Origin of the sequence: Bacteroides reticulotermitis JCM 10512, from assembly GCF_000517545.1 — a bacterium.
GTDB lineage: Bacteria > Bacteroidota > Bacteroidia > Bacteroidales > Bacteroidaceae > Bacteroides > Bacteroides reticulotermitis.
The window spans coordinates 57,672-115,342 of the sequence record NZ_BAIV01000013.1; the positions used below are offsets into that span (position 1 = coordinate 57,672).

General features: G+C 44.4%; 27 protein-coding genes, 1 tRNA gene and 9 pseudogenes (2 of these 37 cut by a window edge). 30 read left to right on the forward strand and 7 right to left on the reverse strand.

Annotated features, from left to right (window positions below):
* Positions 1-2,557, reverse strand: partial view of a DUF5689 domain-containing protein gene (locus tag JCM10512_RS09315; RefSeq protein WP_052517158.1) — the 5' portion only. The gene continues 89 nt to the left of window position 1, outside the view; 2,557 of the gene's 2,646 nt are visible here — the first part of the coding sequence; its start codon is at positions 2,555-2,557; its stop codon lies beyond the left edge, outside the window.
* Positions 2,558-3,258: 701 nt separating this feature from the next.
* Here JCM10512_RS09315 and JCM10512_RS09320 point away from each other — a divergent pair.
* The 7 genes and pseudogenes from JCM10512_RS09320 (at position 3,259) to JCM10512_RS09350 (ending at position 14,777) form a co-directional block, all read left to right on the forward strand.
* The gene (locus JCM10512_RS09320; protein ID WP_044162465.1) at positions 3,259-3,843 is read left to right on the forward strand and encodes an RNA polymerase sigma factor; all 585 of its coding nucleotides are present in this window, start codon (positions 3,259-3,261) and stop codon (positions 3,841-3,843) included.
* A 1,407-nt stretch (positions 3,844-5,250) separates the two neighbouring features.
* Positions 5,251-6,339, forward strand: a complete 1,089-nt coding sequence (locus tag JCM10512_RS09325) for a FecR family protein (protein ID WP_148298344.1) — start codon at positions 5,251-5,253, stop codon at positions 6,337-6,339.
* A gap of 335 nt (positions 6,340-6,674) precedes the next feature.
* A pseudogene (locus JCM10512_RS23730) lies at positions 6,675-7,615 on the forward strand (DUF3575 domain-containing protein).
* A 15-nt stretch (positions 7,616-7,630) separates the two neighbouring features.
* A complete protein-coding gene (locus tag JCM10512_RS09335) occupies positions 7,631-9,121 on the forward strand; it encodes a DUF3868 domain-containing protein (protein ID WP_044162466.1) in 1,491 nt (496 codons plus the stop codon).
* A gap of 508 nt (positions 9,122-9,629) precedes the next feature.
* Positions 9,630-11,048 carry an Mfa1 family fimbria major subunit gene (locus JCM10512_RS09340; protein ID WP_044162468.1) on the forward strand — a complete coding sequence of 473 codons (1,419 nt, stop codon included), beginning with the start codon at positions 9,630-9,632 and terminating at the stop codon, positions 11,046-11,048.
* Between the two features lie 96 nt (positions 11,049-11,144).
* The gene (locus JCM10512_RS09345) at positions 11,145-12,080 is read left to right on the forward strand and encodes a FimB/Mfa2 family fimbrial subunit (protein ID WP_044162470.1); all 936 of its coding nucleotides are present in this window, start codon (positions 11,145-11,147) and stop codon (positions 12,078-12,080) included.
* A gap of 54 nt (positions 12,081-12,134) precedes the next feature.
* On the forward strand, positions 12,135-14,777 hold the full coding sequence (locus tag JCM10512_RS09350; RefSeq protein WP_044162472.1) for a fimbrial protein: 2,643 nt from the start codon (positions 12,135-12,137) through the stop codon (positions 14,775-14,777).
* A 461-nt stretch (positions 14,778-15,238) separates the two neighbouring features.
* Here JCM10512_RS09350 and JCM10512_RS09355 read toward each other — a convergent pair.
* The 5 genes and pseudogenes from JCM10512_RS09355 to JCM10512_RS09375 form a co-directional block, all read right to left on the reverse strand.
* Positions 15,239-16,128: pseudogene (locus JCM10512_RS09355) on the reverse strand (carbohydrate kinase family protein).
* 61 nt (positions 16,129-16,189) lie between these two features.
* A tRNA-Leu gene (locus JCM10512_RS09360) sits at positions 16,190-16,271 on the reverse strand.
* Between the two features lie 73 nt (positions 16,272-16,344).
* Positions 16,345-17,367, reverse strand: coding sequence for a S41 family peptidase (locus JCM10512_RS09365; RefSeq protein WP_044162475.1), 1,023 nt, complete (start codon positions 17,365-17,367; stop codon positions 16,345-16,347).
* Positions 17,368-17,416: 49 nt separating this feature from the next.
* Positions 17,417-18,196: pseudogene (locus JCM10512_RS09370) on the reverse strand (DUF3316 domain-containing protein); the annotation flags it as partial.
* A 147-nt stretch (positions 18,197-18,343) separates the two neighbouring features.
* Positions 18,344-21,006: pseudogene (locus JCM10512_RS09375) on the reverse strand (DNA gyrase/topoisomerase IV subunit A).
* Positions 21,007-21,362: 356 nt separating this feature from the next.
* Here JCM10512_RS09375 and JCM10512_RS09385 point away from each other — a divergent pair.
* From JCM10512_RS09385 to bamJ, 3 genes are all read left to right on the forward strand, one after another.
* Positions 21,363-21,833, forward strand: coding sequence for an HU family DNA-binding protein (locus tag JCM10512_RS09385; RefSeq protein ID WP_044162479.1), 471 nt, complete (start codon positions 21,363-21,365; stop codon positions 21,831-21,833).
* Between the two features lie 102 nt (positions 21,834-21,935).
* Positions 21,936-23,477: a glycine--tRNA ligase gene (locus JCM10512_RS09390; protein WP_044162481.1), complete on the forward strand. Its 1,542-nt coding sequence runs from the start codon at positions 21,936-21,938 to the stop codon at positions 23,475-23,477.
* Between the two features lie 11 nt (positions 23,478-23,488).
* Complete coding sequence (gene bamJ, locus JCM10512_RS09395) at positions 23,489-24,076, forward strand: BamJ family beta-barrel-assembly machinery protein (RefSeq protein ID WP_044162483.1); 588 nt, start codon at positions 23,489-23,491, stop codon at positions 24,074-24,076.
* Between the two features lie 63 nt (positions 24,077-24,139).
* Here the strand turns inward: bamJ and JCM10512_RS09400 are convergent, their stop codons facing one another.
* Positions 24,140-25,168: a LacI family DNA-binding transcriptional regulator gene (locus JCM10512_RS09400; RefSeq protein WP_044162485.1), complete on the reverse strand. Its 1,029-nt coding sequence runs from the start codon at positions 25,166-25,168 to the stop codon at positions 24,140-24,142.
* A 170-nt stretch (positions 25,169-25,338) separates the two neighbouring features.
* On the opposite strand from JCM10512_RS09400, the gene JCM10512_RS09405 reads away from it, so the two are divergent.
* The 20 genes and pseudogenes from JCM10512_RS09405 to JCM10512_RS09490 all read left to right on the forward strand — a co-directional run.
* Positions 25,339-26,271 (forward strand): aldo/keto reductase, encoded by a 933-nt coding sequence (locus JCM10512_RS09405; RefSeq protein ID WP_044162486.1) that lies wholly within the window; start codon positions 25,339-25,341, stop codon positions 26,269-26,271.
* A 10-nt stretch (positions 26,272-26,281) separates the two neighbouring features.
* Positions 26,282-27,205 (forward strand): amidohydrolase family protein, encoded by a 924-nt coding sequence (locus JCM10512_RS09410; RefSeq protein ID WP_044162488.1) that lies wholly within the window; start codon positions 26,282-26,284, stop codon positions 27,203-27,205.
* 11 nt (positions 27,206-27,216) lie between these two features.
* Positions 27,217-28,467, forward strand: coding sequence for an L-fucose:H+ symporter permease (gene fucP, locus JCM10512_RS09415; protein WP_044162489.1), 1,251 nt, complete (start codon positions 27,217-27,219; stop codon positions 28,465-28,467).
* A gap of 19 nt (positions 28,468-28,486) precedes the next feature.
* Entirely contained in the window at positions 28,487-29,503 is a 1,017-nt protein-coding gene (locus JCM10512_RS09420) for a zinc-binding alcohol dehydrogenase family protein (protein WP_044162491.1), read from the forward strand.
* Positions 29,504-29,754: 251 nt separating this feature from the next.
* Positions 29,755-32,339 (forward strand): annotated as a pseudogene (gene xyl3A, locus JCM10512_RS09425) (xylan 1,4-beta-xylosidase).
* A 374-nt stretch (positions 32,340-32,713) separates the two neighbouring features.
* Complete coding sequence (locus tag JCM10512_RS09430) at positions 32,714-34,444, forward strand: glycoside hydrolase family 43 protein (protein WP_044162492.1); 1,731 nt, start codon at positions 32,714-32,716, stop codon at positions 34,442-34,444.
* A 28-nt stretch (positions 34,445-34,472) separates the two neighbouring features.
* A complete protein-coding gene (locus JCM10512_RS09435) occupies positions 34,473-36,413 on the forward strand; it encodes a glycoside hydrolase family 97 protein (protein ID WP_044162546.1) in 1,941 nt (646 codons plus the stop codon).
* A gap of 23 nt (positions 36,414-36,436) precedes the next feature.
* A pseudogene (locus JCM10512_RS09440) lies at positions 36,437-37,764 on the forward strand (glycoside hydrolase family 43 protein).
* A 380-nt stretch (positions 37,765-38,144) separates the two neighbouring features.
* Positions 38,145-41,270, forward strand: a complete 3,126-nt coding sequence (locus JCM10512_RS09445) for a SusC/RagA family TonB-linked outer membrane protein (protein WP_044162494.1) — start codon at positions 38,145-38,147, stop codon at positions 41,268-41,270.
* A gap of 16 nt (positions 41,271-41,286) precedes the next feature.
* Positions 41,287-43,162, forward strand: a pseudogene (locus JCM10512_RS09450) (RagB/SusD family nutrient uptake outer membrane protein).
* A gap of 32 nt (positions 43,163-43,194) precedes the next feature.
* Positions 43,195-46,019: pseudogene (locus JCM10512_RS09455) on the forward strand (SusC/RagA family TonB-linked outer membrane protein).
* Positions 46,020-46,046: 27 nt separating this feature from the next.
* The gene (locus tag JCM10512_RS09460; protein ID WP_044162496.1) at positions 46,047-47,807 is read left to right on the forward strand and encodes a RagB/SusD family nutrient uptake outer membrane protein; all 1,761 of its coding nucleotides are present in this window, start codon (positions 46,047-46,049) and stop codon (positions 47,805-47,807) included.
* A gap of 37 nt (positions 47,808-47,844) precedes the next feature.
* Positions 47,845-48,879 (forward strand): DUF5627 domain-containing protein, encoded by a 1,035-nt coding sequence (locus JCM10512_RS09465; RefSeq protein ID WP_044162498.1) that lies wholly within the window; start codon positions 47,845-47,847, stop codon positions 48,877-48,879.
* 33 nt (positions 48,880-48,912) lie between these two features.
* Complete coding sequence (locus JCM10512_RS23735) at positions 48,913-49,788, forward strand: hypothetical protein (protein WP_244437071.1); 876 nt, start codon at positions 48,913-48,915, stop codon at positions 49,786-49,788.
* A 20-nt stretch (positions 49,789-49,808) separates the two neighbouring features.
* Positions 49,809-50,144, forward strand: a complete 336-nt coding sequence (locus tag JCM10512_RS23740; protein WP_244437073.1) for a hypothetical protein — start codon at positions 49,809-49,811, stop codon at positions 50,142-50,144.
* Positions 50,141-51,124: an endo-1,4-beta-xylanase gene (locus JCM10512_RS23745; RefSeq protein WP_244437074.1), complete on the forward strand. Its 984-nt coding sequence runs from the start codon at positions 50,141-50,143 to the stop codon at positions 51,122-51,124. Before JCM10512_RS23740 ends, JCM10512_RS23745 begins: the two co-directional genes overlap by 4 nt.
* 198 nt (positions 51,125-51,322) lie before the next feature.
* Positions 51,323-52,960, forward strand: a complete 1,638-nt coding sequence (locus JCM10512_RS09475; RefSeq protein ID WP_044162500.1) for a glycoside hydrolase — start codon at positions 51,323-51,325, stop codon at positions 52,958-52,960.
* Positions 52,961-52,982: 22 nt separating this feature from the next.
* The gene (locus tag JCM10512_RS09480; protein ID WP_044162501.1) at positions 52,983-55,790 is read left to right on the forward strand and encodes a glycoside hydrolase family 98 domain-containing protein; all 2,808 of its coding nucleotides are present in this window, start codon (positions 52,983-52,985) and stop codon (positions 55,788-55,790) included.
* Positions 55,791-55,860: 70 nt separating this feature from the next.
* Positions 55,861-56,798, forward strand: a pseudogene (locus tag JCM10512_RS09485) (sialate O-acetylesterase).
* A gap of 12 nt (positions 56,799-56,810) precedes the next feature.
* On the forward strand, positions 56,811-57,671 hold the 5' portion of the coding sequence (locus JCM10512_RS09490; RefSeq protein ID WP_044162503.1) for a glycoside hydrolase family 43 protein. Its footprint extends 513 nt past the window's final position; only the first 861 of its 1,374 coding nucleotides appear in the window; its start codon is at positions 56,811-56,813; its stop codon lies off the right edge, out of view.

A 57,671-nucleotide genomic window follows, 5' to 3' on the forward strand; every position in this document is an offset into this window, starting at 1 on the left:
TTGTTGAAGATTCTGTTAGCCCAGTTAAATTAAATGTGTAGTAGTCAGTGTTGTCAGAGAACACGATTGTATATGGCGCATTTCCCGTAGCTCCATCATTTGCAACAGGTTCAATGCTCGTATTGCCAGATACACTTCCTCCATTATTTACTTTTATAGATACTTTTGATGTCTTTCCTTTCCATGTGGCGGCATAGAAAGATAGCTTTTTACTACCACTAACCTTTAGCGCACCTGTGGTGAATGACCCACTGCTTGCTCCTACTCCTAATTTTAGACAATAGATATCAGTATTTACTAGTTGCCCATATGCACTGTAATTGTTTACCCCTTCACTAAATAGGAACGGAGTCATGGAAGTAAATGTACCTTTTGTATCTCCACCAGTACTTTTTGCAGAAATGGTAAGTTTTACATCTTCGCTATTACCGTTAGTTAAGCTTACTTTCATAGTCTCACTAATAGCGCTAGAACCTGTATTCTCTTTGGCTATAACTGTTATTTTGTTTCCAGAGACGTTAGCCGTAAATGCATTGCTTAATCCGCTAACTGAAAGAGTATTACTTCCTTGATTAGCTACGGTTACGTCAAATTCCTGACTTCCTCCTGCAGCAGGGAAGGTGTGATTTTCAGGGGATATATTAGTAATTGTAGGACTTGTAGAATTGAATGCGCTAACGTCATTCAAATTACGTGGCATCAACTGCCCTGCACCACTAAATATAGAAGCGATACCTGTGATTGAACCTGTACCTGCGGCGAATGGTTTGTTATCAAAGGTTGTAGCCGATTTATTGAAGTTCACAGTAAATGCAGTGCCGCCTGCCGTAAAGCTTTGATTCTTAAGTGCTCCTGGATCTTTCCATACACCTGATTCTGCAATAGTTGCATTGTCGATAGTTACAGGCATACATACAAATGAAGCTAATTGGCTTACAGTTACTTTAATTGGTGTAACTGTATTGCTTTCAGATAGCACCTCAATGTTGGCTGCGCTAAATCCTTCAACTTGTGGTACATCGTAACGCTTGTAAATCTTAACCACGTCTTTCTGAAGAGTTACTTTAATCTCTTGCCCTAATTTGTATTGAGTAACATCTATTTGATTGTTATACAGTGAGAGTGCATTGCCCGCAGTAGTAGCACCTTTGGTCATAACGAATAGCGTGCCATAAGAGTAGTTCAAGCCAGCAGGATCACCACAAATGATACCGCGGATTTCGTAATCTTTATCTACTGCAGTAGACGTAGCTGTCATTTTTTCCACTAAACCAGCAATTGAAATCTGAGTTGCCGTAGATGTCATTGCTACAAAGGTCTTAGGCTCACCATATATAGTGGTTGTTGCCGTTGTCGTATAAGCACGGAATGCATATTGTGCATCTTTAGTCAGGCCACTGACTGCTACAGTCCAAGGGCTTTCTTTAACCGTTGCTGCAGTTTTGGTTGCTTTAGTCCAATCAATGCTTGTAACAGTTCCTGTACTGAATAGAATGTGCTGTATTCCAACCTCAGTAACGTCAGATAATTCGATGTTGGCAACAGATCCACCTAGTGTGGCTGTACTTTCTGTAATAGCAGCAGCATCTGTTGTCGTTACTTTGGGGTCTCCAGCTGCACCTAGATCTATTTCGTCACCACCGTTACCAGTAGATAATGTAATATCATCCACGCGGAATTTAGAAGAATCTAGTGCTCTAAACTTGATATAAAGAGAAGAAACTGGTTGTTTTAATGTGAAGTTAGATGTAGCGAAAATCCAGTTCGGTTTTTCTGCATCTCCATTGTCTTTTGTATAAGTAACAGGTGCCCATGCTGTGCCGTCTGCACTTAAATACACTTCAAATTTACTCATGTCGAAAGTGTAATCTTTGGCATCGTAATCTTTAACGTAGATACTTCCGAATGTAAGTTTGAGGTTTGTATTCTGTTCAGGTATCGCGATCTTGCTGATAACAAATTCAGCAGGTGCGCCTGCAAAGAAGATATTGTTAGGACCTGACGCAGTAGGATATCCACCCGCGTTACTTTGGCTAGCGCGAACGCTTGCGTTTGTACCGGAGTAAGTTACAACTTTATCATCCCAACCAGTATAGTCAGCTACAGCAGGATTGCCAGCTGCTGCTGCTGAGCCTACAGTCTCGCTATAGATAACAGTAGGAGTAACAGTCTCTCCACTTTTAATAGTTACTGTTTTCGACATCAAGACACCTACTTTATTAGACATCTGAATAACAACAGTAGCTACATCATTGATGTTTTCCGGTATACTAACTTGGATGGTTGCAGAACCTTCTCCTTCTGTCTTCGAGAGGGTAACCCATGATTTATCTTCTTCAATAATAGCTTTCCAGCTACGATTTGCTTTAATATCGAAAGAAGCTTGGCTTCCATCAGCTGGTTGGCCGTTTAAGCCAAAAATCAAGGTTGTAGGTGAGACTTCCAAGAATGGAGCCTCTGTGTCATCATTGTCATCAACACAGCTTACAAAAGCTGCGGAGACCATTACAAGCATAAGCCCGTAGAATAGTTTCAGAAATTTTAAATCTCTCATCATTGTTACTTGTTAATTAATTAAGATTTTTCGTGAATTGTTTACCTATTTATCACTTGGTTCTATTAATAATTAAGCAAAGTTATTTTTTAATATGAAACCACCAAAGTTTAGATGATCTTTTTTATGTTTCAAATGTGTTAAAATTTAGTTGGTGCCTTGTCTCGATTATCGTTGTTTTTGTGTACTGTGAATAGTTTGTTTGATTTTGACTTTAATATGTAACATTGTGAAAGCGATTGTCTTGCTTTTGGTGGATTATGAAAGGTGAAGATGATCTCTTTAGGGTGGAAAACTTTCTTATTTCTACAAGAATATTTTAAGGATTCTCTAATATTGTACTACAATCTCGTGCAGTGAAAACTTTTTTTGTATAAGATTGAGATTTTACGCTTAGTTTGAGAATGTAATAATAATAGGGATAGATTTGAGATTCTCTCGTTTGCATATAAATTATCGGTTGTATATGTCTTGTTACATTCGTAGCTAACTCTCGTTTGGAAGCGTATGCGAAAGTCCCCGACTTTTTCAAAAACTGATCAATGCTTTGAAATGGCTATGCGTTATTTGAAGAAACTGAGATTGTATCAATTTATAAAAATACACTAACATTTTAAAATATACTTAGATACATAATGTTTGATAAAATTTAAGATTGTAAATTTGTGTAAGCGACATTACTCTAAAGTAATTTTTTCAAAATTATGGATAACAAGTTTTCTAAAGAAATCATCGGTGCTCTGCAAGAAAGTGACCCTAAAGCATTCGAGACTGTGTTCTCTTCAGAATATCGAAATATTAAAAATTTTATTGCCAGATTGATCAATTCTGACGGTGAAGCCGAAGAACTTGCTCAAGATGTTTTCATGATTTTTTGGGAGAGACGTCAGTATATCAAAGATGACATGAATATTTCCGGTTATTTGCATACCATCTCTCGCAATTTATCGTTTAAATTATTACGAAAACGGCATCGGGAAAACACGTTGATTTCCGATCTCTCTTATCGTTATCTCGATTCTTTAGCACCAAGCAATGAAGATGTCTATTATGAGCGGGAATTGAATATCCTTTTTCTAATGTCCATAGAGGAACTTCCTATCAGGCGCAGGGAGATCTTTCAGAAATCGTTTATGGAAGGATTAAGCGACGAGGAAGTAGCCGCTGCTTTTGGTGTATCCGAAAAGACCGTACAGAATCAAGTCAACCTTGCCTTGAATGAAATAAAACAGAAGATGATTTTCTTTACGATTGTATTGTATTCAGTGTCCGGTTCGTTTACGGTTTAAGCTCTCTTTGAAAACACTGTTTATACGATATAAAGGCGCTTCCAGACAGGAGACTCAATCGTGCATGATCATTATTCTTGTTGCGTAATCTTCGCTTAATTTATTTTATTTACCGGGTGGAGTGCTTTTAAATCGAGTCAGGGTTTTGTGCAGTTAACGCATAAATTACTCCCTTGTGAGTCAGTGATTCTTTGTAATCCAATCTATAGGTGATATCTCTGTTTTCTGTTCTCGTTAGTCCTTTCATCCGATCTGCTATACGTACTTCTCTCTGCAAATTAAAGAGTGCTTGAGGATGCAATGTGTTGGTACCTAGGTTTTTTTTGTTTAAATCTCACACTCTGCTGGCATAGGAGGTCTTGTGTTGGCTGATGGGTCAATGATAAAGTGCATAGGAAGATTCGGTAGCGGTGAGGTTGGAACTCAAAGAACGAATCCGATTGTCATTGCACTTACCTTCCATACTTCATATTAAGTCATGTCCCTTCTCCGATGCCGAATCTATATAGATATGTTCAATGTAGCTTTCTAAATTGTTTCCAAAGATGGTCCCTACGGCATACTACTGATAACTTTGTCAACAGGATATGACGAGTTAGTTGTTTTGTTGTAAATAGTCGTTGACGCATGAAACGGACATTATTTGTAGACTGTGCTATCTGATTATTTGCACTCTCAAAAGCTTGAGATTAAGCTAATCTTTACATTTTGATTCCGCTTTATTATGTTATATGCTTATTAATGTGTATGTTTGTATCAATATCAATCCTTTTTGAACGGACCTACGAACTATTAAAATCTAATTTCATCAATTCATAAACCATTGAATAGTAAGTATCTTTACTCTCTGAATAGCTAGCCTTAACAGCTAGGGTAAAAACGAAATCCGGGAGTGGGATATATAGAACGGCGTATCAGGCGAGGTCGCTCGTGGTTTAAATCTCCGATAGTATGGATTGATCTGTCAGAGTTTACGAGAACGTTACATTTTGTTACCGCTGGAGTTGAATGTAATTCTACCCGATTTTCATGAAAGAATATGCCCGGATAATTTGCTTTAAATAGTCAGTTTTGAGACATTAACAAAGATTAACCACATTAGGTCGGGAGAAAAATGAGTTTTTGGATAGTATATAATAGAGGGGCATGCCAAAACGTTGGTTGTCTTGCACGAAAAAGCTTATCCGAATCCATACATTCCAAGGCTAATTTGCACTAAGATTCTTGTTGAAAAAGACTGTTTGGTAATAATTAAGATCGAACCTGTTAACTAAAAGTTAATACAGAACATTAACTTAGTTTAATGAATTTAGGCCGGGTGAAAAATATTGGTTTTGGATATTATATATAGAGACTTGTTTGTGCTGACTCTACAAAATACAAAAAACTAAATGTAATTTGGTTGAAATGAAGGATAAAAATGAAGAGAAAGATATAAAGAGCACGCCTGTCTGGGAAGTGATCGATAAATATTTTAAAAGGGACGAAAGCTGGACCCCATTGGTTCAGAATGTATTTGAGCGTTGGCTCGTTGATGAGGAAGATCCGAGCAAAGCCTGTGAGATATATCGTGCTTTATTGGAGAAACAAAAAGAATATAGCCTGCCTGCTAATGAAGAAACGGCAAGAGCGTTGAAAATATTTAGAGAGCGAGCAGGTTTTACAGAAGTTGAACTCAGAGTAGGTGACTCAAAAAGATCAGCTACAGCAAGCATGGAAGGTCGTACGACGAAGAGAACTTTGAGAAACTATTTTCTTCGAGTAGCAGCGGTAATTTTGCCGTTGGTTCTTGTAGCGGGAGGATACCTCTATTTGAGCAAGCAGGAGAGTCATATTCCGGTGGTAGTTGCGATGACAGAAGTGACAACCGGTCCGGATGAAACCAAAGAGATCGTTTTGCCCGACGGTTCTACCGTTTGGATGAACGAAACCAGCACAATCCGCTATGCGGTTGATAAAAGCAGTTCCCACAGGAGTGTCGAACTGAGCGGTGAAGCTTTCTTTCAAGTAGTGAAAGACCCGACACGGCCATTTCACGTGAAGACAGCAGATGTCAGCGTCACCGTGCTAGGTACCGAGTTCAATGTAAAGGCATACAACCGTTGCGAAGAAACGATGGTTACCCTGAAGAATGGTAAAGTCACGGTAGAGACAACCGAGCAAGAGCTGTTTACGCTCGATCCCGGTGAAATGCTTGCTTACAACAAAGTGACAAAGAAAACAGAGCAGACCGTAACCGATCCCGATGTGGCGACAGCCTGGAAGCAACGGGAAATATATTTTGATAATGAAACACTCGAAGAGATATTAAACATATTGGAGAAACAGTACCATACCACTTTCGATGTGGACAAAAGGTTGCTTACCACAGAACGGTTCACCTTTGTCTTGAAGAAGGACGATAGCCTCGATCAGTCGATGCAGATTATGGAAAAGATTATCGAAGGATTCAGTTACTCGATAGCGAACGAAAAAGTTACTATTAGAAAGAAATAAAAAACAGATTAACAATGGAATAAAACAGCGTCAATCACTAACAAAATAAACTAAACACCAGAAGAAAAAGCATAAAAAAATCAGAGAGTCCCAGTTTGCAGACCAAACTCTCTGATTTTAGAAACGCAATACCTTCTACTTTAAAAAAATAGAAACAGTATTATTATGCAAATATATAAAAATATATGCCTACACCTGTGCGGCTATGGTAGGTATTTTAAGAAACATTTCGTATTTCTTGCCTATTTGTTGTCAATAACGCTTTCGCCACTGCGCAAACCGAGAAAATCTCTATTGCGGGGAGTAACACCAGCCTCGAAAAGTATTTCAAATCGATCAAAGAGCAGACCGGCTACAGCTTTGCTTTTAGCAGTAGCAAGTTCGACTCTTCGCGGAAGATGACACTCAGTATGCAAAATGCTGAGTTGGGCAATGTGCTTGCTACACTTTTACAAAATACAGGCTATACCTATAGCATTAGCGATGGGCGCATCTTCCTGCTTCCCGCCAAATCACCCGAAACAACTAACATCCGTTGGAAAGAAATTCCACCGAAACCAGGCACTGCTTCCAACCAAGATAGCCTTCTTCACACGCAAGTGGACACTGCCCCTGTCAAAGACATGGGAACCATGACTTATAACATTCTAAAACCCGATACTTCCGTTTCCGGATCAGTAACTGTGAGTCAGTTGGACACAGGAAATATGGTATCGCAGCAAGTAACCGATCTCTCGATCGTTTACAGGAATATGCCTGCGCGTTCGTTTACCCCGCTTCCCCGACTGGCAGTTAAGAGCAACTTATTGCACGACCTGACCGGTAGCCTGAATCTGGGTATGGAAGTGCGTACCGGTAGCAAATATACCCTCGACCTCTCGGTCACCTATAATCCGTGGACGTATAGCGAAATGAAGAAATTCAACCTTCTGGCCGTACAACCCGAATTCAGATACTGGACCTGCGAACCCTTTCACAAACATTTCTTCGGTCTTCACGGTACCTATGCCAACTTCAATGTGGTAGGTATCGGCCCATCCACCTATATGAAAGATCATCTATCAAAGGCAATCTTTACGGAGCTGGCATCAGCTACGGTTACCATTGGTACCTCTCTCCTCGGTGGAGTATGGAGGGAACGCTGGGCGTTGGCTACCTGCATCTGAAATATGATGAGAGCGAGTGCAAAGGTTGTTTGCGGTCTATCGGCAACAGAAATAAAAACTATTTCGGTCCTACCAAAGTGGGTGTATCTCTTATCTATATGTTGAAATAAAAAGAAAACTAAAATATGAAATTGCTATCAATCAAACTGTCGTTTATCTGCCTGATGTTCTCGTGCTGCCTGCATGCACAGGTCGATCGGGGGCATATTAACTTCATCGGCAACGACCTGCTGATGCAAAATGACAGCCTGGCGGTCAGCCTACGTATCCAGATAAAAGCCAATGCCGTGCGCGATTGCCAGACTGTGGTAATCACTCCCGAACTTGTAAGTCAGAGCAGACATATGGCACTCCCGTACATTCGAGTACAGGGAAACGATAAGCGCAAAATGAACGAGCGCGCCCACCGGCTTAACAAAAAACTAAGTTTACGGGAAGCTCCCATACGGACTGTCAATGTGAAAGAAGACACAGACATCACCATCCCTTACCTGATTCATATTCCTTTCGAGATGTGGATGGCGGATGCCCAACTGGTAATTCATCAGGAAGTTAACCAATGCGACAATCAAATTCGGTTGTTCTCCTTCACCATGGACAAACACATCCGGTTGGATATGCCCGAACCCTATCAGGTAAATGCACAGTATGCTTTGACAGAACCTAAAGCAACGCCTAAGAATCGTTCGAAGCAGGAACAAGCGTTTCTCGACTTTAAAGTGGGAAGCTCAATCCTGTTGCCGGACTATCGTCGCAACCCCGAAGAACTTCAAAAGGTACGCGTCAAGGTTTGTGAAATGCAGAACGATCCCGATATCATCATCAACGCCTTGTATATCGAAGGCTACGCTTCGCCGGACGGAAAAACAAGTTCGAACGAATCGTTGGCTAACCTACGCGCCAATGCTTTGCGCGACTATATCTACAACAGCGACTGTTTGCCGCAAGGAAAGGTAACGGTTAAGGGTGGAGGTGAAGACTGGGAAGGATTGAAAGTACAACTCGCCACAAGCGACCTTGGCAATAAAGAAGCTATCATAGAACTAATCGACCAGACGGCCGATGTGGAACAGCGTAAAGTGAAAATGAGAAGGCTGGCCGGCGCACGGACTTACGGCAAGATGCTGACCGATATCTACCCGCAGTTGAGACGCGTGGAATACCAACTCGACTACACAGTCAAAGATTACAACGTAGCCGAAGCTAAAGCCTTGCTCGGTCATAAAGAAGAGATGTTGAGCCAACGCGAGTTCTACCTCGTGGCAACAAGTTACGCCAAGGATAGTAAAGAATATCAGGAAATCATGTCCGAACGTATTCTGAAATATCATGCCGACGATGCGGTTGCACTGTCCAACGCCGGGGCAGTTCTTGCCGAGCGTGCTGAAAGAGGTACAGCCCGTCGGTATCTGGAAAGAGCGGGGGAACTTCCTGCCGCCCTGAATAACCTGGGAGCACTCTTGCTACAGGAAGGAGAATTTGAAAAGGCTAGAGAACTGCTAACTCGTGCCAAAGAAGCGGGTGTGAAGGAGGCGGGAGCCAACCTGAAAGAACTGGAAACAAAGATACAGGACAACCTTAAACTTGAAAGGTTGCAAAGAATAAATAAGCGGTAATAACTGCGTAGCAGGAGGAGTAAAGAAGTGATGCAGAATAATGAATGCAAAGTGAAAAGAAGAAATAATAGATAGAGAATTGCGCATCGTACAACTACCTGCTTCGTGCTTGCTGCAAAATGAAGTCGGTTCAAAATGTGAATGAGGAGTAAGTCCTTGGCATATTAACAGTTTAGCAACCATCGAAAGATGACAAAGAACCGATAACAGATGATGCAGAATAAAGCACAAGTGATGCAGAATGAATAACAGCTAATGATGAAGTAGAAAGGACAAGAGATGAAAAAGAACGAATGTGAATTGGTACAGAATTAACGAAGGTAAAATGGAAAGAAGAAAGAACCTGTCATCGTATGATTAGCTGTATGGCGCTTACGCTACGACAAAGGGTGAATCTGAATCTGGGGTAAGTCCTTGAACGAATAACTATTGGGGAATTATTTGAAAATATGGCAAAACAAAAGAGAATAGATAATCGGATTATTAACCATTTAGCAACCATCGAAAGATGGACAAAAACAAAATGAAAATTGTAAAAACTACAGTTACTAAACAAAATCAATTATTAATCAAAAACAAAATGAAAATGAGAAATTATTTCAAGAGTGCACTTCTTGCATCGGCCTTTATCGTAGGTTTCGCAAGCTGTAGCAATGATGATGAGATCGGTGGAGCCGATTTAGGAGATGCTGTACAGACTATGGTTCAAGTTGCCATTACACAGTCAGGTCCAGCAACGTATGCTGGTAGTGCAACAGCAACAACAGAAGAAAGCGCAGTTAACAAAGTCGAGTTGTACATCTTCAATAAAAGTAAGGTGCTGGAAGCTGTTGAAAAGACAACTTTTGCGACTGGAACAGCAGAAACTATGAAATTCAAATTAACAAAAGGTATACATTACTTCTACGCAGCAATTAACGCTCCTGATAACTTGTTGACATCAGAGCAAAAAGCTATAGGGGTAACATTGGATTCTTTCAAAAAGAATTTAACGAAAGCTTTTGAAGAAGGTGAATTGAATAATCCTGCAAATGGATTCTTCATGACTAATGTAACCAATGAACCTGTATTAGCAGATTTGGTAGAAACTGAAGATCCACAAGACAATGATGTTCAGATTAGCGTTGGACGCGCTATGGCAAAGGTGAATGTAGCTTTTAAACCTGAGTCGCAAGGAGTATTAGGAAAACTTAGTAATGTACAATATAAAGTGCATAATAATCCTATCAAAATGTATTTTATGCCCTTTTACGAATCTGGAGTTTTACAAACACCATTCTTTACTGACGAAGTAGGAGAAGACGGAAGTGGAACTATAACTAGCGCTAACTATTTCCCAAATTTACAATACTCGGGTGAGCAAGAAAACACCGATAAATACTTAAAGGAAGATTTTGAAAAGAGTTTTGTATCTTATGCAATAGAAAACAGCAATGCAGTACCTAGAGAGGGAAACAGCACATTCCTTATGATTAGAGGTACATATACCCCGGCAAAAACATTTGATGGGAATGGAGAAAATGAAATATTAGATGTAAATGGCAATACAACAGGAGATTCTTTCTGGCGCATAAAAGCAACAGATGGAACCTTTACAGACAAATTCTATCGCGATAAGCCGACAACCACTGTCGCTGACGGTGGTTTAGCTTTTAAATATGAAAACGGGCTTTCTTACTACGCTTTATGGGTTGGAGATAATAGCATAGAGAAGAATCCAACAGCTAAGTATACAGTAAAACGCAACAACTTCTACAAAGTGACTATTACTTCGGTAAGTGGTCCGGGCGCAAATACTGAAAATGGCAAAGACGAAGGTGAAGAAGGTGTTACCGATCCAAAAGAAGAACTTGATGCTAAGACACAGATCCAAGCAACAATTACGGTTCTTCCTTGGACAGTAATCGATCAATCAGGAGGAATCTAATTAACCCTGAACAATTATAAAGCATATTACCCGTAATTCATTTTACGGGTAGCCTTTCCTACTTGAAACATACGCAGGAACGATAAGTAAACTACAATGATGAAATACCTATTTAAAAAATATTCGATACAAAGTGCCATTCTATTTATACTCTTTGTATTTACAGGCTGTTTTAGCAATGATATAGCGAACTGCCCAAGTCAGACATACCTGCGCTTTATGTATACGAAGAATGTAGATAATGTCTGTCACTTTCAGGAGCAGGTCGAACACCTTGACCTCTACCTTTATGACGGCAATGATAAATTTATAAAGAAACAATACCTCCCTACAAATGCTTTGTCGGAAGGCAGCCGCCTGTTGCTTGATTTAGCTCCGGGCAACTATACTGCAGTAGTTTGGGCAAACGTAAAAGAAGAACATTTTGCATGCACCCCCGGTGCTACGCTTCAAGACATGAAACTGGACCTGAAATGTCCCGAAGATGGCCATGTAACAACCGATCCCGGCGAAATCTTGCATGGGATAGCCTCTGTAACGATCACTGAGTTCGGAGACCAAGAACATGTAGTATCCATGATTAAGAATACAAATCGTGTACACATTGTACTCGAAGATATAACCCCCATTTCCTCTTATTCCGCTTTCAGCGATAACCCTTATAGCCTGGCTATTACGGGAAGCAACGGAAGCTATAACTATGACAATACGCTGGCCGATGGAGCCGCACTCAATTATATACCCCAATATACGATAGCGGGGAATACCACACAGGCCGACTTTACGATCTTGCGGATACGTGAGAACGACGACCTGCAACTAACTATCCAAGCAAACGGCAAAGAGATTCACACCGAGCGTTTGGCAACCCGACTGATGGAAAATCCACGCATCAACGGTAATGACGACTTTGACCGTATTGACGACTATACCCTGCACTACCACCTGATACAGAAGGAAGACGGTGCGCACGTAGTTACGTTGATAAGCATCAACGACTGGGATGTAACCCATACCGGAGGAGGCATTTGACGCTCCTGAAGAGAGGATAATAATCGCAGTAAAATATAGAAAAAATACAGCTTTATGAAAATAGTTAAACTAAAATGGATACTCTTATCGTTGCTTGTCATCCTCACCGGATGCTCTACCGACGATCTTGTCAACTCTGGCGAAGGGATCGACAGAGGCACGCATATGGAACTGTTGCTCACGCTCAATGTTCCGGGTGTATTTACCTCCCCCTCTTCCTATGCCCTGACTGAGGATATGGAAAGAGAGATCACGAAGATCGATGTCTTGGTATTCAAGGAAGAAAACGAAGTTGACGGAGACGGTGTAAAGAAGGAAACCTTTCTTTATGCCACCACAGGAACAACCGATTTGGATGGTAGTGGTACAGCATCTCAAAAGATCAAGGTGATGCTTCAGAAGAGTACCGGTTCGGAGAAGCACCGGATTGTTGTGCTAGCCAATCAAAGCGGATTAACCGAAGCAGTAAAGGCTGGTTTTACGAAGGGAGATCTGAAAGAAGATGTCCTTAAAAAGATTGTGTTCGACAACAAGGAACCGTGGAGAACTGCAGGAAACGACTATACTCTGCTACCTATGTGGGGAGAAGCCGCACAATGCATAGCCATTACTCCCTCCACAAACTCTACCTCACTGGGTACAATTACCCTATATCGTGCGGTAGCCCGGATAGATGTTGGCTTGCAGATAAGTTCCGGCAGCGATGCGCCCAAATTCGAGATAGATGAAGTGAAGCTATGCGATGCATACAATCAGGGAAGAGGAGCCCCTAACCAAAGTGTTTACAAAGACAGCCTACCCAGTATTCCGACTTCCTTCGAGAAAACGGATATAACTTATAACAACGCCGTAAATAACTATGTTCGTGAAATATATACCACAGAAGCCGAAGCGGGAGAAACCTACCTACTTGTTAAAGGACGCTATAATGAAGGAACTGCAACCTGGTATCGAATCGATTTCTATAAACGTACCAGCGACGAATCTCCGGAACAGGTACAGCTCCCTTTATTGCGCAACTACATCTACCGAATAAATATTACCTCGGTAAGTGGCCCGGGTTATACAGACGAGGAGGATGCAAAGAAATCACGCCCCATGAACATGGAGCATAAAGTACAGTTATGGAATACCGGCGATATAAGCGAAGTTGCATTCGATGGACAATATCTATTGGGTATATCGGATAAAGAATTCAATTTTCCAGCTGCCGAATCCGAAGGAGAGCTTATTATCACAACAGACGCTTTGGACATTTATGACTCGAACCTCGGAAAAGTGGCTATCAAGTTGGATTATCTCTTAGAAGATGGAAAGACTACAAGCAGCTGGCTCTCTCAGACGGGGATAACCTACGAGACAAACAGTGACGGGATGAAAAAATATACGATAAAGTTTAAAGCTATAGAGAACACAGCCGAAGAAGGTCGTATTGGTTATATACGTATTACTGCCAACAACCGCTTGAAGCTAATGATAACAGTTACGCAAAAAGCTAAAATAAAGATCACGATTGCGCAAGACAGCTATTATGCCTTGGATGGTGACCCGCATAGCCTCACTGTAAAAGCAACCGTACCATGGAAAGCTGTGTTGAAAACCAATCCTCAATCGATTATAACAAACTGCAATGTAGATGATGAAATAGCAACCGGAGCAGCAAATGTTACTAAAAAGATAACCTTTACAACCAAAGACGATATTACAGGCGGACCGGTTATTTGGAGAGAAGATGCAGAGGTCGAAATACAAGACGAGCAAGGAGGCTTCCTTGAAACGGTTTTCCTACGTTGTATATCGGGTACTATACTGCAATCATCAAATTCATATTTTGTTGCCCCTCTTGGCAGTGATGGCGTGAGCAATAGTAGAAATGCAGTTGCTATCCCTGTAGAACGTGCCAATATCACTCCTGCAGAGGTACTCGGAACTCAAATAAAAAATACTACTAATTTTACAGCTGAATTGCTTTGGACAGATAATAAAAAGGGCATGGCCGATGATTCAAATATAAAGGCATACACAAAATCTGGGACAGGCCATAAATACATCGTTGTACATGCGGGAAACAGTCCGGGGAATGCTTCTATAGCGGCTAAAATAGGAACAAAGATTGTGTGGAGTTGGCATATCTGGGTGACAGAATACGATCCCGGTGACGGTTCGGAAATAACAACAACAGAAGGTATACATGAACTGGCAAATGGAACCGGAGCGATATACAACTTCGACACCCGAGTTTTTATGGATAGAAATCTTGGTGCTACAACCAGCGAACTCGGAACATTCAGTACTTACGGGTTACACTACCAATGGGGGCGTAAAGATGCACTCATACTTTTTTCTAGCTATAATGAAACAGGAGTAGCAGTAGGAGTAAAAATAAAAAGTAAAACGAAAGCAAGTATTGCCGATGCAATAGCCAATCCATACACTTTTTATTACTATACGATAAAAAACAGCACGGGATCTTGGTATGATTGGTGTGACCCACAGTCTGATGATTTGTGGGGTACAAATGCCGAAAAAACGATTTACGACCCTTGTCCTTCAGGATGGCGTGTACCTACCGATGGTGGAGGAGAAGACACATCTCCTTGGAAGAAAATAAATAAGAAATGGGCTGATGACTTCCCCGAACGTACAGGTCTTAACTATCCAGAGATGGGCCCCTACCGGGAGCAGGGATACGCATAGGTTCTTCTGGAACAACTAGTATGGGTAGGCGCGGTTCTTACTGGTCAGCAGATCCTCACACCAATTCACTAGGAGTAATAAGATCGTTAGGACTGGACTTTAGCTCAAAAAATAGAATAAGTGCTCCAGATTATAATGAACGCTCTAGAGGCTGCTCAGTACGTTGTGTTAAAGAGTAAATAATGAACGAGCAAAATTAAGCTTATAAAACAAAGAAAGAAATGGGAATGGCAACACCTATATATAATGAGAAGCTTACGAGAGGGCAGAACCATCTAATTGTACAGCAGCGTATTCAGGCGCAGGGTGTTGCTTATTCGATAACCAAATAGGCCGCAAGGTCAAAAAGAGACAAACGTAATCCTTGAAATGGCTACGCCTGTAGCCGTTTATTTATGTTAAGTGCTCCTGTTCGCTGTGAAGCGCGCAGGAGCACACTCCTTTTTAGGGAGTAGCTGTTTTTAATACATCTCCTGAGCGGTATGCATGCATTGAATCACCTCTTCTTTGCTGCCGCTAAAGGGACCCGACTTTTCAATCTTCAAGGTAGACATGGCTGCGGCAAAACGCCCGGACGCTTCGATGTCTTTTCCGGATGCCCGCTGATATAAATAGCCGATGGTATAGGTATCTCCGCATCCCGTAGCATCAATTACCTGACGGGGCTTGTAGGCAGGAATGCGGTGGAACGCACTGCCGTCGAAGATTAGTGAGCCCATGCTGCCCAACGTGACAAGTACCTCCTTTACGCCCCATTCATGCAATTTACGGGCAGCATCGTGTGGATCGCTTAGTCCGGTGAGTACCTCCATTTCGTGTTCGTTTACTTTGAGGTAGTGGATGTAGGGGAGGGCTTCCCGCTTGTCTGCCCAGTCGATGGGGTAAACATGCTGTTGGCGTACTTCACGGAGGTAGCCTGCGAATCTACGGCAACACGTCCTTTGCGTGCGAGATCCTTTATAACGTCTATCGAGAAGTCATCGGCCAGAAGCGCGCCTAAATGGTAAACCTGCGCATTGATATCAGGCAGTGAAGAGGGCGTGAACGGATCGGCCTTTGCCAGTACGCGTTGCGTACGTTCGTCGGGGTTGTCACCATAGATGTTTTCAAAATAGACGGAATGGCTGCTTGGCAACGCGGTGACATCGATACCCGTTGCCCGGAGTTGCTCGATTACGCTCATTTCGGTAGCACCTACCGCCGTTACTAACGTGTAACTAACATCGCCGAAGCAACGGATGGCGTGTGAGCAATAAAAGGCAGTTCCACCCGGCATATAGACTGTGGATTGCGGGGTGATGACTTTATCTAAAGTAATGTGTCCGATGCAGCAAAGTTGGAATTTCTTCATGTGATAGATATTAAAAAAAAGCCTCCAAGAACGTGTCTTGAAGGCTTTTCAATTTATTGGGTGCGGATGATAGGACTCGAACCTACACGTCTCTCGACACCAGATCCTAAGTCTGGCGCGGCTACCAATTACGCCACATCCGCCAATGTGCTTTTTTGTTTAGCGGTGCAAAGATAGGAAGAAGTTTTGAACTGCCAAATATTTAGGGAATAAAGTTTATTTATTCAAGATTTCAAATGCTTTTTCAATCAGCGTATCTTTATTCTTTAGTTGATCTTCGTCGCTCATATCGATGGCTACATCCGGTTCGATACCTTGTTCGAGCGGTTGCATGTTTTTGTCGAAGTGCGGGCTGGCTGAGAAGCGGATGGTCCATCCGTTAGGTAGCTCGGAAGTGAAAGGGAGTCCCGAGCCGCCACCCGTCTGATCGCCCACCTGAATGATGTTGCCGCCTTCGATGCTGCGCATCAGGTTCACAAAGTCGTTCGTGGCACTGTAGCAACGGCGATTGGTGAGTATGACTACCTTTTTCTGGTAGCGGATGCTATTGGACGGTTCGAGGTAGATCGCTTCCGGAGCTGAGAAATCATTGTGTCCCTTCCCCGTTTTGTGTTGGATATACCCGGTCAGCACCTTCTCGTTGGTGAAGCGGGCTGCGATGCGCGATGAGTTGGTGAGGTTCCCGCCTCCATTGTCACGCACATCGATGATGAGTCCGTTGCTCACAGCCAGATACGAGAGCATTTCGTCCAGATTGCCATTGCCTACACCGGCGCTGAAACTCTCGTAGCGTACGTAGCCGATGTTGTTATCGAACATTTTATACTTCATGCCGGCGGATGTGCGGTAGTCTGTGCTGGCTCTGCCCAAGTAGTATTGATAGAGAATATCTTCGCGGTAGTTCCAGGGGAAGTCCTGATACCAGTCGTCGTAGAAAGATACGCGGCTCGATGAGGCGAGGTTGACGTGTCCGTCTTTGAGCACATACAGCATGGCGCTGAGCTTGTCGAACAGGTCCTCGTTGGTCATGGTAGCCGTAATCTGAGGCCTGTATTCGTCGTACACCGCATCCCAGTCGATGCCTTTGGCTTCGAGAAAGCAGTAGCGTTCATCGATGGTTTTCCAAAGTTGTTCAAAATTCCCTATCGGGTCGTTGGCATAGTCATCCTCGCCGATGCAAGAGGTGACGAGCGGCAGGCAACAAAGGAATTGGAGAACACGTATAATCTTATTTTTCATTTTTCTCTATTTACTCTTATAACTTCATCTTTCTAAGCTTCACCTCCTCTTAATACGCTCTCACAGAAGCGGGCAGGGGAGTTCCTTTCTTGTTACGGATGCGGTATATGTCTTTTACGAATCCCACCATAAATACATGGGAATACGTATGCGTCTTGATTTGGTTGACATTGGACTGTTGCAAGTCGGCCAGGTAGCTGATTCGCATTTTGGCGTATCGCACGGGAAAGTCGACCGAGAGCATCTGCCGCAAAGAGGCTGATTGTGTAGAGAGGTGAACTGGATTACTCCGCTGGAGTTGCCTAGGGAGAATATTTCATAGTAGGACTGTCCGTAGTGGGGCGAGAACATGGCACCGATCATGGGGACATTGACTTGGTATCGCAGAACGAGCGGATAGCGTTTGATCTTCAGGTGCCAGATGGCCATTCCCGATGCGTCCAGGTTGACGTATGCCCGGGCAGAGGCCGGGTTGTTGGTATTGCGCAGATTGTAGACAAAGCCTCCGTTGACGTCGATCAAGCTCCGGCAAGCAGTTTGAAGTTCTCGGTAAGGCGGAATTGGTAGTGCAGTCCGTAGTTCCAATTCACCAGTCCCGAGAAGGTGTTGTTGTTGTCCACCCGGTTGTGCGTATAGCTACATCGGCCTGAAAGAAGTTCTGGACAGACACGTTGCCGTCGAAAAGCTTCGTCATGCGAATGGTCTCGTGCGAAAAACGGAAGTCGACACCTTTGTATTCCTGAGGTGAAAGATAGGTGTCGAACACATTGGTGAAGCCAATGCCGTACATCGTGGCGCGTGTTACATATCGGTTTGCCTGTAAGGTATCCGGAACGGAACCTTCGCCTCCTTCGCCTCCCAGCATGGGCAGCGTGTTGGCCAGTAGCAGAGCCGATATAATGCAAGTCCTGATTTTTTCATCTTGTTCTATTTATATGTTCTCTTCCGGAGAGAGGGGACAGATGGGAAGCTTTGCTTAGAACAACTTCATCTGTCCGGTGATCTCATCAATTATATCTCCTTCGCTTTTATCTGAATCGGGGTCCAGATTCTCAGGCTCCTCTTCTGCTTCTTCTTGCTCTTCCTTTTGGGGAGCGGGGAAGCGTGTCGGGTCGAGCTCATTGACTGTTTCGATGGTGAAAGTAGTCAACCGCTTGCCTTTGGCTTTAAACCCTTTGACAGCGATAAACTCTTCGGCATCGATCTCCAGCGGCTCGCGGAAATCATCATGTCCGCCGAATACAACCTCAAGTCTGGGGAAATACTCGTCGGAGAGCAAGATAAGCCGGCTATTCTTATTATCCCCCAGGTAGTTCTGTTTCCGGTTTCCGGCTTCAAAACAGAAACGTTTCAGGTAGGGGTAGTTCTGTTGGTCGGCATCGTAGAGGGCGGCGGTCCATATTTTGTTCGGATCGAACTTCTCTACGATACTTACATTGTCTTCGTAATGGTTGCTCAGGTCGAAATTGCTGGTGTAGAAGTCGCCATTGTTCAGTACTACCAAGATGGAGTCGTCACTTTGGAACTCGCCCAGGAACTCGCCCCGTCCGTCGTAATTGAGTCGTAATACGTCGCGGTCGAACCACACCTTGCGTCCTCCCAGCGTGGAACCTCCCTTCTGTTTCAACACGATTTTGTGAACCGGCAGGCGGGTGAGGATCACGCCACGTGCCTGACGTCCCTTGATCGTGACTTCGCTGAAGTCGTGTTCGAAGATGATGCGGCGTACCCGTGGATTGGGTTTGAGCGTTACCTTGATCACTTCGGCTTCACCGTTGGGGTTGGCGCTGAAATAGGTAATGCGCGAATCGGGTGTGCCCAGTGTTACGTCGTACTCGCGATCGCGTACAACGGCCGTCACGGCAAATCGTTTCACGTACGTAGTACCTTCTTTCCCGTCGCGGTAGGCCACGTTGTAAATGGTTCGCTTGTCGTTCTTCTTGAACACATTGGCGTAAAGTACATTCTTGCCGACAAACTTCTTATCGGCCACAGGCGTGACGATGTATTTGCCGTCGCGGAAGAAGATGATAACGTCGTCGATATCCGAGCAGTTGGCCACAAACTCGTCTTTCTTCAACGCTGTGCCGATGAAGCCTTCTTCGCGGTTGATGTATAGTTTCTCGTTCGCTTCTACCACCTTGGCGGCTACGATTGTATCGAAGTTGCGCAGTTCGGTGCGTCGCGGGAAGTTCTTGCCATATTTATTTTGCAGCATCTGATACCAGTTGATGGTATAGTCCACGATGTGCGCCAGGTGATTGTCTATTTCGGCTATGTCTTCCTTCATTTTGGCAATCAGCTCTTCGGCTTTGTCCGCATTGAATTTCAGGATACGTCCCATCTTGATTTCCATCAGTCGGAGAATATCATCCTTGGTCACTTCGCGGATAAACTGCGGATAGTAAGGCGTCAACCGCTTGTCGATGTGTTCGCAGGCAGCGTCGAGGTCTTTGGATTGCTCGAACTCTTTATCCTTATAGATGCGTTCGGCAATGAATATCTTTTCGAGCGAAGCGAAATGCAGGGCTTCGAGTATTTCTCCTTTGCGTATCTCCAGTTCCTGTCGCAAGAGATCGAGCGTGTTTTCGACCGACTTCCGGAGTATCTTGCTCACCGTCAGGAAATGTGGCTTCTGGTCGTCGATCACGCAACAGTTGGGCGAGATGCTTATTTCGCAATCGGTAAAGGCATAGAGTGCGTCGATCGTCTTATCGGACGAGGTTCCCGGCGCGAGGTGAACCTGAATTTCGACGTTGGCGGACGTATTATCGTCTACCTTGCGTATCTTGATCTTCCTTTGTCTACAGCTTTGAGGATGGAGTCGATGACCGACGTGGTGGTTTTGCCATACGGTATTTCGGTAATGGCCAACGTTTTATTGTCGAGTTTATTGATCTTGGCTCGTACTTTGACCGCCCCGCCGCGTTCTCCGTCGTTGTATTTAGACACATCGATGGAACCTCCGGTCTGGAAGTCGGGGTAGAGTTGGAAGGGCTCGCCTTTGAGGAAGCTGATAGACGCCTCGCAAAGCTCGTTGAAGTTGTGAGGCAATATTTTGGACGAAAGGCCTACGGCGATACCCTCAACGCCCTGCGCCAATAGCAACGGATATTTCACCGGCAGGGTGATAGGCTCTTTGTTACGCCCGTCGTACGATTGTTTCCATTCGGTTGTTTTGGGGTTGAAGACGACATCGAGCGCGAATTTGGAGAGACGTGCCTCGATGTAACGCGGAGCAGCCGCACCGTCGCCGGTGAGAATGTTACCCCAGTTACCCTGACAGTCGATCAGCAAATCCTTCTGCCTAGCTGTACCAATGCGTCGCCGATCGAAGCGTCACCGTGTGGGTGGAATTGCATGGTGTGTCCCACAATGTTCGCCACTTTGTTATATCGTCCGTCGTCCAGGCGTTTCATGGAATGCAGAATGCGGCGTTGAACAGGCTTAAAACCGTCATTGAGGTGGGGGACGGCACGTTCCAGTATCACATACGAGGCATAGTCCAGAAACCAGTTCTGGTACATACCTGTTAGTTGATGCTTTACGTTTTCGTCCCGTGCGTCCGCGGGTTTATAGTCTGAATGTCCTTCTGTCAGCTCGTTGATCTCGTCACTCATAATATCGTATATACTGTATTTTTACACATGTGCACGCAAAAATACAAAAATAAACGAGATTATGGCCAAAAACAGCCTACGATTTTGTGATATGGACGCTATCATTTATCCTTTATTTTTTGGTAACGCGCCAAGGACGGAAAGTAGTGTCGTACCAATGGGTGGTAGGGCAGTGTCGAAAAAACAGTATCTTTTGCTTTGTGCTTTTACTATAAAAGATTATTTTTGTAGTATGAAAAGCTTGTCTGACACCCGGGTCTTGAACCGTTCGACACCCGGGTGTCAGGATGCTCGAGATCCGGGTGTCGAACTGCTTGACACCCGGGTGTGAAACATGACCGGATTACGAATGAAAAAAGAAAGGAGTACAAGATTATGGCTGTTCCTTATGTAGTAAGAAAGAAAGCGGATTTAACATCCGGCGAAAGAAAAGAGTTGTGGTACGCCGTACCCAAGAAAGTACAGGAAAGAGGAGGGGTGAAAAGCAAAGACCTGGCGTTGTGGATGGAGAAGACCAGCGGCTTCCATCACGGGCAGATCGAAGGTATGCTGTCGGAGTTGGCGTACAACATTCAGCATTTGCTCTCGCTGGGGAAGTCGGTGACCATTGACGGGCTGGGGACTTTCCAGACGGCGCTGACCAGTCCGGGATTCGAACACCCCGAGCAGGTGACGCCCGGCAAGGTATCTGTTTCGCGCGTCTACTTTGTGGCGCAGCCTGAGTTTAGCCGGGCGGTGAAGAAGATTAAGTGCATGCGCATACCTTTTAAATATTATATGCCCGAAGATCAACTGACCTCAGCGATGAAGAAGGCCGACCGCGAGGAAGAACAAACTCAAGAATAAGATAAATTAATACCCTCGCTGTCTTATTTATGAGATAAATGCCTATCTTTGTGGCACTTTTTTGTAAAAAAGCTAATTCAAATTAATAGATACATATATAAAATGGCACAAGAAGACGTTTTTAAGAAACTGGTATCGCACTGTAAAGAGTATGGTTTCGTATTTCCTTCAAGCGATATCTACGACGGATTGGGCGCTGTGTATGACTACGGTCAGATGGGCGTTGAACTGAAAAACAACATTAAAAAATATTGGTGGGACAGCATGGTGTTGTTGCACGAAAACATTGTCGGGCTCGACTCTGCCATCTTTATGCACCCCACTATCTGGAAAGCTTCCGGACACGTTGACGCATTCAACGACCCTTTGATTGACAACAAAGACTCTAAAAAACGGTATCGTGCCGATGTGCTGATTGAAGACCAATTGGCTAAGTACGATGACAAAATCGATAAAGAAGTAGCGAAGGCTGCCAAACGTTTCGGCGAATCTTTCGACGAAGCTCAGTATCGTTCGACCAACGGACGCGTATTGGACAATCAGGCTAAGCGTGACGCGCTTCATGCTCGTTTTGCCAAGGCTTTGAACGATGGCAACCTGGACGATCTTCGCCAGATCATTGTAGACGAAGAAATCGCTTGCCCCATCTCCGGAACCAAGAACTGGACCGAAGTACGTCAGTTCAACCTGATGTTCTCCACCGAAATGGGTTCTACCTCCGACGGTGCTATGAAGGTTTATCTGCGCCCCGAAACGGCTCAGGGAATCTTTGTAAACTACCTCAACGTGCAGAAAACCGGCCGTATGAAAATACCTTTCGGTATCGCTCAGATTGGTAAGGCATTCCGTAACGAGATTGTGGCCCGTCAGTTTATCTTCCGCATGCGTGAGTTCGAACAGATGGAAATGCAGTTCTTCGTAAAACCGGGAACGGAACTCGACTGGTTCAAGCAATGGAAAGAAATCCGCCTGAAATGGCATAAGTCACTCGGCTTTGGCGATGATAAGTATCGTTACCACGACCATGACAAGCTGGCTCACTACGCCAATGCGGCTACTGATATCGAATTCCTGATGCCTTTCGGCTTCAAGGAAGTAGAGGGAATCCACTCGCGTACAAACTTTGACTTGTCGCAACACGAGAAGTTCTCCGGCAAGAGCATTAAATACTTCGATCCGGAACTGAACGATTCGTATACTCCGTATGTGGTTGAGACTTCAATCGGTGTGGATCGTATGTTCCTCAGCATTATGAGCGCTTCTTTCTGCGAAGAACAATTGGAGAGCGGAGAGAGCCGTGTGGTGTTGAAACTGCCTGCTGCCTTAGCCCCCGTGAAACTAGCTGTTATGCCGCTGGTTAAGAAAGACGGCCTACCTGAAAAAGCCCGCGAAATCATCGACGACCTGAAGTTCCACTTCAACTGTCAATACGATGAGAAAGATAGTATTGGTAAGCGTTACCGCCGTCAGGATGCCATTGGTACTCCGTACTGCGTGACTGTTGACCACCAGACGCTGGAAGATAACTGCGTGACGCTGCGTAACCGCGACACCATGCAACAAGAGCGTGTGGCAATCTCTGAATTGAATAACATCATTGCAGACCGGGTAAGCATTACTTCATTATTGAAAACAATCCAATAAAACCTTGACGAATGAGTAACAAAATCGGTTTATTCTCCTTACTATTGCTGACACTGACGTTTTTCTCTTGTAGCGAAACCGAAGAAGTAGGTAAATATGACAACTGGCGTTCGCGCAACGAAGCGTTTATCGACTCTTTGCAAAATGTATATGAAACGGCTTCCGACAAAGGCGGTTTGTCTCGTATCAAATTGGTAGCTGATCCTACTAATTACCTTTATTATAAGGAAATCCAGAAAGCTGCTGAAGGAACTGTTGGCAGTCCCAAATACTCCGACTACGTGAAGGTGTTTTACAAAGGTACTAACATCTTGGGTGAGTATTTCGACGGAAACTTTACCGGTAATAACCCGGTGATAGATGATGAAGACCCCAATACAGGTGATTCTACTCCGACCGTATTCCAAGCTGGTGCTGTGATTGCCGGTTGGGGCGAAATCTTGCAGCAGATGAAGATAGGTGACCGTTTCGTGGTATACATCCCTTGGGCGTACGCCTATGGAAGCGCCGGTAAGGGAAGCATTTTAGGCTATTCTACGCTCATCTTCGATCTTACGTTGCTAGATTATGCGAATAAAGAAGCAGATTTGAATAAATAGACTGATCTCATTCAGTAAAAACAGAAAGACCGCCTTTTGAATACGAGGCGGTCTTTCTGTTTTTTATCCATTGCTTCTCTTTACGCTACTCTCTCTGATGTGCAGATGCGTGGGAATCTCTACCTGCCGTATGGTACGGTCTCCCTTAATCTGATTGATCAGTAAGCGGCAAGCGGTTTCTCCCATCTCATAGGTCTGATGCGAAACGGCGGAGAGTTTGGGCTCCACGTAGTTGGCATGCTGCTCATCGGTATAACCGATCAGGGCGATGTCCTCCGGAATACTGAGTCCGTGGCTCCGGATAACTTCCATGGCGGCAAAAGCCAGCGTATCGTTCATGGCCAGAATGGCGTCGGGCGGTTGGGGGAGTGCCAGCAGCATCTCCGTGGCGATCTTGCCTTCGTCATAATCTATCTTCCGACAAACTACCAACTCTTTCTCAATGGGAATGCGGTTTTCGCGCAAGGCTTCGAGGTAGCCGTGCTTCCTTCTTTTGACAATATCCAGGTGGTTGGCTCCACCGATAAAAGCGACTCGTTTGCTTCCGTTGTCCAACAAATGCTGGGTGGCTATCTGGGCCGACTGCACCCCATCCGCTACAACGGAGGAGAACTGATCCGTCAGGCATACCCGGTCGAACAGGATAAGCGGCATATTGATATCCTTTAAGGCGGCTAGGTGGGCATAATCGGTTGTCTCTTGCGACAGACAGGCCAGAATACCCTCTACCCGCATATTTACCAGATTCTCGATGTTCCTCTTCTCATGCTCGTATGATTCGTGCGAGGTGGTGATGATAATGAAATAACCGTTGGCGATGGCCATATCTTCGATACCGCTCAGGATGGAGGCGAAGAAATGGGTTACGATGTCGGGCACGATCACACCGATGATGCGCGGTGCATTTCTGCGCAGACTCATGGCGAACGGGTTGGGACGGTAGTTGAGCTCTTTGGCTAGTTGCTTCGCCTTTTCGCAAAGCTCCCGGCTGATCTCCGGACTGTCGCGCAATGCCCTGGATACGGTTGGAATCGATACGCCCAAGGCTTGAGCGAGATCTTTGAGCGAGGTATGTTTACGGTATTCGGTCATGGGCTGTGGCTTGGTATCTTTTGCAAAGAAAGCACTTTTTATCCGAAAAGCGGCTAGTTGGCATGATATTTTACGTAACCGATTACGTGGCTTTTTAACCTATTGATTGATAGCTTAAAAGCTTTCCTTCCTATTTTTGTCTCATACAAAACTATTTAAAACTTGAATGTATGCAATACCATGAAATCGGAAAGACAGGGATGAAGGTGTCATCTCTTAGTTTTGGAGCTTCTTCACTGGGAGGAGTATTCCATGATGTTAAAGAGAAAGAAGCGATTGAAACAGTGTTTACCGCCATCGAAGCGGGTATAAACTTTATCGATGTTTCTCCTTACTATGGACATTATAAAGCGGAAACTGTGTTGGGGAAAGCGCTGAAGGATATTCCTCGCGACCGTTACTACCTGTCCACCAAAGTAGGACGCTACGGCAAAGACGGGGTGAATACGTGGGATTATTCGGCTAAACGTGCTACAGAGAGTGTATACGAAAGTATGGAGCGTCTGCATATCGATCACATCGACTTGATTAACGTACATGATATTGAATTTGCCGACCTGAACCAGATCGTCAATGAGACTTTGCCTGCTTTGGTAGAATTGCGCGAGAAGGGCGTGGTTGGCCATGTGGGAATCACCGATTTGCAATTGGAGAATCTGCAATGGGTGATCGATCACTCACCTAGCGGCACTGTGGAATCGATTCTAAACTTCTGTCACTACTGCCTGTGCGACGATAAACTGGCGGACTTTTTGGACTATTTCGAAGCGAAAGGTGTTGGCATTATTAACGCTTCTCCGCTTTCAATGGGCTTGTTGAGCGAACGCGGTGTACCTGCCTGGCATCCGGCTCCGGCATCGTTGGTTGAGGCTTGCCGCCAAGCGATGGAGCACTGCAAAGTGAAGAACTATCCGATCGAGAAGTTGGCTATGCAATTCTCAATCGCTAACCCGCGTATTGCGACTACCTTATTCAGTACCGCGAATCCGCAGAATGTGAAGAAGAATATAGCTTTCATCGAGGAACCCCTGAACGAGGAGTTGGTTCGTGAAGTGCAGAAAATTATCGGCGATCAGCAGCGGGTGAGTTGGTCAAACTCCTAATACAGGCTGTATGGACTATACAATAATTGATGCGCACGCGCATTTGTGGTTGCGACAAGATACCGTGGTAGACGGACTCGCTATTCGCACGCTTGAAAACGGACGCTCCGAGTTTATGGGAGAGATCCGTCAGATGGTTCCCCCTTTTATGGTGGATGGTGTGAATAGTGCGGAGGTCTTTCTCTCGAATATGGATTATGCGCAGGTGGCTGCGGCTGTTATTACCCAAGAATATATCGACGGTATTCAGAATGAGTATCTGGCGGAAGTCGTAGCTCGCTATCCCGGCCGTTTCTTTGTTTGCGGAATGTGTGAGTTTCGTAAGCCGGGTTATCTGGAGCAGGCCAGGGAGTTGATCTCCCAAGGCTTCAAAGCGATAAAGATTCCGGCTCAGCGTTTGCTGTTGAAAGAAGGGCGGGTAATGCTGAATTGCGAGGAGATGATGGAGATGTTCCGTTACATGGAAGAACGCGAGATAATGCTCTCCATCGACTTGGCGGATGGTGCGGTACAGGTTCCCGAAATGGAAGAGGTGATTCGGGAATGTCCCCGCTTGAAGATCGCTATCGGGCATTTCGGAATGGTGACTCGTCCGGAGTGGCAAGAGCAGATCAAGCTGGCCCGTCACCCGAATGTGATGATCGAATCGGGTGGAATCACTTGGCTGTTCAACGAGGAATTCTATCCGTTCAACGGAGCCGTCCAAGCAATTCGGGAAGCAGCCGATCTGGTTGGAATGGAAAAACTGATGTGGGGATCGGATTATCCGCGTACCATTACGGCTATTACGTATAAGATGTCTTACGACTTTATAAGTAAGACACCGGAACTGACCGAAGCGGATAAACGGCTTTTCCTGGGCGAGAATGCCCGGAACTTCTACGGCTTTGCCGATCTTCCCCAACTACCTTATATTAAAAACATGTCTGAATAAAAACAAATACCATGAAAAAGAATACATACGCCATACCGTTGGCACTCGTCTTTAGCCTTTTCTTCCTGTGGGCGATCAGCAGTAACCTGCTGCCTACGATGATCCGGCAGTTGATGAAGACTTGCGAATTGAATACCTTCGAGGCTTCTTTCACCGAGACAGCTTACTGGCTGGCTTATTTCATATTCCCGATTCCGATAGCTATGTTTATGAAACGCTATAGTTATAAGGCGGGCATTATTTTCGGACTTCTGCTGGCTGCGGTTGGGGGCTTACTTTTCTTTCCGGCTGCCATGCTGAAAGAGTATTGGGCGTACCTCTGCATCTTTTTTGTTATTGCTACCGGTATGTGCTTTCTGGAGACAGCAGCGAATCCGTATGTGACGGTTCTGGGTGCGCCTGAAACGGCTCCGCGCCGGTTGAATCTGGCACAGTCGTTCAATGGCCTTGGGGCGTTTATCTCTGCCATGTTCCTGAGTAAACTGGTGTTGAGCGGAACGCATTATACCCGCGATACGCTGCCTGTGGACTATGCGGGCGGTTGGGATGCGTATATACAGATGGAAACAGACTCGATGAAGTTCCCGTATCTGATGCTTGCCTTATTATTGGTGCTCATTGCCATCGTATTTGTATTCTCTAAACTCCCTCGGATTGACGACGAAAGTCCGGCTACGAAGGGGAAGGAGAAATTGATTGAGTTCGGTGTGTTGAGACGTTCGCATTTACGCTGGGGAGTGATTGCCCAGTTTTTCTATAACGGTGGACAGACAGCTATCAACAGTCTTTTTCTGGTGTATTGCTGTACTTATGCCGGACTGTCGGAAGAGTCTGCGACAACATTCTTCGGGCTTTATATGCTCGCGTTCTTGTTGGGACGTTGGATCGGAACCGGCTTGATGGTGAAATTCCGTCCGCAGGATATGCTGTTGGTATACGCTTTGCTAAACATCGTGCTGTGCGCGGTTGTTGTGGTTTGTGGTGGTATGGTAGGGTTGTATGCCATGTTGGCTATCTCCTTCTTCATGTCTATCATGTATCCGACACAATTCTCGCTGGCTCTGAAAGGATTGGGCAGCCAGACCAAGAGCGGCTCGGCCTTCCTCGTTATGGCTATTGTGGGTAATGCCTGCGTACCTCAGCTGACGGCTTACTTCATGCATGCGCATGAGCATATTTACTATGTGGCATACAGTGTGCCGATGATTTGCTTCGCTTTCTGTGCCTATTATGGCTGGAAGGGGTATAAAGTGATTGATTAAATAACCTATATATAAAAAGATGAAAGCAGTTCAAATAATCAACCCCTCCGAAATGAAGGTGGTCGATCTGGAAAAACCGGTCGTTGGAGCCGGTGAAGTATTGGTGAGAATTAAGTATGTCGGTTTCTGCGGATCCGACCTGAATACCTTTTTGGGACGCAATCCGATGGTGAAGTTACCGGTTATACCGGGACACGAAGTCGGAGCGGTAGTGGAAGAAGTCGGTCCGGGCGTACCTGCCGGTTTCGAGAAAGGGATGAATGTAACGCTGAACCCGTACACCAACTGCGGAAATTGTGCGTCGTGCCGCAACGGCCGTGTGAATGCTTGCGAGCATAACGAAACACTGGGTGTGCAACGCAACGGTGTGATGTGTGAGTATGCCGTATTGCCTTGGACGAAGATCATCCCCGCTGGAGACATCTCTGCCCGTGACTGTGCGCTGATCGAACCGATGAGTGTCGGTTTCCACGCTGTTGCCCGTGGACAGGTGACCGACAACGAGGTTGTGATGGTAATCGGTTGTGGAATGATTGGTGTCGGTGCGATTGTACGTGCCGCTCTTCGGGGTGCTACGGTTGTGGCTGTCGACTTGGATGACGAGAAGTTGGAGCTGGCGAAAAAAGTCGGAGCTTCGTACGTCATTAACTCCAAGACCGAGAATGTGCACGAGCGTATGCAGCAGATCAGCGAAGGGCTCGGCGCCGATGTGGTGATTGAAGCCGTAGGAAGCCCTGCAACTTATGTGATGGCGGTTGACGAGGTAGGATTTACCGGACGCGTGGTTTGCATAGGTTACGCTAAAAGCGAGGTGGCTTTTCAAACGAAGTATTTTGTGCAGAAAGAACTCGATATCCGGGGTTCACGGAATGCGCTACCTGCCGATTTCCGGGCAGTCATTAATTATATGAAAGCCGGTAATTGCCCGATAGAGGAACTGATCACTAAAATAGCAAAACCTGAACAGGCCTTGGAGTCCATGCAGGAATGGGCGGCTAATCCGGGCAAGGTTTTCCGGATTCTGGTCGAATTGTAAGATAAATCCTTTTTTTATTTAGCTTATATTTAAGCTGTCTCGTTGCAAAGATGAGGCAGCTTTTTTTTATTCCTTCTCTTCTCATGCCGACTAGCTTTTGTAGATAATACATCGGATCGGGGATGAAAATAGATAAACTTGTAGGTCGATGTAACGTGTGGCTATGTATCTGCAACACACGTGAAACTCTAATTAAGCAGGATGAACTATTTTTGTCTTCAGATTAACTGTAATTAAATAAGTTTGATAGTATGAAGAAATGTTGGATACAGATCATAGGTGTCTGTTGTTTATTATCGGTTTCGGCATGTAAGCAATCGTTGCCTTATCAAAATACGTCTTTGTCCGCGGAGCAGCGGGCGGAAGATTTATTGCATCGGCTTACTTTGGAAGAAAAAGTCGCTCTGATGCAGAACAGTTCCCCGGCTATTCCTCGCCTGGGCATTAAGGAGTACGATTGGTGGAATGAGGCTTTGCATGGAGTAGGACGGGCCGGACTGGCTACCGTTTATCCGCAGGCTATAGGCATGGCGGCTTCGTTCAATGATTCTTTATTATATAAGGTGTTCGATGCGGTGTCTGATGAGGCGCGTGCCAAGTCGCGTGTGTTTAGTGAACAGGGTGGGTTGAAGCGTTACCAGGGGTTGACCTTCTGGACGCCGAACGTGAATATATTCCGTGACCCTCGTTGGGGGCGCGGACAAGAGACTTATGGGGAAGACCCGTATCTGACCGGATGTATGGGGATGGCGGTTGTTCGTGGATTGCAAGGCCCTGCCGATCAGAAATATGATAAGTTGCATGCTTGCGCCAAGCACTTTGCGGTTCATTCCGGCCCGGAATGGAACCGGCATAGCTTTGATGCGGAGAATATTGCTCCCCGCGATTTATGGGAAACCTATCTGCCTGCCTTCAAGGATTTGGTGCAGAAAGCAGATGTAAAGGAGGTGATGTGTGCCTACAATCGTTTTGAGGGCGAGCCTTGTTGCGGCAGTAATCGGCTACTGATGCAGATATTACGTGATGAATGGGGGTATAAAGGGATAGTAGTCTCTGATTGTGGGGCAATATCGGACTTCTATGCGCCCAATACCCACCAGACTCATCCCGACAATAAACACGCATCGGCAGGTGCTGTGTTGAACGGAACGGATTTGGAGTGCGGTAATGAATATGCCTCGTTGCCTAAAGCTATTCAGGACGGGTTGATTGATGAGAAACAGATTGATATTTCACTCAAAAGGCTGTTGAAGGCGCGTTTCGAATTGGGAGAAATGGATGCTCGTCCGGCATGGGCCGAGATTCCAGCTCGGTAGTAAATAGTGCCAAGCATCAGCAACTGGCTTTGCAGATGGCACGCGAATCGATTGTACTTCTACAAAATAAAAATCAGTTGTTGCCTTTGGGAAAGAATCTGAAGGTTGCTATCGTGGGGCCTAATGCGAATGATTCGGTCATGCAATGGGGAAATTATAACGGTTTTCCTGCTCATACGACCACGCTACTGGAAGCTGTTCGGAAAGTTTTGCCGGAGAATCAACTTATTTACGAAGAAGGATGCGACCGGACCAGTGATAAAGCACTCCGCAGCTTGTTTCACGAGTGCCGTGCGGATAATAAACCGGGTTTCAATGCTACGTACTGGAATAACCGCCGGTATGAAGGCACAGTTGCCGCTACCGATCGGGTGACAACGCCTTTCCATTTTTCTTCGGGAGGAGCTACCGCATTTGCACCGGGTGTACAAACGGCCGACTTCTCTGCTTGCTATCGGTCAACTTTCTCTCCAACTCGCTCCGGTAAAGTCGCCTTCCGTTTTCAAATGGATGGTGGAGTGGCTTTATCGATCGACGGTAAAGAGGTAGCCCAAACTGGAAATAGCAAAAATCCAACCGCTATATATACTCTTGATGCGAAGGCAGGACAGCACTATCAGGTTGAAATCCGTTTCAAACAACTCTATGGAGACGCTACTCTTAACTTCGATTTAGGAGAAGAGGTCCCATTGAATATGACTGCGGTTGTTGAGAAGGTGAAGGATGCCGACGTCATTCTGTTTGCCGGAGGAATATCTCCGACCTTGGAAGGAGAAGAGATGAGCGTCACCATTCCCGGCTTCCGTGGAGGTGACCGGACAGATATCGAATTGCCGGCTGTTCAGCGTGCTTTATTGCAGCAATTGCATCAAGCAGGCAAGAAGATTGTATTCATTAATTTCTCCGGTTCGGCTATGGGGCTTCTGCCAGAGTCTACGGCCTGCGACGCTATTTTGCAGGCATGGTATCCCGGAGAAGCCGGTGGTACGGCAGTTGCAGATGTTCTTTTCGGCAATTATAATCCCGCAGGACGTTTGCCTGTGACTTTCTACGAGAGCATTGCACAAGTTCCTGATTTTGAAGATTACTCGATGAAGGGGCGCACGTACCGGTATATGCAACAAAAACCTCTGTTTCCGTTCGGCCATGGGTTGAGCTATACGGAGTTTACGTATGGGGATGCGAAATTGAGTAAGAGTATAGTTGCGAAAGGTGAGAAAGTAAGCCTGACCATTCCGGTCAGCAATGTCGGACAGCGAGAAGGAGAAGAGGTTGTTCAGCTCTACTTGAAACGCCCGTCAGATAAAGAGGGTCCTCGATATACCTTACGTGCATTCAAGCGGATATCTATTCCGGCAGGAAAGACTGAATCTGTGACAATTCCTCTTACGCAGGAAAGTTTTGAGTGGTTCGATTCGGCAACCAATACGGTGCATCCGTTAGCCGGAGCTTATGAACTTCTGTACGGAGGTAGTTCGGATCTTGATAAGTTGAAATCAGTATCGATCACTGTGCAATGATGCCCTGCTATTTGTAATAGTCTTACCCTGTTGATTTGTTGAAACTCATTAATTGAGTGGATAAAGAATAAAACGAGCTTGTTCCTTTGAAAGGAATAAGCTCGTTTGTTTTAAACCAATGGCGCTCTTTATTTAAAGGGCAAAAGATCATTTATTATGCCCCTCAAATGATTGAATACATTACCTGATGTAGTTAGGAGCGTTCTCTTTGATTATCTGTAACATTCAGAAAGAGTAATGTAACACATCCGGCACTAGATGTAACCTCCGTATAGATGCCTGTATCACGATTGTGGGTACATGAGAAATCGAAACCATACATTTGCAGTACTGGTTTGAAAACAAGCATTTATTAGATAATAAAAAGTTATAATATGAGAACATTAAAGTTGATTTTGTCCGGATGGAAGTCTTTGAGTTTATTGCTATTTGCTATCCTTTGTTTTAGTACAGAAGCAAGCGGAAGAGGTAAGGTTACAAAGAATGCTCCTGTTTTTACGCATTTCACTTATCAGGGAGAAGATGCCATCTATAAAAATAATACACTGAAGCCGGATGAGTTTTATAATCCCATCTTGCAAGGTTGCTATCCTGATCCAAGTATTACCCGGAAGGGAAATGATTATTATTTAGTATGCTCGTCATTTGCAATGTTTCCCGGAGTACCGATCTTTCACTCCAATGATTTAGTCAACTGGAAACAAATCGGCCATGTACTGGACAGAACTTCACAACTAAAGGTGGAAGAGTGTGGTATCAGTGCGGGTGTATATGCTCCCGCAATAAGATATAACCCGGGTAATGATACGTTTTACATGATTACCACACAGTTTTCCGGAGGGTTCGGAAATATAGTAGTAAAGACGAAAGAACCGGAGAAGGGGTGGAGCGATCCTATCAAACTTCAGTTTGATGGCATTGATCCCTCGCTATTCTTTGACGACAACGGTAAGGCGTATGTGGTTCATAATGATGCTCCCCCACAGGGTCAAGAACGTTACTCGGGACACCGTGTCATAAAAATATGGGATTATGACATAGAGAATGATAGGGTGGTTCCGGGGTCTGATAAGATCATCGTTAATGGTGGAGTCAATATCGAAGAGAAGCCAATCTGGATCGAAGCACCTCATATCTACAAGAAAGACGGGCGATATTACTTAATGTGTGCGGAAGGCGGAACCGGCGGTTGGCATAGTGAGGTGGTCTTTGTGAGTGATAATCCCAAAGGTCCCTATTTACCTGCAAGCAGCAATCCTATTCTGACTCAACGTTATTTTCCGGTAAATCGGGAGAATAAAGTGGACTGGGCAGGCCATGCTGATCTGGTAGAGGGACCCGACGGCAAATATTATGGTGTGTTTCTAGGCATACGTCCTAACGAAAAGAGCAGGGTGAATACGGGGCGTGAAACATTCATTCTTCCGGTAGATTGGAGCGGAACATTTCCTGTTTTTGAAAACGGGCTTGTTCCCATGAAACCTACACTGAAAATGCCTGCAGGAGTAGAAAATATGACGGGTGAAAATGGCTTTCTGCCTAATGGGAATTTTGTGTTTGATGATGATTTCTCAGCAAAAAAGCTAGACCTCAGATGGATCGGACTTAGAGGACCGCGTGAAGAATTTATTAATATCACCGGCAAAGGTTTACGGATAACTCCTTTCCCGATTAATATTAAAGAAGTTAAGCCGACATCTACTTTGTTTTATCGGCAGCAACATAGCCATTTCACAGCGTCGGTAACGATGGATTACAGAGCTAAGACAAGTAATGAATTGGCCGGTATCACTTGTTATCAGAATGAAAGATATAATTATGTCTTCGGCATAACTAAAAAAGAGAAAAGCGACTACTTGATACTTGAAAGGACGGAAAAGGGGAAATCGATCCTTGTGGGAGAGGTAAAGATAGAAGCGGAGAAACCGATAACACTACAAGTAGCGGCTAGTGGTGATGATTATCGATTTAACTATTCGACTGACGGGGAAAAATTCCAGAATCTGGGAGGTACAGTTTCCGGTGATATTCTGTCTACTAATATCGCAGGAGGATTTACCGGAGCAATGATCGGATTGTATGCTACGTTGGCCAATGATAAGTAGTAGAAATGTTTAATCTTAAAATAGTATGATGAAATTCTTTTTTGCGCTAGCAATGCTATTGACAGCCGCCGTAGTAAATGCGGATGAAAAACAGATAGCAAGCCCGGATGGAAAATTGGCGGTGATTGTATCGGACATCAACGGACAACCCTCTTATCGTATCAGTTATAACGGCGTTTCTTTTTTAGAATCATCACCTTTAGGGCTGGTTACGAATATCGGTGATTTTTCGCAGCAAATGTCACTAGGCAAAGATATACGGGTTAAGGAAATTAATGAAGTGTATGAATTGCCTAGCATCAAACAGAGTAAGGTTCATTATGTAGCAACAGAGGCGACTATACCATTTATTCGAGAGGGAAAAGCAGTCTATGATGTCGTTTTTCGCATCAGTAACCGGGATGTTGTCTTTAAATATAAAATGTATCCGCAAGGTGAAACATTGAGTTGTATTATTCAAAAAGAAGCAACGGGTTTTGTGCTTCCCGATGGGACTACTACATTCCTCTGCCCGCAAAGTAAGCCTATGGGTGGATTTGCCCGTACTTCGCCCAGTTATGAAACATCCTATACGGTAGATGATGCCGTTGGCAAGAATGGATGGGGGGAAGGTTACACTTTTCCATGTTTGTTCCGTAATGGCGATAAAGGCTGGTTGCTCATTTCTGAAACAGGAGTAAATGGTGGCTATTGCGGTAGCCGCTTGTTGGGAGGCAATAAAGGATTGTATACAATCGGTTTTCCTCAGGAGGGTGAAGCAAATGGTAATGGTACGGTTGCACCGGGCCTCTCATTGCCGGGAGAGACGCCTTGGCGTACGATTGTTTTGGGAGAAACGCTTGCTCCCATAGTAGAATCAACAACTGCTTTTGATGCGGTGGAACCACTATATACGGCATCACAGAAATATACATACGGTTCTGGTTCGTGGAGTTGGATTATCGGTATGGATGCAAGTACGAATTATGAAGAACAGATCCGCTATATTGATTTCTCGGCTGCGATGGGGTATCAGTCTGTCTTGGTAGATGCGCTTTGGGATAAACAGATTGGGCACGATAAGATACAAAAATTGGCAGAGTATGCTGCGGCAAAGGATGTACATCTGTATTTGTGGTATAACTCCAATGGTTATTGGAATGACGCTCCACAATCGCCGCGAGGTATTATGAATCATACAATCGCTAGGCGGAAAGAAATGAAATGGATGCAAAGCATTGGTATACGCGGAATAAAGGTGGACTTTTTCGGCGGAGATAAGCAAATGACTATGCAGCTTTATGAAGATATTCTGGCAGATGCGAATGATTACGGATTATTGGTAATCTTTCATGGCTGTACTTTACCCCGTGGATGGGAGCGGATGTATCCAAACTTTGCATCCAGCGAAGCGGTACTGGCCAGTGAAAATCTTCATTTTTCGCAAGGTAGTTGTGATAATGAAGCATTTAATGCTTGTCTGCACCCGTTTATTCGCAATACTGTGGGGAGTATGGATTTTGGCGGTAGCGCATTAAATAAATATTATAATGCGAACAATGCTCCGCGTGGAAGTCGTAGAGTAACATCGGACGTCTTCGCACTGGCTACAGCCGTATTGTTTCAGAGTCCGGTTCAACATTTCGCCTTAGCTCCTAACAATCTGACAGATGCTCCGTCATGGGCTATTGATTTTATGAAACAAGTTCCTACGACTTGGGACGAGGTACGTTTCATTGACGGTTATCCCGGTAAATACGTTATTCTGGCTCGTCGTCATGGAGACAAATGGTATGTAGCCGGTATAAATGCACAAAAGGAGCCGCTGAAAGTCAAGGTTAACTTACCTATGTTTTCAAGTGGAGAGCAATTGCGGCTGTTTAGTGATGACCAGACATTGCAAGGTAACGTGAAACCGATCAAAATAGGAAAAAAACAAGAGTTGCAGTTGTCTATCCCTTGTAATGGTGGAATCTTAATTATAAAATAATTATTTACTATAATAAATTGAACATGAGAAACTTGAAATTACTAAGCCTGTCATTCCTGTTAGCGTTGGCTGCTACTCCGGGAATTGCACAAAACCCGATTATCCAAACAAAATATACAGCCGATCCGGCTCCGATGGTATACAACGATACTATATTCCTTTATACGACTCATGATGAAGATGACGCCGAAGGATTCAAAATGTTAGACTGGTTACTTTATTCTTCTACAGATATGGTGAACTGGACTGATCATGGAGCGGTTGCTTCTCTGAAAAGCTTTGATTGGGTGGCGCGTGATAATGGTGCATGGGCAGAACAGGTTATCGAACGCAATGGCAAATTCTATATGTATTGCCCGATTCACGGCAATGGTATTGGTGTTTTAGTATCCGATACTCCTTACGGACCTTTTAAGGATCCTTTGAACAAACCCTTGGTTTGGCAAAAGGAGCATTGGTACGACATAGACCCTACTGTATTTATTGATGATGACGGACAGGCCTATATGTATTGGGGTAATCCGAATGTTTATTATGTGAAACTGAATGAGGATATGATTTCCTATTCGGGGGAAATCGTACAATTGGAGAATAAACCGGAGCATTATCAGGAAGGTCCTTGGGTATATAAGCGGAACCAGCATTATTACATGGCTTTTGCCTCGACTTGTTGTCCGGAGGGTATTGGTTATGCCATGAGTGATAAACCTACCGGACCGTGGACTACCAAAGGATACATCATGCGTCCTACAGAGAAGACTAGAGGGAATCATCCGGGTATTATTGATTATAAAGGGAGCTCTTATGTGTTTGGTTTGAATTATGATTTACTGCGTCTGGAGACTCCCGACCATAAAGAACGTCGTTCGACTTCTGTTGCAAAAATGCATTATAATTCCGATGGAACTATTCAGGAAGTACCTTATTGGAAGGAAACGAAATTGGGACAACTTGAAAACTTTAATCCTTACCGTAGGTAGAAGCTGAAACAATGGCTTGGGGATATGGCCTTAAAACCGAGAAGTTTGCCAATGGCGGTTTGTTTGTGACTGACATTGATAACAATGAGTCTCTGTGTGTACGTGGTGTCGACTTCGGCGTGAAGGGAGCAAAGAAATTCAGCGTGAGTGCAGCTTGTGTTGAAAAAGAAGGTACGATTGAAGTTCGCCTGGACAGCGTTGATGGTCCGCTAATAGGTAGCGTGGCTATAAAACCGACAGGCGGAATGGATATATATAAGCTTATGTCATGCTCAATAAAGAACGCAAAAGGAATACATGACCTGTATTTTTGCTTTAAAGGCGAGAAAGGAAACAACCTGTTTGATTTGGATTATTGGGAGTTTAAATAGTCTTTATCATGGCATTGAATAATGCTGATTGTTTATGTCTAAATTTTGGGATGCTACAAGGGTAAAGATGGATGTTACGCTGAAAAGGAGACGTGTTATTATACCAAAGAAGCGCGTAACATAACTATGGGCGTCTTGCTGTAGTATAGTTTACCTTTGTGGCAACCAAGAAGTTTATGCTGCCAGTTATCTCCCCACTACTAGGTGGGAGAGCCTATGGGAGGTGCAACCAGCCTGTATACTACTTGTGATTTGTGAACAGTGGCTTTTTATAATAATCTAATACTATTGTCTATGAAGTGTGTGTATAACGATAGCTGAAGCTATTATCTAATGAATGATGATTGGAAAATAACGTAGTTAATTAACATCTTAATCTAATAGTAATGAAAAATGTAAGGAAGAAAATTCAAAAAATCCCTTGCCTATTCCTGCTTATGCTCTTCAGTTTCATGACGGCATCGGCTCAGAAAGGTATAACGGTAAGAGGGACTGTGCTTGATAGTAACGGTGAGACAATCATTGGTGCTTCAGTTATATTAAAAGGTAATAATTCAATAGGTACAATTTCTGATCTGGATGGACATTTTGTGTTGAATGTGCCCAATGAAAAATCGACTCTTATTGTTTCGTATGTAGGAATGAAACCGCAGGAAGTAAAAGTGGTTTCTACGGGTCAGGTGAAAGTGACGTTGGAAGACGATACGCGGCAATTGGATGAGGTCGTGATCGTTGGTTACGGACAACAGAAAAAAGCATCCGTGGTAGGTGCAATTACACAAACAGATAGTAAGACATTGGAGCGTGCTGGTGGGGTAAGCAGCTTGGGTGCGGCGCTGACCGGTGCTTTGCCGGGTTTAATCACTACCAGCTCTACCGGTATGCCGGGTGCCGAAGATCCTCAAATCATCATTCGTACGCAGAGTTCCTGGAACAGTAGCGCGCCTTTGATATTAGTGGATGGTATTGAACGTGAAATGAGTTCGGTAGACATTTCTTCTGTAGAAAATATCTCTGTTTTGAAAGATGCCTCTGCTACGGCTGTGTACGGTGTGAAAGGAGCCAACGGGGTAATCCTTATTACTACCAAGCGCGGTAAAGAGGGAAAGGCTAGTGTGCGGATAAAGGCTAATGTTACGGCAAAGGTCGTATCGAAGCTTCCCGAAAAGTACGACGCATATGACACATTTTACCTGATGAACAACTCCATTGAGCGTGAGGCTAGCCTCAATCCGGCCGGATGGGCTAACTATACACCTGCAGCTATCATCGATAAATATCGCAATCCGGCGAATGCGGAAGAGTGGGATCGCTATCCCAATGTAGATTGGGAAAAGGAGCTTTTCAAGAAAGCTGCCATGTCTTACAATACGAGTGTGAACGTATCGGGCGGTACCAAAGTTGTGAGCTACTTTGCGGCTGTGGATTTCGTAAACGAAGGTGACTTGTTTAAGAACTTTGAAAATGGGCGTGGCTATAACTCCGGTTTCGGCTATAACCGCATCAACGTTCGCAGCAACTTGGACTTCCAGTTAACCAAGACCACTCAATTTTCTACAAACTTGTTCGGGTCGAACGCACAACGCCAGTTACCATGGGATATGGGTGACGGTGATACAGGCTACTGGAATTCTGCCTACAAATCGGCTCCCGATGCCATGCGCCCCGTGTATTCCAACGGTATGTGGGGGTGGTACGCCCCGCGTGACGCAGATGTGCCTAACTCGATTTATTCCTTGGCCGTGGGTGGCAAGGAAAAACGCACGACTACCAAGATGACTACCGACTTCATCCTGACTCAGGATTTGGCGATGCTGACCAAAGGATTGAAATTCAAGACGAATTTTTCCATGGACTACACTTTTGTAGAAAACAAACGCGGGCTCAGTGACCAGTATAATCCTGCACAACGCCTCTGGGTGAATCCTGATACAGGCGAGTATCGCTACCAATACGATCCGGATTCAGGTACCGGACTTGACAAGGTCGTCAATCCGATCTATTGGATACAACAATCAGGTAGTGCGAATCTAGGTGCTACGTATCGTAAACTCTACTACTCGCTTCAGTTGGACTATGCCCGTACGTTCGATAAACACGAGGTGACCGCTCTCGGTCTTTTCAGCCGGTTGAAAGAGGCACGAGGAAATGGATTCCCCGTTTATCGGGAAGACTGGGTGTTCCGTATGACTTATAACTATGCCATGCGCTATTTCTTCGAAGCCAATGGTGCGTATAACGGTTCCGAGAAGTTCGGCCCCGATTATCGTTTTGCTTTCTTTCCTTCTCTCTCGTTAGGTTGGATGATCAGTGAAGAGAAGTTTATGAAAAAAATGAAGTTTATAGATATGTTGAAAGTGCGTGGTTCATGGGGACGCATCGGTGATGATAATGTCGGCGGCCGCTTCTTATACAAAGACCAACTGAGCAATGGTGGTAACACTGTTATGGGTAGCATTAATCCGGACGATTCTCCTTATACCTTCTGGAAAATCTCTTCATTGGGCAATCCTAACGTTTCTTGGGAAACTGTAGAAAAACGCAATATCGGTTTGGATTACGCTTTCTTCGACGGCCTTATCGCAGGTTCGGTAGATGTGTTCAACGATACCCGTTCAGACATCTTGGTTAGTGGTGGTAGCCGTTCCATCCCATCTTATTTTGGTGCAACGGCTCCACAGGCTAACTTGGGTAAGGTAAACAGCCATGGTTACGAATTGGAGTTGCGTTTGAACTATGTGTTTAATAACGGTATGCGTGCCTGGTTAAATACGAGTACGACTCATGCTGTCAATAAAATCAAGTTCAGAGACGACGCTCCCTTGCTACCTACTTATCAGAAAGGAGCAGGGAATAGTATTAATCAAGTTTATTCTTACATCGATCATGGAAACTTGGTCACCTGGGATGATGTGATAGGTAGTAGTAGCTGGACAACCGGAAATGATATGAAATTGCCTGGTGACTACAATATTATTGATTTTAACGGTGACGGTGTAGTCGATAATGATGACCGTGCCCCCTATCAGTATGCCACCACACCACAGAATACTTATAATGCCTCTCTGGGTTTTGAATGGAAAGGATTCAGTTGTTTCGCACAATTCTATGGTGTAACCAACGTAACTCGTGAGGTCAGTTTCCCGACATTCCGTTCCACAGCTCACGTTGCTTATGCAGAGGGTAACTATTGGACTCCGGGCGGTACCGCTACGCTGCCTACTCCACGTTGGGGAACCGCTGTAGACGCAGCTGCTACCGGCACGCGTTATTGGTATGATGGCGCTTACCTTCGTCTGAAAAATGTTGAAGTGGCCTACACATTCAAGAATAACTGGCTGAAGAAAAGGGGGGTCAATTCCTTGCGCCTCTATCTGAATGGTGACAACCTCTATATGTGGACCAAAATGCCGGACGACCGTGAAGCTAACTACGGCACGGGCTCTTCGGACGGTGCCTATCCTACGGTACGCCGTTTCAACCTTGGTATCGACATAACCTTATAATAACGCAGAGATGATTATGAATAAATATATCAACAAACTATTTATGATGTCAGCCCTTGCAGTGGCAGGCATGATGGGGATGACCTCGTGCACCGACTATCTGGATAAAGCTCCGGAAAGTGATTACCAAGCGAATGACCCCTACAAAAACTTCAAGAACTTTCAGGGATTCACCGAGGAACTCTATAATTGTATTCCGGCAATTTCGAACAACAAAGATGCCGGACATACTTGCTTCAATTATGGTGAAGATGAATACTGGGAACCGCAGGAAATGCGTTTGCAGGCTCGTAACGTAGACAATGGAGACTTCTGGGGGTGGTCAACAGCTTACTATGCTATCCGAATAATCAAGGAGCGGCAGGTTCAACAAACCGAACTGACAAAGGTCATTTATGGGCCAACTCTTGGTATGCTATCCGTAAAGCCAATATCGGTATCGCAAATCTCAGCAGTCTGGTAGATGCCACCGAAGAAGAACGTAATCTCATCGAAGGACAACTTTACTTTTTTCGTGCCTGGTATCACTTCATGCTGATGGAATGGTGGGGGGGAATGCCATACATCGATCAAGTACTCGCTTCGGATGTGACTCCCACGCTGCCTCGCCTCACTTGGCAGGAATGTGCGGAAAAATGTGTAGCAGACTTTGAACATGCAGCAGCCTTTCTACCTGTCGACTGGGATGCGACGACTGCTGGAAAAGTAACGCTGGGTAAGAACAATATGCGTATTAACCGGATTATGGCTTTAGCCTACAAAGGTAAGACCTTGCTTTGGCTGGTAGCCCGTTGATGAACTGGGCTTCCGGGGGTGCGAAGGAATATAATACAGAGCTGTGTAAACGGGGAGCTGATGCTCTCGGGCAAGCGCTGGCTCTCACTGAGTCAACCAACCGTTACGAACTGGCCAACTTCTCCGAATATAACGATCTCTTCTTGTTGCACAACTCAAGCGGTAAACTGCCCGGAGTGAAAGAGTCTATCTTTATGGAGAATATTAAGGACTATGCTGGGCGCTGGCGCTGGAACATGATTAACGATTTCCGTCCGCAATCCATCGAGTCATCTGGTATCAAGGTATTTCCTACTGCCAATTATGTGAACTACTACGGTATGCAAAATGGTTATCCAATTAATGATATGACAAAGGCTGATACCGAGTCGGGTTATGACCCCACACATCCTTGGAAGAACCGTGATCCGCGTCTCTACAAAACCATCATGTTCGATGGCATGAAGTGGAAAAGTACCGGTGGTGCAGGCGGAACGGTAGAACTGTTTACCAAAGGACGGGAGAGTGGAGAAGTAAACCCAAAGAAAGGCTGCTTCACAGGCTATATGAACAGCAAATTCTGCCCGCAGTTGATGAATACAACTGACGGTTATAAGGAGAATAATATCATGATTCTTAGTCTTATGCGTTTGGCTGATGTCTATCTGATGTATGCCGAAGCTACGGCAGTGGGCTACAATGGTCCGAAGAATAAGGCCACTACTTATTCACTTACAGCCGAGGAAGCATTGAACAAGATTCGCAAACGCGCTGGTGTAGAACCCGTACTTGACAGATTCTTAGGTAACACTGCTGACTTCCTAAGTGAATTACGCCGTGAACGTGCCGTTGAACTATCCTTTGAAAGCTTCCGCTTTATGGACCTTCGGCGTTGGATGCTTCTGACCAAAGATCCTTATACGCTGAAGACCAAGATCGAGTTTGATCGCGCTAATCCAAGTGACTACAATTATGATGTACCGGAAGCAAACGCTATCAAAAATCTACGCGAAGTAGTATTGTTCGAGCGTAAATATACTGACAGACACTATTGGTATCCACTTCCTAAAAAGGATGTTAGCATGTATGAAGGATTCTACCAGAATCCCGGATGGTAATCTTGACGTATTAACTAATAATGAAGCTAAAAATGAATAGAAAGTTTATATATATTGGCTGCACTGTTTTCGCCATGTCTCTGCTTCATGCAGGAGGTCTTCAGGCACAAGAGAATAATAAGGATAGTCTGGTGAATGTGGCTTTCGGTACGGTTGCCCAGGAAGACTTGACATACGCCATTTCTACGGTCAACACGTCCGAACTGACAAAAAAAGTAAATAGTTCCAATAGCTTAGTCGGTTTGGAAGGCCTGATAGGTGGCTACAATGGCAATATTTGGGACAAGGAGCACTTGTCCTGGTGGACGGGGTACCCCGTAGTGCAAGCAACGTACGCGCTTCGGAAGTAGAGAATATTTCCATTTTGAAAGACGCCGCTGCCGTGGTACTTTACGGTAGTCGCGCCTCCAAAGGCGTTATCTTAATAACTACAAAACGAGGCAAAAATGAACCGATGCACATTGATGTGCGTGGCAATGTAGGTATCAATGTACCCAAATCTTACCCCAAGTACTTGGATTCAGATTGCTACATGACGCTCTACAATGAAGCCTGCCGCAATGACGGAGTTTCACCGAGGTACAACGCTTCGGATATTTACAACTCTGCTGTGGGAGACAATCTTTATCGATATCCTAACATTGACTTCTACAGTTCGGACTACCTGAAAAAAGCTTATTACAATGCCGATATGACTGGTGAGGTATATGGAGGAAACGAGCGCACACACTACTATCTGAATTTCGGTATGGACTATACTGATAACTTGTTGAAGTATGGTGAGTCGAAGAAAGCTTCCGATATGCGTTTCAATATACGTGGTAATGTAGATATGACACTTGCCTCTTGGCTGAAAGCTACTACCAATGCGGCAGTTGTCTTCACCAATCAGTATGCGGGGCGGGGAGATTTTTGGGGAGCCGCATCGACTTTACGTCCCAATTGGTTTGCACCGTTGTTGCCTATTGATATGATGGATACCAATGTAGCTCAGATACAGGATTATATAACCAACAGTAATCATCTGATTGACGGAAAATATTTGCTTGGTGGAACATCGTCTGATATGACCAATCCTTTTGCCGACCTTTTGGCTGCGGGCTATGTGAAGGAGAAAGCGCGTATGTTTATGTTCGATGTAAGTCTTGCTGCCGATTTGAATTCATTATTGAAAGGCCTGTCGTTTAAAACCTCTTATAGTGTAGACTATACGGCCTATTATTCGGAAGCTTTCAAGGAGACCTACGCTGTTTATGAACCTACATGGTCTCAAGTGAACGGAAAGGATATGATTATAGCACTGAGGAAACACAATGAGGACAAAAAAGACCCGAATGAATATGTAGGCAAGTCTACCTACGACCAAACGATGACTTTCAGTGCACAGTTCGACTATGCTCGTACTTTTGCAAAGTATCACAACGTAGCCGCTACATTCATAGGGTGGGGTTATCAGACGCAAAATTCATCTGACGAAAACCACGAGAGTAGTGATTACCACCGCACCAGCAACGTAAACTTAGGCCTACGGGCATCCTATAATTATGACCATAAATACTATGCTGATTTTAGTGGTGCTGTGATTCATTCGGCCAAGTTACCGGAAGGCAAACGTAATGCTTTCTCTCCCTCAGTTACTTTGGGCTGGAGAATCAGTAAAGAGAAGTTTATGGAAAATGTGGACTTTATAGACGATCTGAAAATAACAGCTTCTTATGCCAACCTGCATCAGGATCTCGATATCTCCGATTATTATTTGTATAAAGGGACTTTTTCCAAGAGAGACAAAGAAGGATTCTATGTGCAGTGGCACGATGGTACTGCCGGTGGATGGACTCCGGCGTCCAAGCGTGGTGATAACCCGAATCTAGGCTTTATCACACGTGAAGAGTTCCGTACCGGAATTGATGCCACACTGTTCAATCGCCTGCTGAGGCTGAATGCTAACTATTTCAGACAGGACACTAAAGGGCTGCTTACGCAAGGTGCCTCTTCGATTTATCCCTCGTATTTCGCCCTAAGCAGTAATTCAACTTTTATGCCGTGGGTCAATTATAATGAGGATAGACGCAGTGGAGTTGATTTCTCACTAAGTGCTAATAAGAAGTTTGGTGACTTTGATGTGACCCTCGGCTTCAACGGTATGGTATACTCTTCCGAAGCTCTGAAACGCGATGAACTCTATGACGAGAAGTATCAATACCGCCAAGGTCGTGCAATCGATGCTTCTTACGGTTATGTATGCGAAGGCTTTTTCCGAGATCAGGCTGACATCGACGGGCATGCTCGTCAGACATTCGGCACGGTGAAACCGGGTGATTTGAAGTATAAGGACATTAACGGGGACGGAGTGATTGATAGTAAGGACCAGATTGAACTGGGAAAGAATGGTTGGGCAGCTCCTCCTTTCTCCTTTGGCTTGAACCTGACCGTGAAGTGGAAGAATTTCTCGCTGTTTGCTATGGGGACAGGACAATCCGGAACTGTAGATTTTAAATCGAGTTCTTACTACTGGAACCGTGGTACGAGCAAATTCTCGGACGTGGTATGGGGGCGTTGGACTGAAGAGACGAAAGATGTGGCCACTTACCCACGTCTGACAACAACCAACGGTGACAATAACTACCGTAACTCGACGTTCTGGATGTACAAACGCAACTATTTCCGCCTAAACCAGGTGCAGTTGACTTATGATTTCCCTGAGAGTACTTTCAATGGGACATTTGTGCGTGGCTTAAGTGTGTATTGCGGCGGTAATAGTTTGCTTACTATCTCTAAAGAACGTAAGCATATGGAACTGAGTACTGGTTTCCCTCAATGCCGCAACTTCTATGCAGGCTTTAAGGCTGCGTTCTGATTTTATTGATTTATAAAGAAGAAGATTATGAAAAAAAAAGTAATACTTTTTATAGCAAGTGCCTTGATGCTTTCGGCTTGTGATGATTTATTTGAGCCGGCCATCGAGAACTTCCAAGGCGTGGATCACATGTACAATGATGCGGAGTATGCGCGTGGAATCTTGCACAATGTATATAGTTTAATCCCTGGTTATTACGATAATAGTGAGTATGGTACGGATGATGCCGTAACCAACCAGCCAAGTAATGTGTATCTGCAAATGGCGACCGGTGCTTGGACTACAAGTTCATATAATCCGCAGAACCAATGGACGAATTCTTACGGTGCCATTCAATATATCAACCTGTTTTTGAAGAATGTGGAAGGTGTAAAATGGTCGAGTGATGAAGAATTAAACAAATTGTTTGCCCAACGTCTCATTGGTGAAGCCTATGGTCTCCGTGCTATGTTCCATTATTACCTGCTCCGTGCCCATGCTGGCTTTGGCCCAGACGGTGAATTGCTTGGTATACCTATAATGAAGGAGTACCAAACGGTAGAGTCTGATTTCAATCAGCCGCGTGCTTCATTCCAAGCTTGCGTAGAGCAAATCTACAGTGATCTGTCGGAAGCGGAAAAAAGACTTCCCTATGAGTATGAGGATGTTACGGGGAATGTTCCTGCCGACTTCCAAAATCTCACAAAAGATGTAGGTAAATATAATACGGTTATGGGTGCCAAAGCACGCCAGTTGTACAACGGAATTATAGCCCGGGCTTACGGCGCACGTACAGCCATGTTGGCGGCTAGTTTTCTTTTTCAGGATGCATCCAACACGGCTACATGGGCAGATGCTGCCAATTCCGCGGCTGCTGTGATAGACTATAAAGGAGGTGTATCAGGATTAGCTTCCGACGGGGTGGAATATTACTCGCCCACTATTGTGAATACCATTCAGGATGGTGCAAACCCGAAAGAGATCTTGTGGAGAGGAAATAAAGGCGGTGGTGATAACGACCAGGAATCTCAGAATTTTCCACCAAGTTTGTATGGTAATGGTTACATGAATCCTTCACAGAACCTAGTGGATGCGTTCCCCATGGCCAACGGCTATCCTATAAGCGACGTGGCGGCTAGTGGATATGATGTCAATAATCCGTATGCCGGACGTGATCCTCGTTTGAGTAAATATATCCTCTACAATGGGAGTAAAATCACCGAGAAAGATGTGACCATCAATATCAATACAGGCAATCAAGACGGCGTTAACGTGACAGAGAACCGCTCTACTCGAACAGGTTACTACATGAAAAAACGTCTCCGTATGGATGTGAATTGCAATCCTGCAGCGACTTCCAAACAGCCGCACTACACTCCTCGTATTCGCTATACGGAGATGTATCTTACTTATGCTGAAGCCGCCAACGAGGCCTGGGGACCGAAGGATGCTAACGGCAGAGGTTATTCTGCTTACGATGTAATTAAGGCTATTCGAAAGCGTGCCGGAGTCGGTGGAGCTGATGATGCTTACTTGGAAATGTGCGCTTCCAGCAAGGATAAGATGCGTGAACTGATTCGCAATGAACGTCGGTTGGAACTTTGCTTCGAGGGATTCCGCTTCTGGGATCTTCGCCGTTGGAAAATGGATTTGAACGAATCGGTATACGGTATTGATTGGAATGGTAATAACTATCAGAAGATAACTGTAGAAGAACGCTCCTATGAAGACTATATGTACTGTTGTCCCATTCCGAACTCTGAGATACTGAAGTATAGTAAGCTCATCCAGAATAAAGGATGGAAGTAACCGATGATTGTGAACACTATTAATGAAATAGAATGATATGAAAAAAGAATTAGTATACATTGGACTGACCTCATTGCTTTTATCTTTCACTGCGTGTGAAAGCTCGGACAATGAATTTCCCGATTTCGATTATCAAACTGTATATTTTGCCAACCAATATGGCTTACGCACTATTGAACTGGGCGAAGATGAATTTCTTGATAATTCCTTGGATAACCAACATCGGGTATCTATTAAAGCTGCTTGGGGTGGTGGCTATACCAACCGCCAGAATGTAATGATTGATACCAAAGTGGATGAATCGCTCTGCGAGAATCTTTATTTCAAAGGGACTAACACTCCCGTTACTCCTATGCCTGCATCCTACTATACATTGGCTTCCAATCAAATCAATATTCCTAAGGGGCAAATTATAGGGGGTGTGGAGGTACAGTTTACCGACGCATTCTTTGCCGACAAGAAAACGCTTGACAACTACTATGTGATTCCTCTGAAAATGACAGACGTACAGGGTGCAGATTCTATTCTTCAGGGTAAAGCCACTGTAGAAAATCCCGTGTTGACAAATAGCGGTAATTGGAGTATACAGCCTAAAAACTTTGTACTTTATGCGGTGAAGTATGTCAACCCTTGGCATGGGGAATATCTGCGTCGTGGAGTAGATCAAGCTGTACTAAACGGTGTTTCTTCCCAATTGGTGCGTCACCAGCAGTATGTTGAGAAAGATGAGAAGGTGAACGTAAAAACCGGTAGTCTGAAAGATAATATATTGCCCTTGTCCACCAAAGATACACAAGGCACTCTTTTCAATTACAACCTAACCTTGGCTTTCGCCGAGGACGGAAGTTGTACGATTGGCAGTACTTCCGCTGACTACGCCATTTCCGGTACTGGCAAATTTGTGAAGAAGGGGGAGAAGAATAGCCTTGGCGGTAAAGATCGTGATGCTATCTATCTGGATTATACGGTTGATTTCAAGACTAAGAATATGCAGTATGCTACCAAAGATACATTGGTGTTGAGCACTCGTGGTGTGCAAGGTGGTATGGCTTTCGAAATAGAAATGCGATAGTATTATCTGGTATAAACTTTAAACTAAGAGAATATGAAATACTTTAATCATAAGATAATCGGTATTGCCATGATGTGTGCGACGGTTATGGGATGCACCGATGAGTACGACTGTAACCTTCAGGTAGAGAAACCTGAAGAAGTGGCTAACAGTGAATATCTGGCGGGCTTTGACTTGCTAAAGTCGTACATCACTCGGGATGCCGGTTCGCCATTCAAATTAATGGTAAACATGGCTCCTACTGACTTTTTGAAGAAAGACATCGGCTATAGCACAATTTTGAGCAACTTCGACGGTTTAGATGTTGGCGGCTTTTTCACTCCTCTCAGTGCACTGAAAGGAGATGCTTCCTACGACTTTGGAGGTATGCAGCTAGTGGCTGATGCATCCAAAGAGGCTGGTGTAGCGCTCTATGGTGGTACGCTTTGCTCTAATCAGGGACAACGTGCTGATTACTATAATAAATTGATTCAACCTATCGTCATTCCCTTTGTGCCCGAAAAAGGTAAGACCGTAATTTTTGACTTTGAGGGTGATGGATTAGGCAAGACTTACGGCATGACTGGGGGGAGTCAGGCGGTAGTAGAGAATGACCCGGATGGAAAGAGTGGGAAGGCGTTGCATGTAGGTACTGATGCAAATAAGGCTGCTTACTCATTTCCTAAGTTCAATGTTAAGTTGCCGGAAGGTCGAAAACTAGGCGATTACGTCAATTTGACCATCGATATGCGCATTGTGAATAATGACGGCTTATGGGGATCAGGTATGAAAGTCTTAATTAATGGAGAGAAGTTCGCAGTAGGCGTAAATGCTCAAGGATTTGGTTGTAGTTCCAACACTTGGAATCGTCAAGCTGTCATCGCATTGAATACTGACAAGCTCCGGGCTTCATTCTACCAGAAAATTTAAAGAGCCTTACGGAGTTTGAATTGGCTGTTGGTTCGGAATCTGGAGGAGCCCAATACTATCTCGATAACATCGTGATGAATTATGAGATTGCTGCCAAAGGTGTCACTAAAATCGATTTTGAAAAAGATGCGCTTGGCAAATCTTATCCGATGACTAATGGTAGTCAAAGCGTGGTAGAGAACGGTCCTGAATCTAGTGGTAAAGTTCTGCATGTAGGTACGGCTGCTACTCCTTGTAACTATTCTTATCCTACGTTTACTGTAAAACTGGAGAAAGGAAGAACCTTGGGTGATTATACAGCTCTCTCCCTCGATATGTACCTGATAGATGGCAAAGGCGGTTGGGCTCTGGCATGAGAGTACTGATTAACGGACAAGAATTTAACTGCGGGCAAGGGCCGTTCGGCTTTGGTTGTGAAAGTAACAAATGGGGCCGGGATAAGATTTATATCACATTCTTGAAAGAAGGTGAAACGTCGGGAGGTGGAAAAATAGCTATCCCCAACTCTATGAAGAATCTGACCGAGATCGAGCTGGCTGTAGGTTCCGGGTCGGGTGAATGGCATGCTTACATCGACAATATCAGTCTTCATTGGAAGGCCGATGACACCATCATTGAGAAAACTCCCGAAGAGAAAAAGATTATCTTTACGGAAGAGTTAAACAAATGGATTGGTGGTATGGTTAACGCCGGTGGTGAAACTGTAAAAGTATGGAATATTATAGGTGAACCGCTTGATAAAACGGTGGATGCCAATACTTTCAACTGGGCTGAGTACTTGGGTGAAGTTGAATATGTGCATACAGCCGTGAAGATGGCTCGTGATACGGCAAAAGTTGATCTCAACCTCTTCGTTAGCAATTCTTTCAATCAATATGACGAAATGGACAAGAAGGCTGATGAGTTGATTACATTAGTAAAATCATGGGAAGCAGACAATGTAACTAAGATTGACGGATACAATATTCTTCTTCATGCGATTTATGCAAAAGATGCCATATTCCAAAAAGGTAATGAGGATATGATTGTTAAATTGTTTACCAAGCTGGCACAAACGGGTAAATCGATACGTGTATCTGATCTCAGTATGATGGTGGAGAATGTAGACGGAAACTTCATTCAGACCAGTAAACTGACGGAAGATGAAAGAACTGCCGCGACCAACTATATGGCTTTCATTATGAAAGAATATCGGAAACTTATTCCGGTGGACAAGCAATTCGGTATCTCCATTTCAAGTATGACCCAGACAACTACAGGTTACAAACTTTGTCCTTGGACATCGGGATATAATCGTAGTGGAATGTATGAAGGAATAGTTGAAGGATTGAAGTAAGCTGAAGATGAATAGGAGAGGGTGTACCCAAACAGTACACTCTCTTTCTATATTTAGATATAGCATTCAGCGTTTACAAATAGAATATAGTAATAGTATGAAAAGACTTATTTATACGCCTGTAGATTTATGTGTTTTGACAATTACAGGATTGAGAGAAGCTTCTGTAACTGTGAACTTAAATATCGGAGGTAACTGATGAAGAACATTGTGTTTTTATTCCACTTCTTTCTGGTGGGTATTTTATTCTCAGCCTGTTCGGATGGAGGAAATGAGGAGGTAAATGAGGGGAAGGGTGCATATGCAGTCTTTCTTAAAAAAATGATTCTGGTGAGTGCCGGAGAAAATAAGGCAGACGTCATTGTGGAATGGATGAAAACATCCTGGGAAATAACCCTTGGAGAGGGTGATATTGTAAATGCTATTACGCCGATGTCGGGCGGAAGTGGTGATGGCGAAAAGCAATACACGAAGATCCAATTGTCCTGTAACGCTAACGCTACGATGAAACAGCGCACGCAGATCATTCACATTACGAACAAGACCAATGAGCAAACAGTTGATTTGTTGATAGAGCAAGATCCTGCATTCAAACCTATTACGCTCAACATTGATCCTACAGTAAGGTACCAACCGGTGGTGGGATTCGGTGGAATGTATAATCCGAAAATCTGGTGCGGTGGAAACCTTATTTCTGATCAGCAACTAAATAAGATGTATGGTGCCGGTGGATTGGGTTATTCCATCCTTCGTTTGATGGTGTATCCTAACGAAGCGGATTGGAGTGCTGATATGGAAGCAGCGAAGTTTGCGCAAGCTAATGGAGTTATAGTGTTTGCTTGTCCATGGGACTGTACGGATGCTCTTGCCGAGCAAATTATGGTAAACGGTAAGGAAGTGAGACATCTAAAGAAAGAGAACTATGGAGCGTATGCCGACCATCTTGTTCGTTACATCAATTTTATGAAGCAGCATGGAGTGAATCTTTATGCTATATCTGTTCAAAATGAGCCGGATATGGATTTCACCTATTGGACGCCTCAGGAAGTAGTGGATTTTGTAAAGCAGTATGGAACAAGGATTCGGGAAACGGGTGTTAAACTAATGTCACCTGAGGCATGCGGTACACAGCCCGAATACACAGATCCAATAATTAATGATGCCGGAGCATTTGCACAGACCGACATTGTCGCAGGACATCTCTACCAAGGCTTTGTAGACCTGAATAACGGATATGTCAAAAACCGGCACGATTACATCTGCGGTCTCTATTCCCGTATTCAAGGAAAGACTTGGTGGATGACGGAGCATCTTTTCAATGATGGGGAAAAGTCGGATGATCCCTTGCAATGGGAATTTCGAAAGTGGGAATACTGCCTCAAACATCTTGGTCAGGAGATGCACATGTGTATGGAGGGCTATTGTAGCGCATACGTGTACTGGTACTTAAAACGATTTTACGGATTGATGGGTGATGCCGATGAGCGAAGTCCAATGGGTGAAGGTGAAATCACAAAGAATGGCTACATCATGGCTCATTACGCACAATATGCGACAGGAACTACTCGTGTTAAAGCTGTAGTGGATCATACGGGGGTATCTGCCACGGCTTACGTCAATGAAACGAATGATGAAGTGACAGTGGTATTATTGAATTTGACGGGAGCCACCCAGTGGGTACAAATTCCATTAGCCGGCATAAAGGGAGGAAGTGGTGTTGAGACAAATGAAAATAAGAATATGGAAGTTGTCGGCATTGATTCTGTGACGTCTGGCGAAGGAGCAATTGTCTCGCTGTCGGGTCACAGCATAACTTCTGTTAGATTAACATTCTAATGACTAAAATGGGAATAATAATATGATAAGATTCTTTACTAGAAAAAGCAAGTTGTCTTACTTGCTTCTTATCGGATTGATGTGTTGTACTTGTTTGCTGAGTGCGTGTAAGGACGATGAGGTTATTGAACCTGGTGCTCCTTCCGTACCGAAAGCCGGCACGGCAGTCGAAAATATCAATACGAATGTCAGTGCGTTACGTAGACTGATTGAGGCTAAACAACAGGGACTGGCTGTAAAATCGTATAATCCGGTGAATAACGGTACAAGCTATACCATTGAATTGTCCGATGGTGCAAGTTTCAGTGTATTCACTCAGATAGCGGTATTGGAAGGTGGAGGGGAGACGGTAGTCTATTCGCCTAATGTGGGTGTCAAGATGGATAATGATGAATATTATTGGACTATTGACAATGAGTGGCTGACATTTGATAGCCATGAAAAAGTAAAGGTAATCACTGAAGGTAGTACTGCTGCACCGGTAGTGGGCATCAATGAAGATGGCTATTGGACGGTAAAGTACGAAAGCAAGACGCAGACCCTCGGACATAAGGCTGAAAGTGGAAAGCTCGTCAGCCTGTTTAAACAGGTGGATGCTAACGATGCAGAGTCGGTTCGTTTCGTCTTCAATGATCAGACCTCCGACATAATACTTCTTCTTAAAGGAGATAAACCTGAAATTCCTCCTCTGATAGGAAGTATGCGTCGTCCCATTTCTCCGGATCACCCGGCATGGCTTATTCATATCGACTCATGGAATTACGCTGATCCGCAGAAAATCATCGATCTTATTCCTGCTGACATTCGTCCGTATGCTATTTTTAATATATCCTTGTCAGCAAGTCATGATGAGGAAACAGGACGTTTTACGCTAAGTGAGTATGGTTATGAGATTGCAAAATCATGGTTGCGGACTTGTGCTGAAAACAGTGTTTGGGCGATGGTGCAGCCTTCAAGCGGTGGATTTAGTCATTTTCCCGATTTCAGTTCATATAACGAATTCGAAGACAGTGTGTATGATGAGTTTTTCAAGGACTATCCAAACTTTCTCGGTTTCAACTATTGTGAGCAGTTTTGGGGCTACGATGATCGTTTTTCCGTATCGTGGATGCAACGAGTGGCTCATTGGACTCAGCTTTTGAAACTTACTCATAAATATGGAGGCTACCTAGTTGTCAGCTTTTGTGGTAACACATGGTCGGCTAGCATCGATCCGATCGCGCTTGTAAAACGTAACCCTGATTTTGCTCAGATAGCTAAATTATGTCCCGAAAATTTCATTATGTGTGAGAAGTATACGACGCAGGGTGGTTTCTTCAATGTCGAGAGCATGTGTTTAGGTACATGGTTGTCAGGTTTTGCGGGGCAATATGGAATTCGTTTCGACCAATGTGGCTGGACGGAGAAGACCGGACAAAATGGAGACAAAGATTTTCCATTGGCTGCTGGTGCACTTCCTGTCATAGAGCATGTGATGCTGACCGGTCAGACCGTTATTGATGGTCCCGAACTTATATGGCAGCAGTGCTTTAAAGAGACTGGAACAGTCGGTGTAGGCGATGGATATCAAAGCCGTAATTGGGAGTGTTTTCCACAGTTTATTAATATTAATGTGGACATGTTTCGTAAGATTATGGACGGAACGATTCGCATACCTTCTCGGCAAGAGGTTATCGACCGTACTAAACTTGTGATTCTTCAGGATGTGTATTCAGGTGATGATAATGCTCGATATAGCGCTCCTAATAATTTGTACGAGGGGCTTTATCTGCGAGATGACGATGGCAACCTTTGGGATAACCATTGCTATTTCAAGAAAACGGGGCGTTATCCTACCATTCCTGTGGTGTTCGAGTTATGCGATGCGGTGGCTAATTCGTTCCAGTATAAAGTCAACCAGTCAGGTTTCGCCGGAGGATGGAGCGATGTTCAACTCAAGGTTGGAAAATTCAACCGTATCTTTCCCGAAGAGTATAGCGGCGAACTTTATGCTGGGCGCATTGAGAATGGTTGGGTGATTTATAACGGGCTTGTTGGGGTAAGAAAAACCACTGTACCATTTAAATATAATACATGTGATAAGATGGAACTCGCTTACTCCAAATATACAGTATCTGTTGTGAAAGAATACGCTAATAAGGTCACTTTCTATATGAACAACTACGATGTTAATGGCTCAAGCAAAACGGATGTGATCAAGATATACGGAGCCACATCGACTCCATCCTATTCCGTGACTCCAAGAGCAAATGGAACAGCGAAAGTTTCTGAGAGTTGGAAGAATGGTGTATATGAACTGACTGTAGATCATAATGGCCCACTCGATTTGACTATCAACTGTTCAGGGAATGCCACGAGACGTGAGACGACTTATACTACGGCATCTGTCTTGGCTCCGCCTTCTCCACAGATCTATCAGGGAGCTCGCCAGTATGAGGCTGAATGTTTTGATTTTAAGAACGTTGCCAAGAGGATAACCAAGGGGGATATTGAGGTTATCCGCAATTATACTGGACAAGGCTATATAAACTTTGGTACTAATTCTGCAGCTGCTGTGCGTGATGCTATAACCGCAATGGAAGATGGGCTGCATACATTCCGCATCCGCTACCGCTCTCCATCGGCTATTATTAATACGGTGGATATGTATGTGAATGGTGTCAAGGTGGGTGCTCCTCAGTTTCTGCAGACTGATACTGACAATACGACTTGGAATACGGCTTCAATGTCGGCGTCTCTCCGAAAGGGATCAAATACCTTTGAATTGAAAGCCAATTCATCAGGTGTAAGCGACCTGTATCTCGATAATATTGTTATTGAGAGAAAATAAAGCTCTCAATTATTCGATTATCCGCAAGATACTAGCTAAAACTTGCGGATAATCTTTTTAAGTAATTAGGATGAAAAAGTTTATTTTATTGAATTGTTTGTTGTGGACAAGTGTCTTAGTGCTCGCACAAGACAAGAATTTCCATATTTATCTTTGCATGGGCCAATCTAATATGGAGGGAAATGCAAGAATTGAATCGCAGGATACATGTAATGTAGATGAACGATTTCTTGTGATGTCAGCTGTTGATTGCCCGTCTCTAGGTCGAGTAAAAGGACAATGGTATAAAGCTGTTCCTCCACTGGTGCGTTGTAACACAGGATTGACTCCTGCCGATTGCTTTGGCCGGACATTGGTAGAAAAGCTGCCGGATCCCATTAAAATTGGTATCATAAATGTGGCTGTTGGTGGTTGTCGGATTGAATTATTTGATGAGGACAATTGTGAAGAACATATTGCTTCTCAACCGGAATGGTTGAAAAATACGGTACAGGCATATGAGAATAACCCTTATCGTAGGCTGAAAGAACTAGCCAAGGCTGCCCAGAAAGATGGGGTAATTAAAGGTGTTTTATTGCATCAGGCGAGTCAAATACGGGTGATAGAGAGTGGCCGCAGAAGGTGAAAAAGGTATATGAGAAATTGTTGAAGGATTTAGATCTTCAAGCAGAGGATATTCCTTTACTGGCTGGCGAGGTAGTACATGCAGATCAGGAAGGCAGATGTGCAAGCATGAATGAGATAATCAATACATTGCCGAAAATCGTTTCGACTGCCTATGTGATATCTTCTGCAGGTTGTCCTGCTGCGGCAGATAAATTACACTTCACAGCCGAAGGATATCGGAAATTGGGGGTGAGATACGCAGAAAAACGACTTCAATTATTAGAACAAGAGCGAGAACTGGGAATCAAGATAGGCTATTATGAACCACAAGGTACAGCACACGAATGGCTGACTTGGAGACAAAGTTTGAAAGAATTTGTTACATATTTATTTAAACAGTAAAATACTATAAAAATGAAAATTAGAATATTAATATTGCTATTCTCCTCCGGTTTGTTGTGTAGCTTATCTGCACAGAACCCGATTGTACAAACTTGCTATACAACAGATCCTGCTCCGATGGTACACAATGGTACTTTGTATGTATATACGGGACATGACGAAGATAAAGCAGATTTTTTCTGGATGCAAGAGTGGCGTGCTTATTCCACCAAAGATATGGTGAACTGGACTGATCACGGCTCTCCTCTCGCTATCGAATCATTTGCTTGGGCAGACGACCGTGCATGGGCGGCACAGTGTATTGAGCGCAACGGTAAATTCTATTGGTATGTCTGCCTTCACTCAAAGCTCACAAATGCCATGGCTATTGGGGTAGCGGTAGGGAATTCTCCCCTCGGTCCTTTTAAAGACGCCATCGGCAAACCGCTTTGTGATGGCAGTTGGGATTATATTGATCCGACTGTATTTATTGATGATGACGGTCAAGCCTATCTCTATTGGGGAAATCCAAACATCTATTATGCTAAACTAAATGAGGACATGGTTTCATTGAAAGGTGAAGTCGGTAAGCTGGAGCAGACGGTAGAAGGCTTTGGCGCTCCTAGTCCCGATAAACGCGTAAAAGGTGTAAAATATAAGGATACTTATGTCGAAGGTCCATGGTTAAATAAGCGAGAAGGCAAATATTATTTGCTTTACGCTGCTGGGGGAGTGCCTGAGCATATTGCCTATTCCATGAGTAGTACTCCGCTTGGTCCTTGGAAGTATATGGGAGAAATCATGCCCTTGCAAGATACCGGATCGTTTACCAACCATTGTGGGGTAATAGATTATAAAGGTAATTCTTACTTTTTCTACCATACGGGCAAGCTA

What these genes read in the sequence shown, in the direction of transcription:
- JCM10512_RS09345 (WP_044162470.1), top strand. Translation starts at nt 11,145, where the DNA reads ATGATGAAATACCTATTTAAAAAATATTCGATACAAAGTGCCATTCTA.
- JCM10512_RS09475 (WP_044162500.1), top strand. Translation starts at nt 51,323, where the DNA reads ATGAAGAACATTGTGTTTTTATTCCACTTCTTTCTGGTGGGTATTTTA.
- fucP (WP_044162489.1), top strand. Translation starts at nt 27,217, where the DNA reads ATGAAAAAGAATACATACGCCATACCGTTGGCACTCGTCTTTAGCCTT.
- JCM10512_RS09460 (WP_044162496.1), top strand. Translation starts at nt 46,047, where the DNA reads ATGAAAAAAAAAGTAATACTTTTTATAGCAAGTGCCTTGATGCTTTCG.
- JCM10512_RS09480 (WP_044162501.1), top strand. Translation starts at nt 52,983, where the DNA reads ATGATAAGATTCTTTACTAGAAAAAGCAAGTTGTCTTACTTGCTTCTT.
- JCM10512_RS09410 (WP_044162488.1), top strand. Translation starts at nt 26,282, where the DNA reads ATGGACTATACAATAATTGATGCGCACGCGCATTTGTGGTTGCGACAA.
- JCM10512_RS09335 (WP_044162466.1), top strand. Translation starts at nt 7,631, where the DNA reads ATGAAATTGCTATCAATCAAACTGTCGTTTATCTGCCTGATGTTCTCG.
- JCM10512_RS09365 (WP_044162475.1), bottom strand. Translation starts at nt 17,367, where the DNA reads ATGAAAAATAAGATTATACGTGTTCTCCAATTCCTTTGTTGCCTGCCG.
- JCM10512_RS09320 (WP_044162465.1), top strand. Translation starts at nt 3,259, where the DNA reads ATGGATAACAAGTTTTCTAAAGAAATCATCGGTGCTCTGCAAGAAAGT.
- JCM10512_RS09430 (WP_044162492.1), top strand. Translation starts at nt 32,714, where the DNA reads ATGAGAACATTAAAGTTGATTTTGTCCGGATGGAAGTCTTTGAGTTTA.
- JCM10512_RS09435 (WP_044162546.1), top strand. Translation starts at nt 34,473, where the DNA reads ATGAAATTCTTTTTTGCGCTAGCAATGCTATTGACAGCCGCCGTAGTA.
- JCM10512_RS09405 (WP_044162486.1), top strand. Translation starts at nt 25,339, where the DNA reads ATGCAATACCATGAAATCGGAAAGACAGGGATGAAGGTGTCATCTCTT.
- bamJ (WP_044162483.1), top strand. Translation starts at nt 23,489, where the DNA reads ATGAGTAACAAAATCGGTTTATTCTCCTTACTATTGCTGACACTGACG.
- JCM10512_RS09325 (WP_148298344.1), top strand. Translation starts at nt 5,251, where the DNA reads ATGAAGGATAAAAATGAAGAGAAAGATATAAAGAGCACGCCTGTCTGG.
- JCM10512_RS23745 (WP_244437074.1), top strand. Translation starts at nt 50,141, where the DNA reads ATGAGAGTACTGATTAACGGACAAGAATTTAACTGCGGGCAAGGGCCG.
- JCM10512_RS09350 (WP_044162472.1), top strand. Translation starts at nt 12,135, where the DNA reads ATGAAAATAGTTAAACTAAAATGGATACTCTTATCGTTGCTTGTCATC.
- JCM10512_RS09420 (WP_044162491.1), top strand. Translation starts at nt 28,487, where the DNA reads ATGAAAGCAGTTCAAATAATCAACCCCTCCGAAATGAAGGTGGTCGAT.
- JCM10512_RS09385 (WP_044162479.1), top strand. Translation starts at nt 21,363, where the DNA reads ATGGCTGTTCCTTATGTAGTAAGAAAGAAAGCGGATTTAACATCCGGC.
- JCM10512_RS09340 (WP_044162468.1), top strand. Translation starts at nt 9,630, where the DNA reads ATGGACAAAAACAAAATGAAAATTGTAAAAACTACAGTTACTAAACAA.
- JCM10512_RS09465 (WP_044162498.1), top strand. Translation starts at nt 47,845, where the DNA reads ATGAAAAAAGAATTAGTATACATTGGACTGACCTCATTGCTTTTATCT.
- JCM10512_RS09390 (WP_044162481.1), top strand. Translation starts at nt 21,936, where the DNA reads ATGGCACAAGAAGACGTTTTTAAGAAACTGGTATCGCACTGTAAAGAG.
- JCM10512_RS09400 (WP_044162485.1), bottom strand. Translation starts at nt 25,168, where the DNA reads ATGACCGAATACCGTAAACATACCTCGCTCAAAGATCTCGCTCAAGCC.
- JCM10512_RS23735 (WP_244437071.1), top strand. Translation starts at nt 48,913, where the DNA reads ATGAAATACTTTAATCATAAGATAATCGGTATTGCCATGATGTGTGCG.